Raw genomic sequence first — 57486 nt, 5'->3', positions numbered from 1 at the left:
TGCGTCGAGCTGTGGCCGCGCCTGCCTCAGCAGGAGCTGCTGCTGATGGCCGCGCTGCTGCATGACATCGCCAAGGGGCGCGGCGGTGACCACTCGATTCTCGGCGCACAGGACGCGCTCGACTTCGCGGAGATGCACGGCCTCAACTCGCGGGAAACACAGCTGGTGGCCTGGCTGGTGCGCCATCATCTGCTGATGTCGGTCACGGCTCAGCGGCGCGATATTCAGGACCCGACGGTCATCCAGCAGTTCGCGGAGGTGATGCAGAACGAAAACCGGCTGCGCTATCTGGTCTGCCTGACGGTGGCCGATATCTGCGCCACCAACGAGAGCCTCTGGAACAGCTGGAAGCAGAGCCTGCTGCGCGAACTCTTTTTCGCCACGGAGAAGCAGCTGCGTCGTGGCATGGAGAACAGTCCGGATCTGCGCGAGCGGGTGCGCCATCATCGTCTGCAGGCGCTGGCGCTGCTGCGGATGGACAATATAGATGAGGAGCGCCTGCATCAGATCTGGAATCGCTGCCGCGCTGACTACTTCCTGCGCCATACGCCAAATCAGATCGCCTGGCATGCCCGCCATCTGCTGGTGCATGACCTGAAGAAGCCGCTGGTGCTGGTCAGCCCGCAGGCCACGCGCGGCGGAACGGAGATTTTTATCTGGAGCCCCGATCGCCCCCACCTGTTTGCCGCTGTCGCCGGTGAACTGGACCGCCGCAATCTCAGCGTCCATGACGCTCAGATCTTCACCAGCCGCGACGGCATGGCCATGGATACCTTTATTGTGCTGGAACCCGATGGCAGTCCGCTCTCCCCGGATCGCCATCCGATGATCATTCAGGCGCTGGAGCAGGCGATAACCCAGTCGCAGTGGGTGCCGCCGCGCACCCGCCGACCGTCAGCCAAACTCCGGCACTTTAGTGTGGACACCGAGGTCAACTTCCTGCCGACCCACACCGACCGGCGCAGCTACCTGGAACTGGTGGCGCTGGACCAGCCGGGTCTGCTGGCCCGGGTTGGTGAAGTCTTTGCCGATCTCGGGGTTTCACTGCATGGCGCGCGCATCAGCACCATCGGCGAACGGGTCGAAGATCTCTTTATTCTGGCCAACAGTGAGCGGCAGGCGCTGGACGAAGAAATGCGCAAAGCATTGCAACAACGGTTGACAGAGGCCCTTAATCCAAACGATAAAGTGTGACCAGACACGATTTATCATCCTCTATTTTTATTTGTGCCGGGAAAGTGCCCGGCATTGCACATGACCGATCAGGAAAAAAATATGCAACAGTTACAAAGCGTTATCGAATCCGCCTTTGAACGTCGCGCGGACATTACCCCCGTCAGCGTTGACAGCGAAACCCGTGATGCCATCAACCAGGTGATCGCCCTGCTGGACAGCGGCGAACTGCGCGTTTCTGAAAAGATCGACGGCGAGTGGGTAACGCATCAGTGGCTGAAAAAAGCAGTGCTGCTCTCTTTCCGCATCAACGACAATCAGGTCATGGAAGGGGCAGAAACCCGTTTTTACGACAAAGTGCCGATGAAGTTTTCTGGCTGGGATGAGGCGCGTTTTAAAGCCGCCGGTTTCCGCGTGGTGCCGCCTGCGGCAGTGCGTCAGGGCGCGTTCATTGCCCGTAACACGGTGCTGATGCCCTCTTATGTCAACATCGGCGCTTTCGTCGATGAAGGCACCATGGTGGATACCTGGGCGACCGTCGGCTCCTGTGCGCAGATCGGCAAAAACGTTCACCTCTCAGGTGGCGTGGGAATCGGTGGCGTGCTGGAACCGCTGCAGGCAAACCCGACCATTATCGAAGACAACTGCTTCATTGGCGCACGCTCTGAAATCGTTGAAGGCGTGATTGTTGAAGAAGGCTCCGTGATCTCAATGGGCGTCTATATCGGTCAGAGCACCAAAATTTATGACCGCGAAACCGGCGAAGTGCATTACGGCCGCGTTCCTGCCGGTTCGGTCGTCGTTTCCGGTAACCTGCCGTCTAAAGATGGCAGCTACAGCCTCTACTGTGCGGTGATCGTGAAGAAAGTTGACGCGAAAACCCTGAGCAAAACCGGTATCAACGAACTGCTGCGCACCATCGACTGATGTCAGTGACGGGCTGGAAACCAGCCCGTCATCTTTTCTTTACAGCCATTCCAAATCAACCTGATTCGCGCCGCGAAGGAACGGGTGCGTTTAGATTTCATCCAGGTCATAATCCGCGCCAGTTAAATCCTGTCGCGCAATGTTCATCCCGCTGATTTATGTCTACAGTTGTCTGACGTCATGAACAAGACTGCGCGCTTCTCACTTTTGATGGAAACAACGCCATGTATGACAATCTGAAAAGCTTAGGAATCAGTAATCCGGACGACATCGATCGCTACAGCCTGCGTCAGGAAGCGAATAACGACATTCTGAAAATCTACTTCCGCAAAGATAAAGGTGAATTTTTCGCGAAAAGCGTCAAATTCAAATATCCGCGTCAGCGCAAAACCGTCGTGGCCGATCACGCGACCCAGGGCTATAAAGAAGTTCAGGAGATCAGCCCGAATCTGCGTTATGTCATCGACGAACTGGACCAGATTTGCCAGCGTGACCAGGTTGAAGTGGATCTGAAACGCAAAATTCTGGATGACCTGCGTCATCTGGAAAGCGTGGTTTCTCACAAAATCAGTGAGATTGAATCGGACCTGGAAAAATTAACCCGCAACGGTCGTTAATTCCCTGCCCGATCGGAAAGGCCAGTACTGCTGGCCTTTTTTATGCCCGCTGTTTGCGTGTTATCCCTGCTCATCCAGCTGCAGCGCCACATAGAGTAGCAGCCTGTCATCAAACTGCCCAAGATTAAGCCCGGTCAGTTCAGATATCCGGTTCAGCCGGTACTCCAGCGTATTGCGATGGATAAACAGCGCGCGCGCAGTGGCGCCCGGCTGTACGTTGTGGGTGAACCAGGCCATCAGCGTACGACGCAGCAGGCCGTTGTTATCCATGCTTTTAAGCTTTGCCAGTGGCCGCGCCAGCTCATTCGCCTGCCAGCCGCCTCGCAGGCTGTCGAGCAGCACCGGCAGCACCAGATCCTGATAGAAGTAGCTGCGTAATTCCGGCATCCGCTGCTTGCCGACCATCATGGTGGTGCGGGCGGTGCGATAGGAGCGCGCAATGCTGCCGGGACCGGTAAAAACATTGCCGAGTGCAATACGCATCCGCAGATGCCCGCTCTCTTTCATCCGCTGCAGCAACTGCTCGATGCGGCGGCGATGATCCTCCTGATCGTGGCGTCCATGCGCATTCAGGGCGGGTTTCAGCACCACCATTTCGGTCAGCGAAACAATGGCGATCAGATTATCGCGCTCCGGCGTGGTCAGCAGTGTCTGCAGCTTCTGCAACTCTGACATGGCGCTGTCCACGCCGAGCTGGCCGCTGTCCACCTCGATGACAGCGGCAACGCGAGGCTGATTGAGGTCGATGCCGAGCCGCTGCGCCCACTCGGTCAGCTGCGGCGACAGCGTGTCACTGCGGATCAGATTCAGCACCAGCTCTTCACGCAGACGGCTATCTTGGGCCAGCATGTGCAGCAGCCGCGCCTGCTCCAGCATCATCTCTGCCGCCATACAGACCAGCTCGCCATAATGACGCAGCGACAGCGGTTCGCCGGTCAGGCCAATCACACCCGCAATATCGCCATCCAGGCGCAGCGGCAGGTTGATGCCTGGCCGCACGCCGTGCAGATGTTTAGCCACGGCGTCATCAATGTCCACCACGCGTCCCTGAGAGAGCACCAGCAGTGCGCCTTCGTGCAACTCTCCAACGCGTTCAGGGTCGCCGCTGCCAATGATGCGGCCCCGCGCGTCCATCACGTTGACATTGCTGTCGATAATTCTCATGGTGCGCGCCACGATATCCTGCGCCAGCCGGGCATCAAGGTGATAGGCAGCCATCCATTACTCCTGAAAAAATAGGGGAGCAACAGAATACGCAGGCGTCGCACGCGGAGCATTGTGCAATTGCACAGAGGCAGGCGCTGATTTCCCGGATTTGCGGTCACTATCACACTCTGCCACGGCGGAGAGCGGGCATAAAAAAGGCGGACCGCAATCCGCCTGAAAGGTTTTTACGCGTCGCTTACTGCATCAGCAGATAGAGCGTATTGTCGCCACGCTTCACGTTCAGCGCCAGAACCGATGGTTTGGTGTCGAGGACTTTACGCAGCTCGCCCAGGTTGGTCACCACCTGCTGGTTAACGCCCTGAATCACGTCGCCCTTCTTCAGGCCGATACGCGCCGCGGCACTGCCCGGTTTGACGTTATCCACCCGCACACCTTTGGCACCCGCTTCGATGTTGCTGAGATCGGCGCCTTCAATGCCGGTGTAGATGGTCGCAGACTGAACTTTCGCCTGGCTGCTCTGCTGCAGCTGGACAGAGACATCGAGCGGCTTGCCGTCACGCAGCAGTCCCAGCTTCAGCGTAGTGCCCACCGGCAGTGAGCCCACTTCCGCACGCAGCGAGGCAAAGCTGCTGAGCGGTTTGCCGTTCATGGAGACGATCACGTCACCGGCTTTGATCCCCGCTTTGGCGGCAGCTGAGTCCGGCAGCACCTGGCTGACAAAGGCACCGCGCTGTGCGTCCACCTTCATCGCTTTAGCCAGCTCGGAGTTCAGCTCTGTTCCCTGCACGCCCAGCTCACCCCGTTTCACCTGACCAAACTCCACCATCTGCGCCGTCAGGTTTTTCACCATGTTGCTGGGGATAGCAAAGCCGATACCAATGTTGCCGCCATCCGGTGCCAGAATCGCGGTGTTAATTCCGATCAGCTCACCGTTGAGGTTAACCAGCGCGCCGCCGGAGTTACCCCGGTTAATCGCCGCATCGGTCTGAATAAAGTTCTCATAATTTTCCACGTTCAGGCCGCTGCGTCCCAGCGCAGAGACGATACCTGACGTCACGGTTTCACCCAGTCCGTAAGGGTTACCGATCGCCACGGTGTAGTCACCCACACGCAGGCTGTCAGAGTCGGCGATTTTCACCGCGGTCAGGTTTTTGGCGTCCTGCAACTGCACCAGCGCAATATCGGAGCTCGGATCTTTGCCAATGACTTTGGCGTCATAGCGACGGCCATCGCTCAGCTGCACCTGAATTTTGGTGGCGTTGTTCACCACGTGGTTGTTGGTGACCACATAGCCTTTTTCGGCGTTAATGATGACGCCCGATCCCAGCGCGCGGAATTTCTCCTGCTGGGTATCCGGGCCTGGCGCTCCGCCGTTACCGCCTGCTCCACCGTCCTGGCACATTGGTGAGCCCTGGAACGGAGAGCCGTCCTGGCAGAAAGGCGAATTGTCGCCAAAGAATTGCTGAAACTGTTGTGGCATGCGGGGAGTTTTAACCGTGGTGGTGCCCTCGACGCTGATACTGACCACAGACGGCATGACCTTCTCCAGCATTGGAGCCAGACTTGGCAGTTGCTGGCTATCTGAAGAGGCCGTTTGCGCAGCAGAAACAGTAACAGGGGCGAGCGCCATGCTCAGGCTTAACGCCAGCGCACTTAATACTAAGGTCTTTTTTTTCATTTTTCGTTTCTCTGTAAGATTACTGTTCAGACCATTGCTGTGGTCGAAAGGTGAGATAAATGTTTTAGCGCGAAGTTCCTTAAAAAGTTTCAGGCAAAAGTAAAAATTTATTCGCGCTCTTTACAATTGGCGGCTTATTCTACGGCCATCAGCCGCCGGTACTCATCCCAGGCATAGAGATCGGTCATGCCGCTGATATAATCCTGAATAAGGCGGAAGCGATAATAACGCTCCCACAACAGCCGCTGATATTTATGCTCCACCACCAGGTTACGCATCTTATGTAAATACGCTTTGCGGTGTTTACCGGAGAGCTTATGGAAAAGCCGGGTTTCGATGGGATGCTTACGCAGGAAATCTTCATTTATCAGCGTGGTAAAGGCTTCGTAATTGAGGCGCATCAGCGGCTGATAGATCTCCAGCAGGCCCCTGATGACCCGATAACCCTGCAGTTCCAGCTGTTCCACTTCAGAATGGTTAAAGACCTGCTGACGGGCGACGGTCTTAAACAGCTGCAGCAAACGCCCCTCTTCACCCTCATCTTCCAGCAGCGCATGGTTGAAACTGCCGTCAAATATGGCCGGCAGATTATCAACAAAACGCTTGACCGCATAGCTGACCAATACACTCTGAACATTTACGCGTAATGACATAAAAAATTGATCGCTGCGGCTGCGGCGTTTTTTATTACAGGCTTCACGCCAGGCTTCGCCAATCGTCCGGCTGAAAGCGTCATTATTTTTAACCGGCCCCCAGGCTTTATTGAGAAATTCATACAAACTCTCAACATTGAAGATATCTTTTTCTACAGCGTCGTCCAAATCGGCAATACAATAGGAGATATCATCCGCGGCTTCCATTATATAGGTGAGCGGAAAGCGGTGGTGCTCTTTCATATTGGTGGCAGCACGCAGCTCGGTAATATAATCCTGTTCAGAGAGATAAAAACCCGGTTTCTTCATCAGGACGCTAAATTCGGCGGGTTTTTCACCCTGCCACCAGGCGGGGGCCGTATATTTCAGGATGCAGGCAACCTGAGAATAGCTGAGATTGAGTTGCAGCAGCGTATGCACCATGCGAATGGCCTGGGCGTTGCCTTCAAAATGGCAGAGATCCTGGCGGATGGTGGCGTTGAGCTGATCAAAAGCCTGACGCTGCGCCTCCCCTTCCACACCGGCCACCAGCGGATCGACCAGTTCGGCAGGCAGATTTTCTTCAAACCAGTCGTTGATCGCCGCCTCGCCAAAGTGGCCAAACGGCGGATTGCCGACGTCGTGCAGCAGACACGCCATCTCTATCAGACTTTCAAACGCCCCCTCTAACTCATCCAGACCATACTGCGCCAGCCCGCCCTGCATCTTCAGCGTCTGCAGGATCTCTTTGGTGATGTAGCGGCCGGTCTGCTGGACCTCCAGCGAGTGCGTTAAGCGGGAGCGGACGGCGGCGTTGCGCTCCAGCGGGAACACCTGTGTTTTCTGCTGCAGGCGACGGATAGCGGCGGAGTTGATAATCCGCCCGCGGTCGCTCTCAAAATGGCGGGTAATGTAATATTCGCCTTCCGGATCTTTTCGACTGGTATAAGGGCGCGAGAAGCTGATCTTCTTCCTGAAATTGATCGCCGACATGGATTACCCCTTATTTTTTCGTGAATTAATCCCCTGAATGCCATGCTAAACTATGCCCTAATTTTTCATTTTTTACATTAGCGGGACTCACTATGAAAGCAGGCATTATTGGCGCGATGGAGCAGGAAGTCACACTGCTGCGCGACAAAATTGAAAACCGTCAAACGCTGTCGCTGGCGGGTTGTGAAATTTATACCGGCACCCTGCAGGGCGTTGAGGTGGCACTGCTGAAATCGGGCATTGGTAAAACCTCTGCCGCGCTGGGTACCACGCTGCTGCTGCAACTCTGCAAGCCTGACGTCGTGATCAACACCGGCTCTGCGGGTGGATTAGCGCCGTCGCTCAGCGTGGGCGATATCGTGGTCTCTGAAGAAGTGCGTTATCACGATGCGGACGTCACGGCCTTTGGCTACGAGCCGGGTCAGATGGCGGGTTGTCCGGCCGCGTTCGTGGCAGACAGCACCCTCATCGCCGCAGCGGAAGCCTTCATTAAACAGCTTGATCTGAATGCCGTGCGCGGCCTGGTGGTCAGCGGAGATGCCTTTATCAACGGCGCCGAACCGCTGGCGCGCATTCGCAGTCAGTTCCCGCAGGCGATTGCGGTTGAGATGGAAGCGACCGCCATCGGTCACGTCTGCCATCAGTTCCAGGTGCCATTTGTGGTGGTGCGGGCCATCTCTGACGTGGCCGACAAAGCGTCGCACCTCAGTTTTGATGAGTTCCTCAGCGTGGCAGCAAAGCAATCTTCACTGATGGTGGAGAACCTGCTGGCGCATCTGGCGCGTGGCTAAAACCCTGCTCTTCTGCTGGCTGCTGCTGTTGAGCGGCAGCCTGCTGGCTTCCCCACCCCGCGTTATTACCCTTGCTCCCCATCTCACCGAGCTCGCCTTTGCCGCCGGGATCACCCCGATTGCGGTCAGCGCCTGGTCCGACTTTCCGCCACAGGCAAAACAGATTGAACAGGTTGCCGACTGGCAGGGCATCAGAACAGAACGGATCCTGCAGCTTAAACCCGATCTGGTTCTGGCCTGGCGGGGCGGCAATCCGCAGCGGCAGATCGCCCAGTTACAGCAGCTCGGTGTACCGGTTAAGTGGATCGATCCGCGGACGCTGGATGAGATGATCGCGGCGCTGGCCGATCTGGGTAACTGGAGCCCCAGGCCGGAGCAGGCGGCCCGCGCGGCCCGGCAGTTACATCAGCAGGCAACGGCGCTGCGCCAGCGCTATACTCACCTGGCTGCGGTTCCGCTTTTTTTGCAGTTTGGCCAGCAACCGCTGTTCACCGCCGCCAGAGAGACGATGCAGAATGAGATGGTTACCCTCTGCGGGGGCAGGAATATCTTTGCTGACAGCCGCGTCAGCTGGCCGCAGGTGAGCCGCGAGCAGGTTCTGATGCGCCATCCTCAGGCGATAGTGACGGGCGGCGATGCGCAGCAGGCGGAGAATATCCGGACATTCTGGCAGCCGCAGCTCAGGGTGCCGGTGATCGCCATCAACGAGGACTGGCTTAGCCGCCCTGGCCCGCGACTGCTGCTGGCGGCGCAGCAACTCTGTGCGGCCCTGCATCCCGATCGATAAATCAGCGAATTGATTAAAGCCGCCGCACTTTTTGCCGTTAATCAATAACAGAGACGGGCGAGCCACGTATGCTCGCCCTCCTTTTAGCGCCCCGGCGCCTTTTAAACACCAGGAACTTCATATGACCAGAGCACTGCTGCTGGCCATAGGGCTGACGATCGCCGGATCTGCCTGTGCGGGATCGATCACTGGCTCTATAGGCGCCAGGCTTGTCATCTATTCACGCTGTGAAATTAACACGGCACGTGGTCAGCCCGCACCGCAGGTTGACTGTGGCAGACAGGCCAGTGCGCAGCCGCGCATTACAGAGAGCCAGAGCCGGACAGAGGGAAGTCAGAAGCAGGGAATCCGTCTGGTAACGGTAGAGTGGTAAACGAGGCCGTCAGATTGACGGCCTGCATCATCAGATACTGAAAGAGGAGCCACAGCCACAGGTGGTTTTCGCATTCGGGTTGGTCACGATGAAGCGCGAACCTTCCAGCCCTTCGGTGTAATCCACCGATCCACCCACCAGATATTGCAGGCTCATCGGGTCAACCACCAGCGAGACGCCCTGCTTTTCAATCGTCATGTCGCCATCGTTCAGCTGGTCATCAAAGGTGAAGCCATACTGGAAACCACTGCAACCGCCACCGGTGATATAGACACGCAGTTTCAGCGCCGGGTTCTCTTCATCGGCAATGAGGTTCTTGACCTTGTTGGCTGCGGCGTCGGTAAACTGCAACGGCAGTGCTACTACTTCATCACTCATGTTTTACTCCGCTAAACGTCCAGGTCAGAAAACGACCTTAATTACGCTATTATCAGTCAGCACCTCAGCGCAATCAAGCTCTGCCCTTCGCACTCTGTGCCGCTTTCCCCTCTGTAAGGGGCGCTGCGGGTGAAACCACCTTTCACCGGCTGCCCCTCTTCCGTAGAATGGCACCCTATTTTTCTGAACCGCTGGAGCCGAAAATGAGTAAGTCCGAACAACTGTTTGCCGAGGCACAACGCCTGATCCCGGGTGGCGTCAACTCGCCAGTACGCGCATTTACCGGTGTGGGCGGCGTTCCGCTGTTTATCGATCACGCTGACGGAGCCTGTCTCTATGACGCCGATGGCAAAGCCTATATCGATTATGTCGGCTCATGGGGCCCGATGGTACTGGGTCACAACAACGCGGCGATCCGCGATGCGGTGATTGAAGCGGCCGGGCGTGGCCTGAGCTTTGGCGCACCGACCGGCATGGAAGTGACCATGGCGCAGCTGGTGTGCGATCTGGTGCCGAGCATGGAGATGGTGCGGATGGTGAACTCCGGCACCGAAGCGACCATGAGCGCTATCCGTCTGGCGCGTGGCTTTACCGGCCGCGACAAAATCATCAAGTTTGAAGGCTGCTATCACGGCCACGCCGATCATCTGCTGGTGAAAGCGGGTTCCGGTGCCCTGACCCTCGGTCAGCCAAACTCACCGGGTGTCCCGGCCGATTTCGCCAAACATACCCTGACCTGCACCTTTAACGACCTCGACTCGGTGCGCAGCGCGTTTGAGCAATACCCTGAGGCGATTGCCGCCATTATCGTTGAGCCGGTCGCGGGCAACATGAACTGCATTCCGCCACAGCCTGAGTTTCTGCCGGGCCTGCGCGCCCTGTGCGACGAGTTTGGTGCGCTGCTGATTATTGACGAGGTGATGACCGGTTTCCGCGTTGCGCTGGGCGGCGCGCAGGCTCACTACAATGTCCGTCCCGATCTTACCTGCCTGGGTAAAATCATCGGTGGCGGCATGCCGGTAGGCGCATTCGGTGGCCGTCGCGAAGTGATGGCGGCGCTGGCCCCGACCGGTCCGGTTTATCAGGCGGGTACGCTCTCCGGTAACCCGATCGCGATGGCGGCGGGCTACGCCTGTCTGACTCAGCTTGCACAGCCGGGCACCCATGAGAAACTGGATGCGCTGACCCGTCAGCTGGCTGAAGGTCTGCGTGACGCGGCGAAAGAGCAGAATATCCCGCTGGTGGTGAACCACGTTGGCGGCATGTTCGGCTTTTTCTTCACCGACGCTGACAGCGTGACCTGTTACGCGGACGTGACCCGTTGCGATGTGGAGCGCTTTAAAACCTTCTTCCACCTGATGCTGGAGGAAGGCGTTTACTTTGCTCCATCGGCTTATGAAGCGGGCTTTATGTCGCTGGCACACAGCGAAGTGGATATTCAGCACACCATCGATGCCGCGCGTCGTTGTTTCGCGAAGCTGTAACAGGCGGCAGTAGAGATGCAGATCGGCAGTAGAATCCGATCCAGGATCTCACAGCAACACGAAACTCAATGTGCAGGGAACACAGGCAGAGGAGGAAAGCGTCCCGCGCCAGGGATGGCGCGGGCCGAGCGTGTCAGGGATGACGGCTTTTGCGTCTTTCCGATCTGACTGTGTTCCCTGCGCAGGCTCGGTCTGACAGCGAGTCGGACCAGATTTTGTCAATACTCTCAGACCGGCGGCGGCGCCGGTCTTATTAAACTGAACGCCGCAACAGCCAGATAAAGTAAGGCGCGCCTAAAAACGTCGCCATCAGCCCGGCTGGGATCTGATCCGGAAAGGCCAGCATCCGCCCGCACCAGTCCGCCAGCACCATTAACCCCGCTCCCAGCAATCCTGACAGCACCATCTGCGGCAGAGCCCGCCGGAAGCCCAGCATCCGCGCCATATGCGGAGCCATCAGCCCGACAAAGCTCAGCGGACCGATAGTCAGCGTCGCGCTGGCGGTCAGCGCGGCCGCCAGCAGCAGCAGACTCAGCCGCACCGGTGTTAATGCGATGCCGGCCGAGCGCGCGGTGACACTGCCCAGCGGCAGCAGGGTCAGCCAGCGACTGGCGAGGGGTGCCAGCGCGACCAGCACCAGCGCGCAGAGCGCGCTCTGCATCGCCTGATGGCCGCTGATGTTATAGGTCGAGCCGGAGATCCAGCTCAGCAGGTCGCCCATGCGCGGATCGCCACTGGCCAGCAGCAGCATCAGCAGCGTGACAAAGGCGCTGTTCAGCGCCATACCTGCCAGCAGCATCCGCTCCGGCGAGAATCCCCCCCGGCTGGCGACCAGCATAATCACCAGCAGCGTCAGCGCCGCCCCCAGCGCACCGGCAGGCAGCAGCCACGCCAGTGCATCCCCCGGCACGAGAAACATCATGACGACCACACCACAGGCGGCACCGGAACTGATGCCCAGCACTTCCGGGCTGGCCATCGGATTGCCGGTCAACCGCTGGATCAGGCTGCCTGCCACGCCCAGCATCAGGCCGGTCACCAGCGCAGCCAGCACCCGCGGCGCACGCCACGGCAGCAGTGAATGCAGCATCTCCCCCGCTGACCAGCTCCAGCCCTGCGCATCCCGTCCCCCGGCCAGGCCGACCCAGGCCAGCAGGGCCAGCACGGCGATGCCGATCAGCGCCCAGCGCAGCAGGTTCTGCCGCTCGGCGGGCACGTTGTCACCCTGATTCAGGGCGGGCGGCACGGAGCCGGTTCGCAGACGCGGCAGCAGCCACAGCAGGATGGGCACGCCCAGCAGCGCGGTGGCAGTGCCGGTCGGAATATCACGCCAGTGCGTGCTAAGCCATAGCACGCCGCTGTCCGCCAGCCAGAGCAGCAGCGCGCCCGTCAGGGGAGCCAGGATCATCCGGGTGATTAGCCGTCTTCCCCCCAGCAGCTTCGCCAGCAGAGGAGCGAACAGCCCGATAAAACCGATGACCCCGGCCACATTCACCAGCTGGGCACTGAGCAGGATGGCCAGCGCAAGGCCGCCAATGCGCGCCACAGAGAGCGCGAGGCCCAGATTCTTCGCCACACTATCATCCAGCCCCATCAGCGTCAGCGGACGCAGCAGCGCCAGGGCCAGCACAAAGGCCAGCAGCAGGCGCGGCCAGAGTTGCTGCACATTGTCCCAGCTCATCTGATTCAGTGCGCCGGTGCTCCACAGAAACATATTCTGCAGCTGATCGTGATTGAAGATAGCGAAGATTTGATTGACCGAGCCGCTGTAGAGACTCAGCACCAGGCCGGCCAGAATCAGCGTGACCGGCGACAGACGCTTGCCCCAGGCCACACCCAGCACCAGCGCCCCCACCAGCACCGCGCCGCTGAGCGCGGCAAACTGCTGGGTCAGCGCGCCGCCGGGCAGATGCCAGAGCGTCGCTACGGTGATCCCAAGCTGCGCCCCGGACGAGACGCCCAGCGTGGTCGGCTCCGCCAGCGGATTGCGCAGGATCTGCTGAAACAGCAGACCGGCCAGCCCCAGTCCGGCACCGACCAGCAGCGCCAGTACGGTGCGCGGCAGCAGGCTGTAGTGAAACACCATCTGCGACAGGTTATCGACAGCCGGGGACCAGAGCGCCTGCGCCCAGTCGGCGGGCGGCAGGACCTGTTGCAGATTGACCAGCGTCAGGCTGAGCGCCAGCAGAAACAGCAGGCTAAGCAGCAGGAGAGGAAACAGGGCATGGCGCATCATTGCGTCTCCAGCGCGCGTTCCAGCACGCGAACAAAGTGCAGCGCGGAGAGCGTCGCACCGTAATACCAGACCGCCGGAACGCGCTGAAAACGTCCGGCGCGCACAAACGGCAGCGACTGCCACAGCGGACTGCGCATCAGCTGTGCCATATCGGCATCGTTGTCATGATCGAAGCAGATTGCCTGCACATCCCCGGCCTGCGCCAGCTGTTCGATGCCAACCACCGCGCTGCCCCAGAAGTTGGTTTCGCCCTGCCAGCCATTTTTCAGGCCCAGCAGCGTCATCACTTCCAGAAACAGACTGTTTTTGCCGAAGGTGATGGCATGACGGCTGTCGAGCAGCGACATCAGCAGGAGGGTGCGTCCGGCATAGGGTGCCAGACGCTGACGCGCTGCCGCCAGCTGAGCGTCGACCTCGCGCAGATGCTGCTCCGCCCGCTCGCTGACTCCAAGCCGTGCAGCCAGCTGGCGCAGCGATGCCCGGGCGGCGGTCAGGGGTTTGCCGTCGCCGCTTTGCAGGTCAAAGCCCATGATCGGCGCGATGCGCATCAGTTTTTCTTTCGAGGGGCCGTAGCCGTTGGAGCAGAGGATCAGCGACGGCTGCATCTGTACCATCAGCTCAAGATTGGGTTCCGTGCGCAGACCGACATCCGTCACGCCCGCCGGCAGCGGCGGCTCCCCGACCCAGATGTTGTAGTTATGCAGATCGGCCACGCCGTAAGGTGTGATACCCAGCGCCATCAGCAATTCGGTGGGTAACCACTCCAGCGCGATAATCCGGCCAGGGTTCGGCGTCGCGGCACGCAGGGGAAGCGCACAAAAGAGTGGCGAGGCCGCCAGTGCCAGCATCAGGCGGCGGCGAGAAAGATCGGGCATCATCCTTTCCTTAACAGACAAAACTGACCGGTGCGCCACCCTGCGGGTGCGGTAAAATCCCCATCGGGATGCCATAAATCGCACCCAGCACCTCAGCCTGCATAATGGCCTCTGCGTCACCTTCGGCAATCATCGTTCCCTGACGCAGCGCCACCAGATGATCGCAATAGCGTGCTGCCATATTGATATCATGCAGCACCGCAATCACGGTTAAGCCGCGCTGCTGACTGAGATTTTTGATCAGCGCCAGCACCTCAACCTGATGAGCAATATCCAGCGCCGAGGTGGGTTCATCGAGCAGCAGGCAGCGGCTGTTCTGCGCCACCATCATGGCCAGCCAGGCGCGCTGGCGTTCACCGCCCGACAGGCTGTCCACCAGCCGACCGGCAAAGGGTTTAAGCCCCACCTGCGTAATCGCATCCTCCACCCGGTCGCGATCTTCCTGACCAAAGCGGCCCAGCGCGCCGTGCCAGGGATAGCGGCCAATCGCCACCAGCTCACGAACCGTCATGCCTTCGGCTGCCGGTAACTGCTGCGGCAGATAGGCGACCTGACGGGCAAAGGCTTTACTGTTCCAGCGCCCGACCGGCTGCTGATTCAGACGAACCTCGCCGTGGCTGGCACCATGATGACGACCCAGCATTTTCAACAGCGTCGACTTACCTGAACCGTTGTGACCAATCAGCGCAGTCATTTTGCCTGGTGGAAAAGTCAGTGAAAGTGGCTGGAGGAGGGTTCGGCCCGGGACCTCAAAGCTGGCGTTATCCAGCGTAAAGGTGGCCTCTTCTGCGTGCGGATACGGCATGATAATCCCTGTGAACGGGCGCCGCAGCGCCCGGTTAAATCAGAATCTGAAGGTGGCGGTACCGACAATCTGGCGCTCTGCACCCCAGTAGCAGGCGTATTCACGGTAGCAACTGGCGACATACTCGCGGTTGAACAGGTTGTTGACGTTAACGCCCACCGACGAGCCTGGCAAGCCGAAACGGCCCAGATCATATTTCAGCGCCGCATCCACCGTGGTGTAACCGGCAACCTTAAAGTTCTGGTTCTGCTCAGAGCCAGTGCTGTAAAGCCCCTGACTTTCGCCCACATACCGTACCCCAGCGCCGAGCGTCACACCTGACAGCGCGGTTTCGTGGAAGGTGTAGTCGCTCCAGAGTGAGGCCATATGCTTCGGCACCTGCACCGGCGTTTTGCCTTTCAGCAGGGTGTCTTCGGTATATTCCGCATCGGTGTAGGTATAAGAGGCGGTCAGGTTGACGTTGGCATTCAGCGCCGCTTTGGCTTCCAGCTCAACACCGCGCGAACGGATCTCACCGCTCTGCACGCTGGCAAATGGATGATTCTGCGTATCCGGATCGGCAGTCAGGTTTTTGGTTTTGGTCAGCTGATACAGCGCAGCGGTGAGCACTACCGGACGATCTTTCGGCACATACTTCACGCCCGCTTCATACTGCTTAGCGCGTGACGGATCAAAGGCTTCGCCATCATAAGTGGCACCCGCATTCGGAATAAAGGCTTCGCTGTAGCTGAAGTAAGGCGCGATACCGTTATCAAAGACATAGTTCAGACCACCCCGCCAGGTGAAGGCCTGGTCGTTCTGGCGATCAACAGTGTCGGTGACCCGGTTATATACCGAATTCATGGCGTAGTCGTAGCGGCCACCCAGCGTCAGCACCCAGCGGTTCCACTCCATCTGATCCTGAGCATAGAGACCTGTCTGGCGCTGCTTGTTAAGGTGCTGATAAGGATCGGCAAATGGCGTCACGCTGTCATCGCCATACTGCGGATTAACGGCGTTCAGGCTGGAGGCAGAGCCAAACTGGGCGTCGATATCGTTGCGGGTACGCTGGAAATCCACACCCAGCAGCAGCGTATGATCCACCAGGCCGGTGGCAAATTTCGCCTGCGCCTGCGTATCCACGGCAAACTGATTCAGCTTCTCGCTGGAGGCTGCTGACCCACGGGTGATCTCCTGCGTCGCGGCGTTGAAACCATTGCCATAAATACTGCGGTAGTCGGTGCGCAGATCGGCGTAGCGCAGGTTCTGACGCAGCGTCCAGGTGTCGTCGACGCTGTGCTCGGCGCTGTAGCCCACCATTTTGGTGGTGCGGGAGATCTTGTTGCTCTGCTCGCCTTCATCGAAGTTGGTCGGCAGCTTATATTCACGGCCATCCGCGCGGGTGATCGGCACGATCGTGCCCTGCCGCGGCAGCCAGCCGTAATAGCCGGTTTCCGGCTCGTTCTGGAAATAGGTCAGCAGGTCAACGCGGGTCCGCTCATCGGGACGCCAGCTGAATGCGGGCGCGATGGTGTAGCGCTTCTCTTTGTTCATCGCCTGCTGCGCATCCTGACTGCGCGCCTGCCCGGTCAGTCGATAGCTGTATACACCGTCATCATCCAGCGCGCCGCCAAAATCAAAGCCGGTTGAGAAGAGATTGTCGTTACCCATCTGGAACTGGACTTCACGCAGGGTCTCCTGCGTCGGACGCTTACTCACCAGCGCGACCACGCCGCCAGGGTTACTTTTGCCGTAGAGCACCGACACCGGACCGCGCAGCAGCTCGGCACGCTCCAGAAAGTAAGGGTCGAGGGCAAACTCCGAGTAGTTATCCCCCTGCAGTTTCAGGCCATCCAGATACTGGTTGGTATTGGTTTCGCTGAAGCCGCGGATCGACAACGCATCAATCACGTCTGAGCTGCCCCGGTTGCCGGTCAGCACGCCAGGCGTGTAGTTAAACGCTCCTTTGACGCTGGTTACGTTGCGCATCTCCATCTCTTCGCGGGTCACCACGGAGACGGACTGCGGATTTTTTTCGATTGGGGTATCGGTTTTGGTGCCGGTAGCGCTGCGCTTCGCGGCGATCGTCGGCGCCGGGCCCCAGGGGCTTTCGGCTTCGACCCCACTTCCGCCTTCTGCCGAGACGACCATCGTCTCCGTCTGCGCGGCATACAGCGAGGTGCTCAGGCTGAGTGAAATCATGACGCCCAGAAGCGGTCGGGAAAATGTTTTTTTGGTGTTGTCGGCAAAACGCGTTCGCGCATTCATAAAAGTGTCTCTTAAAATAGGCCCAGGCGAGCGAATCGAAACGATAATGATTATTATAACGGATTAGATAATATGCGAACTGCAGCGGGCACTGCAAGAACAAATCCCAGCGTTGACGCCGTTTGCGGGGCGATTGAAGAGTAATAAAAGACCACAAAAAAAGGGCGCCGAAGCGCCCTTTTTAACCCATCTGGCCGATTTATTTGCCAAACATATCTTTTATCCACCCTGCTACGCCGTCGCTCTCTTTCTGCTCCTGCGGTTGCTGGGTCGGCTGCTGCTGTTGCTGCTGTTGCTGCTGCTGATCGAACAGCTGTTGCTGCTGCTGAACCTGTTGCTGCTGTTGCTGACACAGCGCATTCGGATCCAGCGCCCAGACCGGCAGCGCGCGCCAGGTGCTGCTGCCCGTGCCGCAGACAAAGTTACCGGCAGAGTCGATGTTCATCAGCGAGACATCTTCCGGCGGCGTCAGCTGCAGCGGCATCGGCGCCTGATTATCGAGGTAGCGACGGTAGATCTGCATCGCACCGCTGGCACCGTAGAGTTTGGTCGGCTGGTTGTTGTCGCGTCCCACCCAGGTGATTGCCACTTCTTTGCCATCAATACCGGCAAACCAGCTGTCGATCAGATCGTTGGTGGTCCCGGTTTTCCCGGCCAGATGCGCATTCGGGAAACGCGCGCCCAGCGCACGGGCGGTGCCGTGATCGGCGACCTGCTGCAGGGTATAGAGCGTCAGATAGGCGGCCTGAGCCGGTTCCACGCGCTGCGCCTGCGGATAGCTCTGATAGAGCACGCTGCCATCTTCGGCGATCACCGACCGCACCGCCGACAGCTCAGCGCGGTTACCGCCGCTGGCAATCGACTGGAACGCCTGCGCCACTTCAACCGGCGTCAGGTTCAGTGCACCCAGCAGCATGGCAGGCACCGGATTGAGCTGATCCTTCGCCACGCCCAGCTTAGTCCAGGTGTCCACCACCGCATCCAGCCCCAGCGTCATACCGAGGTTCACCGTCGGCACGTTCATGGAGTTGGTGAGCGCATCCACCAGCATCACTTTGCCGCTGAAGCGACGATCGTCGTTCATCGGTTTCCAGAGGCTGCCGTTGGGCTGCTTCAGCGCAATCGGCTCATCGGCGATCCAGCTGTTGAGACGGTAGCTGTTAGGCTGGCTCAGCGCGGTCAGATAGGTCGCCGGCTTCGCCAGTGAGCCAATCGAACGGCGCGCCTGCAGCGCACGGTTGTAACCGGCGTACTGCGGATCGGCACCGCCGACCATGGCGCGCACTTCGCCACTGAAACGGTCAACCACCACCATCGCCGTTTCCAGATCCTTCAGGCCGCGCTGTTTTTTCAGCGTCGGAATCCCGTCAACCACCGCTTTTTCCGCCGCATCCTGCGACACCGGGTCCAGCGTGGTGAAGATTTTCACCCCGGAGAGATCTTTGATCTTATCGCCCAGTTTCGCCTGCAGTTCGTTACGCACCATCTGCATAAAGGCAGGCTGTGGCGTGATCACGCCCCCTTTCGGCTGCACGCCCAGCGGACGCGCCGACAGCATGTCATACAGCTCCTGATCGATCACCTTCTGCTGCTGCAGCAGGCGCAGCACCAGGTTGCGTCGCTCCAGCGCCAGTTTCGGGTTGCGCCAGGGGTTGTAGAGCGAGGCACCTTTTACCATGCCGACCAGCATCGCCTGCTGATCCAGACTCAGCTCATCGACCGGACGGCCAAAGTAGTAGAGGCTCGCCAGCGGGAAACCGCGGATCTGATCGCTGCCCGCCTGGCCGAGATAGACTTCGTTCAGGTAGAGCTCCAGGATGCGATCTTTGCTGTAGCGCGCATCCATGATCACCGCCATATAGGCTTCACGCGCTTTTCGCCACAGCGAACGCTCATTGGTGAGGAACAGGTTCTTCACCAGCTGCTGCGTCAGCGTACTGCCGCCCTGCACCGCTTTGCCGGCGGTGATGTTCGCCAGGAAGGCACGGCCAATCGAGTAAGGGCTGATGCCGTCATGCTCATAGAAATGGCGATCTTCGGTGGCAATCAGCGTATCGACCAGCAGATCCGGGAATCCGGCGCGGGGCACGAAGAGTCGCTGTTCGCCATTTGGCGACTGCAGCATGGTAATCAGCCGGGGATCGAGGCGGAAGAAGCCAAAATCGCGACCGGTTTCGAGGTTTTTAATCTCGCTCAGCTCATCCTTGCTGAAGCTCATGCGTGCATGGATCTGCCCCTCTTTACTGTCGGGGAAATCAAACGGACGACGCAGCAGCTCGATCGTGTTGCCCTTCACCGAAAACTCGCCGGGACGGGTAATGCGCGACACTTCGCGATACTGGGTGCCTTCCAACAGGGCGACCATTTCACTTTTGTTGTAGGCCATGCCCGGTTCCAGGCTGACCATGCGGCCATAGACGGTGGCGGGCAGTTGCCACACTTTACCGTCGATACGGCTGCGAATTTCCGAGTCGAGGTAGATGCCCCACGCGGCCATAACCACCACAAACACCAGGAACAGTTTAATTATCCATCCCAGCCAACGGCGTTTGCCGCGCGGCGGTTTTCCACCTTTACCTTTACGTGGCACCGGCGCTTCCTCCTCGTCATCATTAAAATCGTCCTGGTCGATATCCTGATCGATATCCCTGCGTCGTCCCCGCCCCGCACTGCTGCGCGGCGGCAACGCTTTACCTTTGCGCCCTATTGGTTCGCGATCGTTCCCAGACATTACTTTTCTTCTCCAGGCAGTGCTTACGGCAGCGCCGCTACTCTAACTGCTTTCTCGCATAACGCATGGCAGAACCCTCTGAATTCGATCCAGTGGACTCAACCCTGCGGGGACATTTTTTTGGTTCGCCTTGTTGGCAAGGCGGTAGCCGGATCGTCGGGCCAGAGGTGTTTCGGATAACGTCCCTTCATCTCTTTCCTGACCTCCGGCCAGGCACCGCGCCAGAACGCCGCCAGATCGCGGGTGATCTGCAACGGCCGCTGGGCGGGTGATAACAGCTCCAGCACCAGCGGAATGCGGCCTTCCGCTACGGTGGGGTTCTGCGCTTCACCAAACATCTCCTGAATCCGTACCGCCAGCGCGGGCGGCTTCTCCGCATCGTAGCGAATCGGCAGCCGGCTTCCGGTCGGCACAGTGTAATGAGTTGGCAGCGCACTATCCAGCCGCTGACGTTGTGACCATGTGAGTAAATGTAAGAGCGCGGAGGTCAGGTTTACCGCCTGCAGGCTGCGGAGATCGCGCACCGTGGTCATCTGCGGCGGCAGCCACACCGGCAGACGCTCAAGCAGTGCCGCATCATCGACGACAGGCCAGCCCTCTTCCGGCAGCCACTGCGCCGCACACTGGATACGCACCCGCAGCTGCTCTGCCTCTGGCGTCCAGCCGAGCACGGACAGCCCCTTGTCCGCAATCCAGCGCAGCATCGCCGCGTGCAGTACCGCCGGTTCCGGCTTTGCCATCGGCTGCGTCCGGAGTATCAGTGCGCCAATCTGCTCACGCTTCAGGGCGCGCAGCGTGCCCTTCTCTTCATCCCACTCAACCTCGGTGCGGCGCTCAACCAGGGCGGGCCGCTGCTGGCACAGCGCCTCAATGTCGACCGGCAGAGCCAGCAGCATCCGGGCATCCGGCGCGGCGCTGCTCTGTAACAGGGCAGGCGCGATCAGCCATTCATGACGCGTCAGGCCATCCTGCTCATCCAGCCTGGCCCCCAGCCCGTTGGCGAGCTGATAGCGGCCGCTCTGGTCGCGTCGCCGCGCCAGCCGATCGCCAAACCCCACCGCCAGCAAGCCGGCGAAACGATCCTCATCGACCCGTCCGCCTCGCACCTTCAGTCGCTGCTGCCACTGCTGCGCCCGTCGCTGCCACTGAGCCTGAGGCCGGTGCAGCGCATCGCGCAGATCGGCGCTGCCGCTGCGGGGTGGCTCTTCCAGAATCGCCACCAGCAGTGCGGCGCTGGCGACCGCATCCACCTCGTCGCCCGCCGCACAAAGCATCGCCGCCAGGCGCGGATCGCTGCCCAGCTGTGCCATGCGCCGCCCCAGGGTATTCAGCAGGCCATGGTCATCCAGTGCCCCCAGACGGGTTAACTGCTGCCGGGCCGCCGCCAGGTTTTTCGCCGGTGGCTGATCCAGCCACTGCAGCTGTTGCGGCTGGGTGCAGCCCCACTGCAGCAGATCCAGCCACAGCGAGGAGAGATCGCTGTTCATGATCTCCGGCTCGCTCTGCGCGGCCGCGCGGGCGGCCTGCTCCTGCGGCAGTAAATGCAGGCAGATCCCCGGCATCAGACGCCCGGCGCGGCCTGCACGCTGGATCATCGACGCCTGGCTGATGCGCTGGGTCTGCAGACGCGTCACGCCACTGCGGGCATCGAACAGGGCGCTGCGTTCCAGTGCGCTGTCGACCACCAGCCGGATCCCCTCAATGGTCAGACTGGTTTCGGCAATATTGGTGGCGAGCACCACTTTGCGGCGTCCGGCCGCGGCGGGCTGGATTGCCCGGCGCTGTGCCGCCAGCGGCAGCGCCCCGTAGAGCGGCGTCAGATCCACGTCGTCGCTGATGCGCGCTTCCAGTTCACGCTTCACCCGTTCGATCTCCGCCACGCCCGGCAGAAACAGCAGCAGCGAACCGCTCTCCTCCCGCAGCAGCTGGGCAACTTCACGCGCTACCGCCTCTTCGAAACGCACCGTCTGGTTCAGCGACGCATAGCGCCGCTCCACCGGAAAGCTGCGTCCTTCTGAGACGATCAGCGGGGCGTCGGGCAGCAGCGCCGCCAGCCGGGCATTGTCCAGCGTGGCGGACATCAGCAGGATTCTGAGGTCGTCGCGCAGCCCCTGCTGCACATCAAGCAGCAGCGCCAGCGCCAGATCGGCCTGCAGGCTGCGCTCGTGAAACTCATCCAGGATCACCAGCGACACGCCCTCCAGCATCGGGTCGTGCTGAAGCATGCGCGTCAGCATGCCTTCGGTCACCACTTCCAGTCGCGTCTCTGGTCCGACGCAGCTTTCGCCGCGCATCCTGAATCCTACCGTCGCCCCCGGCTGCTCGCCGAGCTGCTCCGCCAGCCGTTGCGCTACGTTGCGCGCCGCCAGCCGCCGTGGTTCCAGCATAATGATTCGCCCCGGCAGCGCCGCCTGCTGTAATAGCTGCAGCGGCAGCCAGGTCGATTTGCCCGCCCCCGTCGGTGCGGCCAGCAGGATTTGAGGGGCGTGGCTCAGCGCCGCCAGAATGTCAGGCAGCACCGCGCTGACCGGTAAATCGCTCACAGCAAACTCCGCTTCTGCCTGTGCTAAGATGGCGCGCATTGTAGCATCCATCCGTGATATTTGCCGGAGAGCGCCATGGCGACACAACGCTTATTTTTTGCCATCAGCCTGCCTGACGCGATGCAGCAACAGCTGGTGCGCTGGCGGGCCGACACCTTCCCTGCGGAGGCGGGCCAGCCGGTGGCCGCCGCCAGTCTGCACCTGACGCTGGCGTTTCTCGGCGAGGTCGCGCCGGAGACCTCCCAGCGCCTGCAGACGCTGGCATCGCGTATTGATCAGCCCGGCTTCGATCTCGAGCTGGATGATGCCGGACACTGGCCCCGCCCCGGCGTGGTCTGGCTCGGCTGCCAGCGCGCCCCACGCGGTCTGTTACAGCTCGCCAGCCTGCTGCGGGCCCAGGCCGCCCGGCACGGCTGCCACCAGAGCCCGCAGCCGTTTCATCCGCACATCACGCTGTTACGCCAGGCGACACAGCCCGTGGCGCTGCCGCCGCGCGGCTTTCACTGGCGTTTTCATGTCCCGGCGTTTTCGCTGTTTGCCTCGGAGTACAGCCGGGGCCGTACCCGTTATCGCACCCTGGCCAGCTGGCCGTTACGCTCTCAGGATCCCCATGCACTTCTCTCCTCCTCTTAAACCCGCCCGCCTGATCGCCCGCTACAAGCGCTTCCTGGCCGATGTCGTGACGCCCGAGGGCGAGCAGCTGACGATTCACTGCGCCAACACCGGCGCCATGACCGGCTGCGCCACCCCAGGCGATCAGGTCTGGTACTCCACCTCCGGCAGCCTGACGCGGAAATACCCGCACAGCTGGGAGCTGACCGAGACGCAGGCGGGAGAGTGGATCTGCGTCAATACGCTGCGCGCGAATCAACTGGTAGCCGAAGCGCTGGACCAGAACCGGATAGCGGAACTGACCGGTTATGCCCAGCGTCAGGCGGAAGTCAGATATGGCAGTGAAAAAAGCAGAATTGATTTCCTGCTCAGAGCAGAGGGCCGACGCAACTGCTATATTGAGGTGAAATCCGTAACCCTTTTACATGAAGGTAAAGGTTATTTTCCGGATGCGGTGACGATTCGAGGACAGAAACACCTGCGCGAACTGGCGACGGTTGCGGCAGAGGGTCATCGGGCCGTTTTGTTGTTTGCCGTTCTGCACTCGGGGATTGAGGACGTTTCCCCGGCACGCCACATTGATGCGGCGTATGCAGAACAACTGGCTCAGGCGCAGCGAGAGGGTGTAGAGGTTTTCGCGTATCAGGCAGACTTATCCGCGGCGGGAATAGTTCTTAAAACGCCGGTTAACGTAACCTTGTAATATCTTTTGCAATTTTATGTGGTAAGAATGCTCAGAATCGGGGACCAACTACGCTGTTCCTCACAGGCTTGTCAAGGTGTGTTCACGAAGAATTGCCAACCCTGACTGCTTCTGTTATTTATAGCGGCCTGTTTTTTTCCCCAATGGGGGATCGATGTACCCCGCAGATGTCAAATGCAGGCTGGCAGCAACGCCCCTGCGAGATGCAAGTCGAAGGGTATAGTGCGTGTTATCCAGGAGAAGCAACATGCAAGAAGGTCAAAACCGTAAAACATCGTCCCTGAGTATTCTCGCTATCGCCGGCGTCGAACCTTACCAGGTGAAACCGGGCGAAGAGTATATGAACGACGCGCAGCTGACCCATTTTCGCAAGATTCTGGAAGCCTGGCGTAATCAATTGCGGGACGAAGTCGATCGTACCGTATCGCACATGCAGGATGAAGCTGCTAACTTCCCGGACCCGGTAGACCGTGCCGCGCAGGAAGAGGAGTTCAGCCTGGAGCTGCGTAACCGCGATCGCGAACGTAAACTGATTAAAAAGATCGAGAAGACGCTGAAGAAAGTGGAAGATGACGACTTCGGCTATTGCGATTCCTGTGGCGTAGAGATCGGTATCCGCCGTCTCGAAGCGCGTCCTACCGCCGATCTCTGCATCGACTGTAAGACCTTAGCAGAAATTCGTGAGAAACAAATGGCCGGCTGATGCCGCGTCCAGCCTGTTGCCACGCAGCGGTACACCTGTTGTCCTGTCCGCTGCGTGGTCACTTCTGAAACCTATGTCATCCTCCTGTATCGGTCGCTTCGCCCCCTCTCCTTCTGGTGAACTCCATTTCGGCTCGCTGATTGCTGCGCTGGGCAGTTACCTGAGCGCGCGTGCGCAGAACGGGCTCTGGCGGGTGCGGATTGAAGATATCGACCCGCCACGCGAAGTGCCGGGGGCTGCAGATCGTATCCTGCATCAGCTGGCGCACTATGGACTGGAGTGGGATGGTGAGGTGCTGTGGCAGTCGCAGCGTCATGAAGCCTACCGGGAGGCGCTGGCCTGGCTGCAGCAGCATCGTCAGAGCTATTTCTGCACCTGCCCGCGGCGCCGCATTCAGGAGATTGGCGGTTTCTATGATGGCTACTGCCGCGATCGGCATCGCGGGCCGGAGAATGCTGCGCTGCGTTTACGTCAGCATGCCCCGGTTTTTGCCTTTGAGGATCGGCTGCGCGGTCACGTTGAGGCGGACAGGGGGCTGGCAGAGGAAGATTTTATTATTCACCGGCGCGACGGGCTGTTTGCCTATAACCTGGCGGTGGTGGTTGACGATCACTTTCAGGGGATTACTGAAGTGGTGCGCGGCGCCGATCTCATTGAGCCGACCGTGCGGCAGATTGCGCTTTATCAGCAGTTCGGCTGGGCGGTGCCCGCCTGGCTGCACCTGCCGCTGGCGCTTAATCACGACGGTAATAAGCTGTCGAAGCAGAATCATGCGCCGTCGCTGCCGGATGGCGACGCCCGGCCGCTGTTAGTGGCGGCGTTGCGCTTTCTCGGACAGCCTGTTTCACCCGGCTGGCAGGACTTAACGCAGGACAAACTGCTGTCTGATGCGGTGTCGCAGTGGAATATCGCTTTGATGCCGCAGGAGAACGCCCTGAAACCGGATGCATAGACAACAGCATTCTCAAACGGTTCTCAACAGGCTATGATTAGCCGCTGATTTTACCTACACCCTTTTTATGCCACTGTCGAGGTGTCCCATTTTTACCCGAGTAGCTAATTTTTGCCGGAAAGTCCTGAAGCGTGATGAAGAGGAAGCCCCAGCAGAGGTTGAACCAGAGCGTCTTATGACCATCATCCCTCGTGAAAGCCATACCATCTCACGTAAAGACATCAGCGAAAATGCCCTCAAAGTGCTCTATCGCCTCAATAAAGCCGGTTATGAAGCCTATCTGGTAGGCGGTGGCGTGCGCGATTTGCTACTGGGGCAAAAACCGAAAGATTTCGACGTGACGACCAACGCCACACCTGAGCAGATGCGCAAGCTGTTCCGCAACTGCCGTCTGGTCGGTCGCCGTTTCCGTCTGGCACACGTGATGTTTGGCCCGGAAGTGATCGAAGTTGCCACCTTCCGTGGACATCATCAGGCGGAAGAGATGGCTGAGGATCGCAACAGTTCGCAGCGCGCCCAGAGCGGCATGCTGCTGCGCGACAACATTTTCGGTTCGATTGAAGATGATGCTCAGCGCCGCGATCTCACCATCAACAGCCTCTACTACAGCGTGGCGGATTTCACCGTGCGTGACTACGTGGGCGGCATCAGCGATCTGGAACAGGGCATCATCCGCCTGATTGGCGATCCGGAAACCCGTTACCGCGAAGACCCGGTCCGTATGCTGCGCGTGGCGCGCTTTGCTGCGAAGCTTAATATGCGCATTGCGCCGGAAACGGCAGAGCCGATCCCGCGTCTGGCCTCGCTGCTGCGTGATATTCCACCGGCTCGCCTGTTTGAAGAGTCGCTGAAGCTGCTTCAGGCGGGCTACGGCTACAGCACCTATCTGAAGCTCTGTGAATATCAGCTGTTCCAGCCGCTGTTCCCGACGCTGGCGCGCAACTTCACGGAAAACAGCGACAGCCACATGGAGCGCATGCTGGCGCAGGTGCTGAAAAACACTGATAACCGCATTCAGAATGATATGCGCGTGAATCCGGCGTTTCTGTTTGCCGCGATGTTCTGGTATCCGCAGCTGGAAGCGGCAGAGCGCATTGCGCAGGAAAGTGGCCTGACCTACTTTGAAGCCTTTGCGATGGCGATGAATGATACGCTGGATGAAGCCTGCCGTGCGCTGGCGATTCCGAAGCGCATCACCTCGCTGATCCGCGATATCTGGCTGCTGCAGCTACGCATGTCGCGCCGTCACGGTAAACGCGCCTGGAAACTGATGGAGCATCCGAAATTCCGCGCCGCTTACGATCTGCTGGCGCTGCGGGCGGAAGTAGAAAATAACCCGGAACTGCTGCGTCTGAGCCAGTGGTGGGGCGAATTCCAGGTCGCCGCGCCGCCGCAGCAGAAAAACATGCTGAACAACCTCGGCGACGATCCGGTGCCGCGCCATAAATCGCGTCGTCCGCGCCGCCGTTCTTCCGCGCCGCGTCGTGACAACCAGAACGCCTCATGACCCGGGTTTACCTGGCATTAGGCAGTAACCTGGCCGATCCGCTGCATCAGGTTGATGCAGCGCTTCGCGCCCTGGATGCGTTGCCGCAGACGCAGCGCATTGCCACCTCGCCCTTCTACCGCACGCCACCCTATGGCCCGCCTGATCAGCCCGACTTCCTGAATGCCGCCGTGGCGCTGGAGACCGATCTCAGCGCAGAAGCGCTGCTGGACCACACCCAGCGGATTGAGCAGGAGCATGGCCGGGTGCGTAAGGCGGAGCGCTGGGGACCGCGCACGCTGGATATCGATCTGATGCTGTTTGGCGAGGCGGTGATCAACAATGAACGCCTGACGGTGCCGCACTATGACCTGCTGAATCGGGCGTTTATGCTGGTGCCGCTGCTGGCGATTGCGCCGGATGTTCGCCTGCCGGATGGCCGTGCGCTCAGCACGATTCTGGCCACGCTCGACAGTAGCAGCATCACCCTGTGGCCGCGCTGAGCAGACAAACACAACTCTCTGATTCCGCTCTCTGACGCTATCCAGTAAACTGCGCCCATCAGAATTCCTGAGTTGAGAGCGCCATGAAACCCACCACGATTTCACATCTGCGTCAGGCGAAAGCCAGCGGTAAAAAATTCGCGACGCTGACCGCCTACGATTTCAGTTTTGCCCGCCTGTTTGCCGATGAAGGCATTCAGGTGCTGCTGGTTGGCGATTCGTTAGGTATGACGATTCAGGGGCATGACTCAACGCTGCCGGTGACGGTCAGCGACATCGCCTATCACACCGCCGCCGTGCGCCGTGGCGCGCCGCAGGCGCTGCTGCTCGCTGACCTGCCCTTCATGAGCTATGCCACGCCGGCACAGACCTTTGACAACGCTGCGCAGCTGATGCGCGCCGGAGCCAACATGGTCAAACTGGAAGGCGGCAGCTGGCTGGCTGAAACCGTCCGGATGCTGACCGAGCGGGCGGTGCCGGTGTGTGGTCACCTGGGGCTGACGCCGCAGTCGGTCAATATCTTTGGCGGTTATAAAGTCCAGGGGCGTGATGAAGCGGGAGCCGAGCAGCTGCTGGCCGACGCGCTGGCGCTGGAAGCCGCGGGCGCACAGCTGATGGTGCTGGAGTGCGTGCCGGTCTCGCTGGCCCAGCGGATCACCGCCGCCCTCACTATTCCGGTGATCGGCATTGGTGCCGGTAACGTCACCGATGGACAGATTCTGGTGATGCATGACGCCCTGGGCGTGACCGGCGGCCACATCCCTAAATTTGCCAAAAATTTCCTGGCGGAGAGCGGCGATGTTCGCGCGGCGATTCGCCACTATATCGCTGAAGTTGAAGCCGGTACCTACCCGGCGGCCGAGCACAGTTTCCAGTAATTCGGGAGAATCACCGTGTTGATCATTGAAACGCTGCTGATGCTGCGCCAGGAAGTCCGTCGCTGGCGTCAGCAGGGTAAACGTATTGCGCTGGTGCCGACCATGGGCAACCTGCATGAAGGGCATCTGACGCTGGTGGATGAGGCGCGGGCGCGCGGCGACATCGTGATTGTGTCGATCTTCGTGAATCCGATGCAGTTTGACCGGGCAGACGACCTGGCTCGCTATCCGCGCACGCTGCAGGAGGATTGCGAAAAGCTGAACCGCCATCAGGTGGATGTCGTCTTTGCCCCCTCACCGGCTGAAGTCTATCCGCAGGGCGCGCAGAATCAGACCTTTGTTGAGGTGCCGGTGCTCTCCTCTCTGCTGGAGGGCGCGACCCGTCCGGGCCATTTTCGCGGCGTGGCCACCATCGTCAGCAAACTCTTTAATCTGGTGCAGCCCGACATTGCCTGTTTCGGTGAAAAGGATTTTCAGCAGCTGGCTATCATTCGTAAGATGGTGGCCGATATGGGCTTCGACATTGAAATTGTCGGCGTGCCTACCGTACGGGCTGCGGATGGTCTGGCGCTGAGTTCGCGCAACGGCTACCTGACGGCCGATGAGCGTCAGCTGGCCCCGGTGCTGAGCCAGGTGATGCGTCAGATGGCGACGCGGCTGGAAAACGGCGAGCGCCATGTTGAAGAGATTATCGAGGCGGCCAGTGAGGCGCTGGTCGCGCAGGGATTGCGTCCTGATGGCCTGGCGATCTGCGATGCGGAAACGCTGCAGCCGCTGACGGTGGACAGTCAGCGCGCTGTCGTACTGATGGCCGCCTGGCTGGGCAATGCCCGCCTGATTGACAACCAAACCGTTGACCTGACGCTGTAAGCACACCCGCTACAGATTACTTTATTTCTCTGACAAGGTTTCTGGCTATGATTCGCACTGTTCTGCAAGGCAAATTACACCGCGTGAAAGTGACGCAGGCGGACCTCAATTACGAAGGTTCCTGCGCAATCGATCAGGATTTCCTGGATGCTTCCGGCATTCTGCAATATGAAGCGATCGATATTTATAACGTCACCAACGGTCAGCGTTTTTCCACCTATGCTATCGCGGCTGAGCGTGGCTCAAAAATCATTTCGGTAAATGGTGCGGCCGCCCGCTGCGCCTGCCAGGGCGATATTTTAATTATCTGCTCCTATGTGCAGGTTGAAGATGCGGAAGCGCGTCAGTGGCAGCCAAAGGTCGCCTATTTTGAGGGTGACAACCAGATGAAGCGTCTGGCAAAAGCGCTGCCGGTACAGATCGCCTGATAAAAAAGGGCCGCCCGTGATACGGCCGGCCCTTTTTCTTTGCGATTATTTCCGTTAAACCGGTTTGGCCGCCAGCGGCTTCGACGATTTTTTCATCGTAAAGAGGAAATTAAACCAGCCACGCTTTCTCATCAGGCAGAGCGTCCAGGGTAACGCCAGCGCCACCAGGAAAGCCGAAATAAACTTCAGATCGTTAACCCAGGCGGACGGGCTTTCAAATTTCACAATCTTGCTGAAGAACTGAATCGCCAGATAATGCGACAGGTAGAAGACGATAGAATTGACGCCGATATAATAAACCAGTTCAGACTTCAGCTTCAGCGCAATCCAGACAAAGAACGGAACCGACAGCAGTGCCAGCGGTGAGAGTAATGCCTGCGAATGACGATCCAGCACAAAAATATTCAGGCAGGAGAGCAGCGCAAAACTGGCCACCGAAATGAGCAGGGTCGGACCGTGCTGCACTTTCTCCGCGATATCCACCTGCTTTCTCACCACGTAATCGCCCAGATAGAAGAAAACAAACAGATAAAGGGATTTATTAATGTGGCTGTTATCGAAACTGGCAAACACGCCGTCCGGGTCAATGGCTGGCAATGCCCAGCTCAGCGCCATACAGATGCCGAACACGAGCAGGAACGGCAGATGGCGGGCAAAGATAATCACAATAAAGAAGATAAACAGCGAATGCAGGAACCAGGTCATATCGCCGCCACCGGTCAGGTGAGAGAGAATAATATTCATCGGCGATTGCGGCGTATTGGCCATTGAGCTGAACAGAATTTTCAGCCCGCCATAAACCGCCACCCAGACCACGAACGGATAGAGAATACTGCGCACCTTGTTATTAAAAAAAGGACCCAGGCCTTTTCTTAATCCGGCATCGACAAATAAGCCCGACACAAAAAACATCAGCCCCAGCCTTACCGGTGCCAGCATCTCATTTAGCAGGCTGCTGAAGGCGGTAAAATGACCGGCATTGTTATGAACAGCGATAGTACTGTGCAAAAAAATGATTGCGAGAATACTCAATCCCCGCAGATTGTCGATCCACGTTATACGATTCATCTTTTCCTGCCTTTGATTAAAAACTGGCCCTGAATGTGCGACCATTCTTCTTATTACAGACACTCCATTCCCGCCCTTTCGTCCCTGAGCAGAGGAATAACCTTATTCGGCGGTATTCTGATCACTCGCGCTGAAATAAACAACAGTCGGGGCTTAAGGCTAATCTTAAAAAAAATTTAACAGTGGAGAATCATTAAGATAGAAACCGGTTCCACTTTAATATCAGATAATGCTTAGGGTTATTTTTTATCAGGAGGGCGAAAAAGGCGGCTATTTCCCGCAATCGCGTGAAAAAAGAGAGACGGAACAGAAGAAAGGATCGTTTTTTAAGGCCAGTGACAACCGGAAAAGGCGGCGATTTTTTATCCGATAATAAAAAAGCCACGCGCGTTTCGCTGCGTGGCTTCGGTAAAGCTTTCGTCAGGTGCGTAATCCGCGTCCGCGCTGAATCAGCGCATAGACCAGCCCGTAAAAGACCAGAATAAACGCGATCAATACCGAAAGCGTAAAGGCCAGCGGCACGTCATTAATGCCCAGGAAGCCATAGCGGAACCCGCTGATCATATAGACGATGGGGTTCAGCTTCGAAACGGCCTGCCAGAATGGCGGCAGCAGACTCAGCGAATAGAACACGCCACCCAGATAGGTCAGCGGCGTCAGCACAAAGGTCGGGATCAGGCTGATATCGTCAAAGGTCCGGGCAAACACGGCGTTCAGCAGACCGGCCAGTGAAAACAGAATCGCGGTCAGCAGCAGCGTCACCGCCACCATCGTCCAGGAGTGAACGTGAAACGGCACGAAGAAGAGCGAAATGGCCGTGACCAGAACCCCGACGCAGACGCCACGCGCCACGCCGCCGCCAACATACCCCGCAATAATGATGTGGGTCGGCACCGGCGCGACCAGCAGCTCTTCAATGTTGCGCTGGAATTTGGCACTGAAGAATGAGGATGCTACGTTAGCATAGGCGTTGGTAATGACCGCCATCATGATCAATCCCGGCACGATAAACTGCATATAGCTGAAGCCGTGCATCTCACCAATGCGTGACCCGATCAGGTTACCGAAGATGATGAAATAGAGCGTCATGGTGATTACCGGCGGCACCAGCGTCTGGATCCAGATGCGGGCAAAACGGTTAATCTCTTTGGCCCAGATACTTTTCAGCGCCACCCAGTACAAATGTGTCATGCTTTTGCTCCTGTTTTTCCCTGCGTCGTCAGGCCAACGAACAGCTCTTCCAGACGGTTCGCTTTATTTCGCATACTCAGTACCTGCACCCCCTGCGCACTCAGCTGGCTGAAGACGCTGTTCAGCCCCTGCTCACGCAGCACTTCCACCTCCAGCGTGGAGGTATCCGTCAGGCGATACTGGAATCCTTCCAGCGCGGGCAACGGACTGCGCGGCGCCAGATCGAGGATAAAGGTTTCTGATTTCAGCTTGGACAGCAGCCCTTTCATCGAGGTGTTTTCCACCAGCTCACCGCTCTGGATGATGCCGATGTTGCGGCACAACATCTCCGCCTCTTCCAGATAGTGGGTGGTGAGAATGATGGTGGTGCCTTTGGCATTGAGATCTTTCAGGAACCCCCACATTGAGCGCCGCAGTTCGATATCGACCCCCGCCGTCGGCTCATCCAGAATCAGCAGTTTGGGCTCATGCATCAGCGCGCGGGCGATCATCAGACGGCGTTTCATCCCGCCGGAGAGCATGCGCGCCCGTTCACTGCGTTTTCCCCAAAGATCGAGCTGTTTCAGGTACTTCTCCGCCCGCTGATTGGCCTCACGCCGTCCGACGCCGTAGTAACCCGCCTGGTTAACGACGATCTGCATCACCGTCTCAAACGGGTTAAAGTTAAACTCCTGTGGCACCAGGCCGAGCTGGCGCTTGGCATTCACCACATCTTTTTGCAGGTCGTAGCCAAACACCCGCACGCTGCCGCCGGACTTATTGACCAGCGAACTGATAATCCCGATGGTGGTGGATTTACCGGCACCGTTTGGCCCCAGCAGCGCATAAAAGTCACCCGCTTCAACGTTAAGATCGATGCCCTTCAGCGCCTGTACGCCGCCGGGATAGGTCTTGGTCAGCTGAGAAAGTTCCAGTGCATATGTCATTCTGCATCCATACCCTGTTTTGGTGGCATCGTAATGCCGTTTAAATTTAGTCAGCCCTGGCATATAGTACGCGCGCGCACCTTGCGCAGTAACCGGTCGCTCAACGCCATGACAGACATTAACACCCTGATCAGTAACAACCGCGAATGGTCAAAATTACTGATTGAAGAAGATCCCGGCTTTTTTGAGCGGCTCGCCCAGGCACAAAAACCGCGCTTCCTGTGGATCGGCTGCTCAGACAGTCGTGTTCCTGCCGAACGCCTGACCGGACTGGAACCGGGCGAACTCTTTGTTCACCGCAACGTCGCCAATCTGGTGATCCACACCGATCTGAACTGTCTGTCCGTGGTGCAGTACGCTATTGAAGTGCTGGAAGTTGAACACGTCATCGTGTGCGGCCACTACGGCTGCGGCGGCGTGCAGGCCGCGATGGATAACCCGGAGCTGGGGTTGATCGACAACTGGCTGCTGCACATCCGCGACCTCTGGTACAAGCATAGCGTGTTGCTGGGGGAACTCCCGCCGGATAAGCGCCTGGACAAACTGTGTGAAATCAACGTGATTGAACAGGTCTATAACCTGGGACACTCGACCGTAGTGCAATCTGCCTGGAAACGCGGGCAGAAAGTCTCACTGCACGGCTGGGTTTACGGCATTCAGGACGGCTGCCTGCGTAACCTTGATGTCACGGCAGACAGCCGGGAGATCCTGGAACAGCGCTACCGCAACGGCATCGCCAGTCTGCAGATGAAGGCCGAAGCCTGAACCGATCGCGGCGCAAAACGCGACATAGCCTACACCAGTCGGAGGGTGCAGGCCTTGGAAGAATGTGCGGTTATGCGCTGTCAGGATTCCAGCGGCACCACTTTGCCGATGTAAGGCAGATGGCGATAGTGCTGGGCGTAGTCGATACCAAAGCCCACCACAAATTCATCGGGAATGGCGAAGCCGACATACTCAACGTTAACCTCGACTTCGCGGCGTTCAGGCTTATCCAGCAGGGTGCAGATCGCCAGGGATTTTGGCTGACGCAGCTGCAGGATCTCCCGCACTTTGCTCAGGGTGTTGCCGGAGTCAATGATATCTTCGACGATCAGCACATCCTTGCCGCGAATGTCCTCGTCCAGATCTTTCAGGATTTTCACATCACGTGAGCTGGACATGCCGCTGCCGTAGCTGGAGGCGGTCATAAAATCGACTTCATGCGGCACCTCAATGGCGCGACATAGGTCAGCCATGAACATGAATGAGCCGCGCAGCAGCCCCACCAGTACCATATCGCTGCCGCTGTCGCGGTAGTGATCGGTAATCTCTTTGCCCAGTTCAGCGATGCGCGTGGCGATTGCCTGTTCAGGGATCATCACTTCAACAGTGTGTTTCATTGCGTTCAGCCCGGTTACGTCAGAAAAGCCCCGAAGTCTATCACAGACGCCGCCGCGTCGGCTGCGCCGCAGCGCAGGCAAACGATTACGTCGCGAAAATTGTTCACGGTCGTCTGCGGCTGGCTCAAATGCGCATTACCTTAGAACATTACGGCATTTACCAGCATGATTCGCTGCATGGTAGCCTTTATCCAACATATCGTTACCCTACTCGCGCCGCAGGCCGGAGATCACAATGACTTCACCTTCAAGCAAGAAAACGCATATCGGCGACAGGCCGCTGCACCCTGAAACGCAGATGCTGAACTATGGCTACGATCCCCGCCTGTCAGAAGGCGCGGTGAAGCCGCCGGTCTTTCTGACCTCCACCTTTGTCTTCGACAGCGCCGAAGAGGGACGCGATTTCTTCGATTACGTCTCCGGCCGGCGCGAGCCGCCAGAGGGCAAATCGGGCGGGCTGGTCTACTCCCGCTTTAACCACCCTAACAGCGAAATCGTGGAGGATCGGCTGGCCGTCTATGAGCAGGCGGAGAGCTGCTCACTCTTCTCCTCCGGCATGGCTGCCATCGCCACCACACTGCTGACCTTTGCCCGTCCCGGCGAGGTGATCCTGCACTCCCAGCCGCTGTATGGCGGCACCGAAACTCTGCTCAGCAAGACGCTGCACAATCTGGAGATTGGCGCGGTCGGCTTCAGCGACGGCAATGATGAGGCCAGAGTACGTGAGGCGGCACAGCAGGCGATGGCGCAGGGCCGCGTGGCGATCATCCTGATTGAAACCCCGGCGAATCCCACCAACAGCCTGGTCAACATTCGTCTGATGGCGCGTATCGCTGATGAGATTGACCAGCAGCAGGGCTCCCGACCCATTATCGCCTGTGACAACACGCTGCTCGGCCCGCTGTTCCAGCAGCCGCTGACCCTGGGCGCGGATCTCTCGCTCTACTCGCTGACTAAATATGTGGGGGGACATTCGGACCTGATTGCGGGGGCGGCGATGGGCAGCAAAGCACTGATGGCAAAAGTGCGCGCCCTGCGCAGCGCCATCGGCACCCAGCTGGACCCGCACTCAAGCTGGATGCTCAGCCGATCGCTGGAAACGCTGTCGCTGCGCATGGAAAAGGCCTGGCAGAATGCGGAAGCCGTGGCGGCGTTTCTGCGCGATCACCCGAAAGTGGCGAAGCTGCACTGGCTGCCCTATCTCGACGCGGAGAGCGCCGAGGGCAAAACGTATCGCGAGCAGTGCAGCGGCGCCGGTTCGACCTTCTCGTTCGATATCGTCGGCGGCCAGCCTGCGGCGTTCCGTTTCCTCAACGCGCTGTCGCTGTTCAAGCAGGCGGTGAGCCTGGGCGGCACCGAGTCGCTGGCCAGCCATCCGGGCAGCACCACCCACTCCGGCGTGCCGCAGGCGGTGCGTCAGCGAATCGGTATCACTGACGCCACGGTGCGGCTGTCGATTGGCATTGAGAACGCGGGCGACCTGATTGAAGATGTGAAGCTGGCGCTGGAGCAGGCGTAATCAGCTCACGGTAAAGCCCAGCATCATGCCGGTATCTTCATGTTCCAGCAGATGACAGTGGGCCATATAAGCGTGTTCGGCGGCGGCGACATAGTTGAAGCGCACCAGCACTTCACTGCGCCAGCCGTCGACATTGACCATATCTTTCCAGCCCTGCCGATGGGGTGCCGGCGGTTTGCCATTCTCGGAGAGAATGCGGAACTGGGTGCCGTGAATATGAAACGGATGCAGCATCGCATCGCCTTCGCCGGAGATCGTCCACTTCTCATAGTCGCCCAGCTTCGCCGCAAACGACGGTTTCGTCATATCAAACGCCTGACCGTTGATTTTATTGCCGTTTCGGAAATCATAACCCGCTGGCAGCGCCATACCCGCCATACCGTGCATGCTGTGGTCCATCGGCGCGGCGGATGAGCCGTGCGCCTGCTCCATCGCCGGATGGTCGCCCGTCTCCCCGGCTTTTCCCTGCCTCTGCGGCATCGCGTGATGCCCGCCTTTCCCCATCGCTTTCTCGCCATAGCGCTGCATCAGCGCCTGCATCCCCTGCTGGTCCAGCTGCGGGTCCATCATCAGCTGCAGCCAGCGGGTGTGCAGCCCCTCTGTCGCGGGCAGAGCGGGCAGCGTCGCCAGCCGATCCGGCAGCGTGGCGCTGGCCATCACCCGCAGCGGCAGGATCTGCACCAGCGGCAGCGGCTGATCGAATGGCGGCAGCGTCATCCCCATCTGATCGGTGGGCAGCGTCACCAGATCAAAAGCTTTGCCGTCGGAGGTGTCGATCATCACCTCAAAGCGCTCGCCCGGCAGGATCGGCAGCGCCTCGACGCTGACCGGCTCCGCCAGCAGACCGCCGTCGCTGGCGATCACATAGAGAGGACGTTTATCACTGGCGGCAACGTGCAGCGACCGGGCATTACAGCCGTTGAGCAGGCGCAGACGCAGCCAGCCGCGCGGCACCGCATGCTGCGGATAGTGCGCCCCGTTAGTCAGCATCATGTCACCAAACCAGCCTACCGCCGCGCGCATCACGTCGAGCTGATAGTCGATATGGCGGCCATCCTGAGTCAGCTGCTTATCCTGAAAAATCAGCGGCACATCATCCACGCCCCACTGCACAGGCAGCCGCAGTGTGCCGCTCTCTTTATCTTCCAGCAGGATCAGGCCCGCAAGCCCCTGCGCCACCTGATGCCCGGTTTTGCCGTGCAGATGGGGGTGATACCAGCAGGTTGCGGCGGGCTGATCGGGCGTGAAGGAGACCTGACGCGAGCCGCCGGGGGCTATCGCCGCCTGCGGTCCGCCATCCACCGCGCCAGGGATTTCCAGCCCGTGCCAGTGCAGCGTGGTCGCTTCGCTGAGCCGGTTATGAATGTTCACCGTCACCGGCTGGCCGCGCTGCAGCCGCAGTACCGGCCCCAGCAGGCTGCCGTTGTAGCCCCAGGTCGGCACCGCTTTGCCGTTCCACTGCGTGCTCCCCTGCATGGCGGTAAGGCTGTATGTGCCTCTGGCGTCGGGTTCCAGCAGAGAGGGAATCGGCAGCAGCGCACGGGGTGCCGCCATCAGCGAACGGCTCCAGAGCGGTAACGCTCCGGCTGCACTCAGTGCGGCGGTGAGTTTCAGGAAGTGGCGACGTTGCATGGTGAGCATCCTTGTGGCATCAGAGCGCACAGCCTAAACCCTGACCTTATGGGAAGGTCAAGCGCTACCCGTGATAATCTGACGAAAAAAGGCGGCGCAGCGGCTCACCACGGCAAATTAATCGAAAACCTGAGAGCAACTGTGCTAACGTCATTAACAATATCCATTGAAGAGAACGACTATGAAGCAAAGCATCAAGATCCTGCTGCTGACGGGACTCCTTGGCTTCTCCTCCACCAGTTTTGCCCTGAGTGAATCCGAAGCGGAAGATCTGGCGGATCTCACGGCGGTTTTCGTCTATCTGAAAAATGATTGTGGCTATCAGGATCTTCCGGACGCGCAGATTCGCAAAGCGCTGGTCTTTTTTGCTCAGCAGAACCGCTGGGATTTAAGCAACTACAGCAACTACAACATGAAAGCGCTGGGCGAAGAGAGCTATCGCGACCTCAGCGGCATCGCCATCACCAACGACAAAAAGTGCAAGTCTCTGGCCCGCGATTCACTGAGCCTGCTGGCTTACGTCAGGTAACGCCCCCGCCCTCTGCTGCCGGACATTTGACCGTGCAACCACGGTCAGTGTTAGCTATGATGTGCCGCCCATCTTCATGGCGACATCAGAGGAGAGCACCATGGCCCACAATGAAACGTGGCATGAAACCCTTCATGCCGGTTTTGGCCAGTATTTTACGGTAGACAAAGAGCTGTACCGTGAAAAAACTGCGCATCAGGATTTAATCATTTTCGAAAATGCCGCGATGGGTCGCGTCATGGCGCTGGACGGTGTGGTTCAGACGACCGAGCGTGACGAATTTATCTATCATGAAATGATGACTCACGTTCCCCTGCTGGCGCACGGCGCCGCGAAGAGCGTGCTGATCATTGGCGGTGGTGACGGTGCGATGCTGCGTGAAGTGTCGCGTCATTCCCAGATCGAAAAGATTACCATGGTGGAGATTGATGCGGGCGTCGTGACCTTTTGCCGCCAGTACCTGCCTAACCACAGCGCAGGCGCCTACGACGATCCGCGCTTTACGCTGGTGATCGATGACGGGGTAAACTTCGTCAATCAGACGCAGGAAAAATTCGATGTGATCATCTCCGACTGTACCGATCCGATTGGTCCGGGTGAGAGTCTGTTCACCTCTGAATTTTATGCCGGCTGCAAAGCGGCCCTTAATGAAAATGGCATCTTTGTGGCACAGAATGGCGTCTGCTTCCTGCAGCAGGATGAGGCGGTGAACAGCCATCGCAAGCTGGGTCACTACTTTGCGGATGTCAGCTTCTATCAGGCCGCGATCCCGACCTACTACGGCGGCATCATGACGTTTGCCTGGGCGAGCGACAATCCGGCGCTGCGCCACCTGGATACCGCCACGCTACAGGCGCGTTTCGAGGCCGCTGGCCTGGCCTGCCGTTACTACACGCCAGCCATCCATACCGGCAGCTTTGCCCTGCCACAATATCTGTTGAATGCGCTGTCTGCCGCGTGCTGACAGCACATTTCTAAGGGGGTGAATGAAATTGCAAAAGCTAAAACTACATGGCTTCAACAACCTGACGAAAAGCCTGAGTTTTTGTATTTACGATATCTGCTATGCGAATACTGAAGCTGAACGCGATGGGTACATCGCCTATATCGATGAACAATATAACGCGAATCGCCTGACGGAGATCCTGACCGAGACCTGCTCCATCATCGGTGCCAACGTGCTGAACATCGCGCGTCAGGATTATGAGCCGCAGGGAGCCAGCGTCACGATTCTGGTCAGCGAAGAGCCGATCGATCCGAAAGATATCGATAACTCAGAACATCCGGGTCCCCTGCCCAACTCGGTGGTGGCCCATCTGGATAAGAGCCATATCTGCGTGCACACCTACCCGGAGAGCCACCCTGAAGGCGGACTCTGCACGTTCCGCGCGGATATTGAAGTCTCAACCTGTGGCGTGATCTCACCGCTGAAAGCGCTGAACTACCTGATCCACCAGCTGGAGTCAGACATCGTCACCGTCGATTACCGGGTGCGCGGCTTTACCCGTGACGTGAAAGGGATGAAGCACTTTATCGACCACGAGATTAATTCGGTTCAGAACTTCATGTCTGAGGATATGAAGGCGATGTATGACATGGTGGATGTGAACGTCTATCAGGAAAACATCTTCCACACCAAGATGTTGCTGAAAGAGTTTGAGCTGAAGCACTACCTGTTTAACACCCGTCCGGAAGATCTCAGCCCGCAGGAGCACAAACGCATCACCGACCTGCTGTGGAAAGAGATGCGTGAGATCTACTACGGCAGAAACATCCCTTCTGTTGGTCTGAAGACGCTGTAACCCTCAGGCGCGCAGCGTTACCGGCGGTAACCTGCGCGTGCTGTCTCTCAGGTCGTCAGCGCGAGCGCAATGCCGCGCTCGCGCAGCGTGCGGCAGACCGCGTCCTCTAAACCGCTGTCCGTCACCACATCGGTCAGCTCATCCAGCGGTGCCGCGCAGAACAGCGACCAGGAACCATATTTGCTGCTGTCCGCCAGCAGAACCCGGCGAGCCGCATTGGCCAGCAGGTCATGTTTCAGCCCCGCTTTCTCCTCGGTCGGCGTGGTGATGCCGCGCTCCAGGCTCCAGGAGTTACAGCTGACGAAAGCGATATCGGGATTGATGCTGCGCAGCAACCGGCGTCCATGTTCCCCCACGCAGGACTGACTGGAGTCATCAATCCGCCCGCCGATAATCGTCACCTCAATCTGCTTAAATTCCGACAGAAACAGCGCAATGTGCAGATCGGCCGTGATCACCCGCAGCGGCAGATGCGTCAGCTGACGCGCCAGTTCCAGCATGGTGGTGCCGGCATCCAGCACGATGGCATCGCCTGCCCGGACAAAGCTGGCGGCGCACTCCGCAATGGCCTGCTTCTCCGCCAGGTGACGCTGCATCTTCTCCAGGGTGGTCGGCTGGGCGGGAATAAACCGATTCAGGGTGACACCACCGTGACTGCGGCTGATCACGCCCTCTTTATCCAGCTTGATCAAATCACGGCGAATCGTGGCGGGTGAGGCGGAGATCGCACTGACCAGTTGCTCAACAGTCACCAGATTATGGCTTTTCAGATAATCCATAATCTGGTCAAGACGGCTCTGTCCCTTCATATTTCCCTATGCGAGCTGCATCGCGAGTTTGATAGAGATCGCCATGCTCTCAGACTTCGCTTTACCTGTCCAGGCGATATCAAAGGCGGTGCCGTGGTCCGCAGAGGTGCGGATAAACGGCAGGCCGGCGGTAATGTTGACGCCGTCATAGAAGCCCAGCAGCTTCAGCGGGATATGCCCCTGATCGTGGTACATCGCGACCACCATGTCATAGTGCCCCTCCTGGCATTGCAGGAACACCGTGTCCGGCGGGCACGGCCCGGCGACATCAATCCCCTGCGCTTTCATCGCCTGAATGGCAGGTGCAACGGTGGTGATCTCCTCATCGCCAAACAGCCCGTTCTCTCCGGCATGGGGATTGACGCCCGCCACGGCGATGCGCGGAGCCTGATAACCGACGCGCCGCAGGAAAGTGTCCGCCATACCAATGACCGTTTTAATGCGCGGCTGGTTCAGCGTGTCGAGGAACTTACGCAGCGCAATGTGAGTGGTGACGTGAATCACCTTCAGCTTATCGGTGTAGAGCACCATGGCGTAATCCCGGGTGTCAGTGAGGTGGGCCAGCAGCTCTGTGTGCCCCGGGTAGAGATGGCCGGCCGCATGCATCGCCTCTTTGTTCAGCGGCGCGGTGGCAATCGCCTGCACGTCGCCCGCTAGCGCCAGCGCCGTAGCACGTTTCACACAGCGCCACGCCAGATCGCCCGCCTCTTTCTGCACCACGCCGGGTTTCAGCGCGTCGGGGTCAGCCAGCGGTTCGTCAATCACGTTGATGATGCCAGGAGCAAAGCGTGCATCCTGCACCCGGTCAAGGACCCGTAGCTCCGCCTGGGGCGTAATGTTCATCGCCAGAATGCGGCGCAGCGTACTGGCGCAGCCAATCACCACGGCAGGAATGCCATTCAGCTCACCTTCAGAGAGCGATTTAATGATGATTTCCGGACTGATGCCCGCCGGGTCGCCCATGGTGATCGCAATAATTTTACTCACTCGACTTCTCCTCAATAAAATCAATGGCTGCTACCAGGGTGTTTTCATCACCAAAGCCACCCGCTTTGGTCATCACCGGCAGAGTAAATTCACTGTTAAGCAGAACCCCGTGCGGCACACAGCCCGCCACCAGACCCTGAATGGTAAAGCCGCTGGCACCCAGTGCCCGGGCGACGGCCATCGCCACATCCCCTCCCGACAGATAGAGCGCATGCGGCTGCGCACTCAGGCAGAGCCGGTAGGTGATCTCGCCGAGAAACTGACAGATCGCCTCCCCCAGCTGCTGGCGCGTCATGCTGAAGTGCTGACAGAGCTGCGCAATCTCGTGCCGCTGCGCCTCGTGCTGGCAGGTGGTGATCACCGTATGGCGACCGGCCCGCAGTGCCGCAGCCGCCTCGTCGATCCAGCGATCCCGATCGGGCCAGGCGGGCTGCCGGAACAGCTGCCGGATATCGATATCCACTCTTGCTGCGTCACGCCGGCTGAGCAGCGTGGCAACCTGCTGCTGCCCGCTCTCGCTCATCGATCCCACCACCGCCAGCACCGGCCGGGGCGTTCGCACCCGGAGCGCGGCGCCCAGCGCATCGCTTAATCCGGCGGCACCGACCAGCAGCGGCGTCTCGCGCAGCCGCGCAGCCGCGGCGATCAGTCGCGCCAGGTCCGCCCCGGTTTCGGCATCCACGACGACGATGCCGTGCGCCGCCGCCAGCACCGCATCAAGCCGGTCGCTGCGCAGCGTGGCAAGATCGATCACACTGCCGGCGATCTGCATCTGTTCGAGAACGCTGGCGCTGGCGATCGGGGTTTTCGGATCGCTGGCAAATTCGGTGTCCGTGAGCAGACGCTGATGGACCCGGACGTGACCTCCGCACGTGGTGCGGCCCAGTCGTGGCACCGCCGGTGCAACCAGCGCCAGCGTTTTCGCACTGGCCTTCAGTGCCGCCACCGTTTCAGCGCCGATATTGCCGCGCAGCGTGGAGTCGATCTTTTTGAACAGCCAGCCGTGCTGAAACTGCGCCGCGAAGTGGCGCACCGCCTGCGTGACGCGCTCTGCCGCCTGGGTGGCGCTGATCGCCCGACTCTCCGTGCTGACGACCAGCACATCTGCCGTCTCTGGCAACGCGCCCCGGGTGTCGAACAGCACCTGAACGCCTGCGCCGGCCTGCGCCAGTCCGCTTCCCGCATCGTTGGCACCGGTAAAGTCATCGGCGATGACCAGTACCGGCGTTTTCCATAATGATGAGCCCATCTTCACTCCTGTCAGGCGATTGCCGCTGCCATTGATTATATTCAATCATAATTGATTATATGTGAGCAACTTCAAATTAATCGAAATCGATATGCCCTATAAAATGAGCCATACAGAGTGACTGACCTCGCATTGAAATGAGCAAAGTTAATCATCTGCTCAGACGCGATCGATATAAGGGTATGAAATGAACATTAACAGCACGGTGATCAGCGGCTATCAGGCGTTAAACGACATGCGCTATCTGCTGGAGGGGGTTTCATCCACGGTAGTGGTAACTGACCGGAACATTGAAGCGATTCCGGCTGTGCAGGCGCTGCTGGGGCAACTCCGGGAGCAGATCCCCCACATCAGCGTGGTGAACAGTGTTCCCCCCGAGCCGAGCCAGCATGATGTGGCCGCCCTTCTTGCCGCACTCACGTCGAGCAGGGCTGACATGGTGATCGGTATCGGCGGTGGCAGCGTGCTGGATGTGGCAAAGCTGCTGTCGGTGCTGTGCGTGGATGCGGCCCCGTCGCTGGAAGCCCTGCTGGCGGGGGAGAAACCGCAGCACCGCACCCGCTCCATGCTGATTCCGACCACCGCGGGTACCGGCTCAGAAGCCACGCCCAATGCGATTCTGGCGATCCCGGAGAAGGAGACCAAAGTCGGCATTATTTCCCCGATCATGCTGCCCGATGTCGTCGCGCTGGTGCCGGAACTCACCACCAGCATGCCCGCACACATCGCCTCCTCAACCGGTATTGATGCCCTCTGCCACCTGATCGAGTGCTTTACCGCCTGCATCGCCAATCCGGTCAGCGATAACTATGCGCGGATCGGGATGAAGAAGCTGTTCGCCAATCTCGAAACCACCCTGCGGGAGCCGGAGAATCTGCAGGCACGACTGGAGATGTTGTGGGCCTCTTATTATGGCGGCGCGTCGATTGCCCATGCCGGCACGCATCTGGTGCACGCTCTCTCCTACCCGCTCGGCGGCAAATATCATCTGCCGCACGGCGTGGCGAATGCCATTCTGCTGGCCCCCTGCATGCGCTTTGTCCGTCCGGCGGCGGTGAGTAAATTCGCTCAGGCCTATGACCTGCTGCCCGACGCTGACCGCCGATTAAGTGATGAAGCGAAATCCCATGCGCTGGTCGACTACTTCACCGCACTGGTGGCGCGTCTGCAGCTGCCTGCCAGTCTGGAAGCGCTGGGCATCGGCCCGGATCACCTGCCCTATCTGGTGGAAGCCGCGCTCGACGTGCAGCGCCTGATGAAAAATGTCCCGATGGCGGTCACCGCTGACGATGTGCGCGCGGTCTATCTGACCCTGTTTCCTTCCTGCCAGGCGTAATGAGGATTGTCATGAATAAGAAAATATGCGGCGTACTGACCGCCATCGTCACCACCTTCGATCGTGACGGCGCTTTTGATCCGGTGAGACAGCGTGAGCAGGTCAGACGACAGCTCCGGGCCGGTAACGGCATCTTCTGCGGCGGCACCAACGGCGAATTCTTTGTGCTGAACGAGCAGGAAAAGCTCGCCGTCACCGCCACCTGCGTGGATGAAGTCAGCGGCCGCGCGGCGGTGGTGGCGCATATCGGCGAAATCTCGACGCGTGAAACGATCCGGCTCGGCACACAGATCGCCCGCCTGGGCGTGGATGCCGTCTCCGCGATCACCCCCTGGTTTGTGCCGCTGAAACAGCAGGAGCTGATCGATCACTACCGGCGCGTGGCTGACGCGCTGACGGTGCCGCTGTTCCTCTACAACATCCCGGCGCGCACCGGCAATACCCTGCAGCCGGAGACGGTGCGCACGCTGGCCGCCCATCCCAACATCATCGGCATCAAAGATTCGGCGGGCAGTTATGACAGCCTGCGCGGCTTCCTGCAGGCCACCGCCGACTGTGACGGTTTTGATGTGCTGAATGGCCCCGACTCGCTGATCCATCAGGGGTTTGTTGAGGGCTGCTCCGCCGCCATTTCCGGACTGGCCAACGTGGCCCCGGAGGCGATTAACGCTATCTGGGCGCGCTTCGCTGCCGGCGATATTGCCGGTTCGCAGCAGGCTCAGGAGAACGTCACCGGTCTGCGCACGGCGCTCTACAGCATCGGTTTCTCACCGGCCGCCGTGAAAAAAGCGGTCAGCCTGCTGGGCTTCGAGGTGGGTGAAAGCCGCTATGCGGTGCAGTTCAGCGCCGAAGAGCAGCAGCAGATCCGTCAGATCGTCACCCACTACCTGCAATAAACGCCATCGCCTTTGTCTCCTACCGGTCAGATGAGAACGAACCTGATGGTCGCCATCTGCCAGCACAATCGAGGTTATGATGAACGCATTTTCAACTGAGAGCACCTTACTGATCGTAGGCATGGTGGTCGCCTATATCCTGTTCACCACCTGGCTGACCTGGCGGCTGCGCAGTAAAAGCAGCGGTGACTTTATGGAAGGCTCCCGCGCCATGCCCGCCTTTATCGTCGGCATCATGCTGATGTCGGAATATATCGGGGCAAAATCCACGATCGGCACTGCGCAGGCCGCCTTTGAAAATGGCTTCGCCGCTTCCTGGTCAGTGATCGGCGCGGCGATTGGCTTCCCGCTGTTTGGTCTGATCCTGGTGAAGCGCATCTACAACACCGGTAAGATCACCATCTCCGGGGCGATCGCCGAAAAATATGGCAGTTCGACCAAAAACATCATTTCGCTGATCATGATCTATGCGCTGCTGCTGGTGAACGTCGGCAACTACATCAGCGGCGCGGCGGCGATCTCTACCGTGCTGAAGATCGACCTGACCCAGGCGGCCTTTATTACCGCGGTGGTGAGTACCTTCTACTTCGCGTTTGGCGGCATGAAAGGGGTGGCCTGGGTGACGCTGCTGCACAGCGCCATTAAGTACATCGGGATCCTGATTATCCTCTACGTGGCGCTGAAGATGACCGGCGGCGTGGCCCCGATGATCGAGAAAATGCCCGCCTTCTACTGGACGTGGGATGGTCACGTCGGGGCCAGTACCATTGTGGCCTGGCTGATCGGAACCGTGGGCTCGATCTTCTGCACCCAGTTTGTGATCCAGGCGATCTCCTCGACCAAAGATGTCAAATCCGCTAAGCGTGCCACGTGGGTCGCCTTCTTCTTCTGCCTGCCTATCGGCCTGGCGATGGCACTGATCGGCGTGGCGGCGAAGTTTGCTCATCCCGACATCAAGAGCCTCTATGCCCTGCCGGTGTTTTTGCAGGATATGTCCCCCTGGCTGGCGGGCATCGTGACGACCTCGCTGGTGGCATCGATTTTCGTCAGCGTCGGCACCGTGGCGCTGGCGATCGCCTCGCTGGTGGTGAAAGATTTTTATGTCCCTTACCGTCACCCTACGCCAGAGCGCGAGTTCAAAGTGACGCGCTGGTTCTCGATTGCCATCGGCTTCTTTCCGCTGCTGTTTGTGCTGTTCTTCCCGGAAGTGCTGAAGCTCTCCTTCTTTACCCGCGCGATTCGCCTGTCGATCACCGTCGTGGCGATCATGGCGTTCTATCTGCCGTGGTTTAAAAGCACACGCGGCGCCAACGCCGGTCTGATTGGTTCCTGTCTGGTCACCTCCGTCTGGTTCCTGATGGGGAATCCGTTTGGCATCGATAATATGTATGTGGCGCTGGCCACGCCGGCGATCATTATGGTGATTGACCGCTGCATCCCGTCACGCCAGTCTCAGCCTCAACCGCAACGCAATGCACAAAAGAGTGGAGCCTAATATGACTCAGGAAACCGTCACCGCCGAACGCACCGGCCAGCTTGCGCCGCATCCGCAGGATAGCGCGCAGCAGGTTGCGATGCTGCCCTCCTCCTGCCCGCAAAACCATGCGGCTAACCTGCTGCCGCTGCCGGATGGCGATCTGCTCTGCGTCTGGTTTGGCGGCACCCAGGAGGGGATCGCCGATATCTCAGTCTGGTGTTCACGGCTGCAGAAAGGCAGCGATCGCTGGAGTGAGGCGCAGAAGCTCTCTGAGGATCCGACGCGGTCCGAGCAGAATCCGGTGCTGTTCCTCGATCCCGATCAGGTCCTGTGGCTGCTCTGGACGGCGCAGAAGTCCGGTAATCAGGACACCGCCATCGTGCGCTATCGTCAGTCTCACGATCTGGGTCGGAGCTGGGGCGCGATCGACACCCTGCTGGATAAGCCTGGCACCTTTATTCGTCAGCCGATCGTGGTGCTGCCGAATGGCAACTGGCTGCTGCCGGTCTTTTACTGCCTGACGCCGCCCGGTGAAAAATGGGTGGGTAACTATGATGTCAGCGCCGTGAAGATCTCGGAGGATAAAGGCCGGAGCTGGCGCGATGTCAGCGTGCCTGACAGCACCGGCTGCGTCCATATGAACGTCACCCTGCTGGAGGATGGCTCGCTGCTGGCGCTCTACCGCAGTCGCTGGGCCGATCACATCTACCAGAGCCGCTCGTTTGATCAGGGGGAGAGCTGGAGTGCACCCGAAGCGCTGTCGCTGCCAAATAACAACTCCTCTATTCAGGTCACGACGCTGCGCAACGGTCATCTGGCGCTGGTGTTTAACGCCATGAGCGCTGAAGGTGCCAGCGAACGTCGCCTGTCGCTCTATGACGAAATTGAAGATGATGAAGAGGACGGTGAGGTGGCGGTGGCCGCCGGACCGGTGGTACACAGCGGCCGCACTGCCTTCTGGGGTGCGCCCCGTGCGCCCATGACACTGGCGATCTCAACCGATGGCGGCAAAAGCTGGCCGCTGCAGCGCAATCTGGACGAAGGCGATGGCTACTGTATGACCAATAACTCACAGCAGAAGTTAAACCGTGAGTTCTCCTATCCCAGCATCAAAGAGGGTCTGCATGGCGAACTGCATATCGCCTATACCTGGTATCGTCAGGCGATCAAATATGTGCGGATTGAGGAGTCATGGGTGCAGGGAGGTGACGCGTGAATGAACGGATGGCGCTGGTGACCGGTGCCAGCTCCGGCATCGGTCAGGCGATTTGTGACCGCTTACTGAGTGACGGCTGGCAGGTGATCGGCCTGAGCCGCTCGGCGGTCAGCCGCACAGAACCGGGCTGGCAGAGTCATCAGATCGATATCAGTGACAGCGCTGCCCTGCAGGTGCTGCTGGAACAACTGCCTGTGCCGCAGGCGGTGATCCATGCCGCGGGTATGATGCAGGCCGCGCCGCTGGGGGAACTGGATTTGGCGGCCAGCGCCCGTCTGTGGCAGCTGCACGTGGCCGCTGCGGAACAGCTGGCGAACCATTTTGCGCCGCGGATGGCGGCAGGCGGGAGAATATTACTGCTGGGCAGCCGTACGTCAGGCGGTGCCGCAGGCCGCAGTCAGTACGTGGCGACCAAATCAGCGATGATCGGCATGGTGCGCAGCTGGGCGGCAGAACTGGCTCCGCGTGGCATTACCGCCAATATCGTGGCCCCCGGTGCGACCGAAACACCGATGCTGCACCAGCCAGGCCGCGCCAGTTCACCGCCGCGCCTGCCGCCGATAGGCCGCTATATTCAGCCGCAGGAAGTGGCCGATCTGGTGGCGTTCCTGCTCTCTCCCTCAGCAGCGGCAATCACCGGGCAGCAACTGGTGATCTGCGGTGGCGCCTCGCTGAGCTAACCTGCCCCTGACGCCGGGCGGTTTCACATCCCGGCCAGACGTGAAGCGCCACCTGTCCGGCATTTAGCGCCGGACGGGATTGCCATACTGGTTAACAAACTGGCGATACGCGGCGATGACCAGCAGAAAATCTTCAATGCCGCAGAATGAGAGGCTCTCTTCGTCGTAGTAGTTCATCCCCTCCTCCATGCCGTCATCTTCCAGCGCCAGCAGGTTAGCGCGAATCATCACCTCCTCCTCATCCACCAGGATGGTGTATTCGCTGCCGATGCGCTGCCACTGTCGCACACTGCCCTTGACGTCTTCGATAGCGGCTTCGACTTCATCCAGCAGACCCGGATCGTTTTTCACCTCTTCGTTGAACCAGTGGCCGACCGCTTCATGATCCATCGACATGCGGACCTTAATCTGTCCGGTCACATCGCGTAAAAATTCATATTCCATCGCCCGTTCCTCTCAACGTCGTCGCGTCACTCAATGAGTGTCACGGCTGGCTTTGCAGCATAATGTGACACGTCGCGCATTATTACAGGCTGTCAGGCGAAATCCAGCTTTTGATCGTGCCGGTGTCCGGCGCGAAGACGAAAAAAAGGGGCGAATCATCGCCCCTTATGCATGCTTACAAGGTGAAAGATCAGACCGCGGTCTGGAAAATCACGCCTTCCGCTTTGTCGGTGTACTGCGCCAGCTGGTCGAAGTTGAGATAGCGATAGGTGTCGCTGGCCGTTTTATCGACCTGCGCCATAAATTGCTGATACTCATCAGGCGTGGGCAGCCGGCCCAGCAGTGATGCAACGGCAGCCAGCTCGGCAGACGCCAGATAGACGTTAGCGCCGGTACCGAGACGGTTCGGGAAGTTACGGGTCGAGGTGGAAACCACTGTCGAACCGTCTGCCACACGCGCCTGGTTACCCATGCAGAGTGAACAGCCCGGGATCTCGATACGCGCACCGCTTTTACCGAAGACGCTGTAGTAGCCCTCTTCAGTCAGCTGTGCGGCATCCATCTTGGTTGGCGGCGCCACCCACAGACGGGTTGGCAGCTGACCTTTGTGGCTGTCCAGCAGCTTACCGGCAGCACGGAAGTGACCGATGTTGGTCATGCACGAGCCGATAAACACTTCGTCGATCTTCTCGCCCTGAACGTCCGAGAGCAGACGGGCATCGTCTGGATCGTTAGGGGCACAGAGGATCGGCTCTTTGATATCAGCCAGATCGATCTCGATCACGGCGGCGTATTCCGCATCCGCATCGGCTTCCAGCAGCTGAGGATCGGCCAGCCATTTCTCCATGCTCTCCACGCGACGCTCCAGCGTACGACGATCGCCGTAACCTTCTGCGATCATCCACTTCAGCAGCACGATGTTGGAGTTGAGATATTCGATGATTGGCGCTTTATCCAGCTTGATGGTACAGCCCGCCGCAGAACGCTCTGCTGATGCATCGGACAGTTCAAACGCCTGCTCAACTTTCAGATCCGGCAGACCTTCAATCTCCAGGATGCGGCCAGAGAAGATGTTTTTCTTACCTTTCTTCTCAACGGTCAGCAGGCCCTGTTTGATGGCATAAAGTGGAATGGCGTGAACCAGATCGCGCAGGGTAATACCGGGTTCCATCTTGCCTTTGAAGCGCACCAGGACCGATTCCGGCATGTCGAGCGGCATGACGCCCGTTGCCGCGGCAAACGCCACCAGGCCCGAACCGGCCGGGAAAGAGATGCCGATAGGGAAGCGGGTATGGGAATCACCGCCGGTTCCTACGGTATCCGGCAGCAGCATACGGTTCAGCCAGCTGTGGATAATGCCGTCACCCGGACGCAGTGAGACACCGCCACGGTTCATGATAAAGTCTGGCAGCGTGTGGTGCGTGTTCACATCGACCGGCTTAGGATAGGCGGCGGTGTGGCAGAAGGACTGCATCACCAGATCGGTCGAGAAGCCCAGGCAAGCCAGATCTTTCAGCTCGTCACGGGTCATCGGACCGGTGGTATCCTGTGAGCCCACGGAGGTCATCTTCGGTTCGCAATACGCGCCCGGACGCACACCGGTCACGCCACAGGCGCGGCCGACCATTTTCTGCGCCAGTGAGAAGCCACGGGTGCTCTCCGCAACATCTTTCGCCTGACGGAATACGGTGCTGTGCGGCAGACCCAGCGACTCGCGCGCTTTGGTGGTCAGGCCACGGCCGATGATCAGCGGAATACGGCCACCGGCGCGCACTTCATCAATCAGCACTTCAGTTTTCAGTTCGAAGCTGGCCAGCAGGTCGTTAGTTTCGTGGTTACGCACTTCACCTTTGTAGGGGTAGATGTCGATCACATCGCCCATGTTCAGGTCGTTGACGTCCACTTCGATAGGCAGTGCGCCCGCATCTTCCATGGTGTTGAAGAAGATAGGCGCAATTTTGCTGCCCAGCACCACGCCGCCGCCTTTTTTGTTTGGCACGTTCGGGATGTCGTCGCCCATAAACCACAGCACCGAGTTGGTGGCGGATTTACGGGATGAGCCGGTTCCGACAACATCACCGACATACGCCAGCGGATAGCCTTTGGCCTGCAGCGCTTCGATCTGTTTGATCGGGCCGATATTGCCCGGCTCATCCGGCTCAATGCCTTCGCGGGCATTTTTCAGCATCGCCAGAGCGTGCAGCGGGATGTCAGGACGTGACCAGGCATCCGGGGCCGGAGAGAGGTCGTCGGTGTTGGTTTCGCCCGTTACCTTGAATACCGTGACCGTGATCTTTTCGGCCAGCTCAGGACGTGACAGATACCATTCCGCATCGGCCCAGGATTGCATGACCTGCTTCGCGTATTCATTGCCCGCTTTGGCTTTCTCTTCGACATCATAGAAGTTGTCGAACATCAGCAGGGTGTGTGAAAGGGCTTTGGCCGCGATGGGGGCCAGTCGGCTGTCGTCCAGCGCCTCGATCAACGGATGAATGTTATAACCGCCCTGCATGGTACCGAGCAGTTCGACCGCTTTTTCAGGAGAGATCAGAGGAGAGGTTGCTTCGCCTTTGGCAACAGCCGCCAGGAAACCGGCTTTGACATACGCCGCTTCATCGACGCCAGGTGGGACTCGGTTGACCAGTAAATCGGTCAGAAATTCTTCTTCACCCGCAGGTGGATTTTTCAGCAGTTCAACCAGCGCGGCCATCTGGGAAGCCTCTAAAGGCTTAGGAACAATTCCCTGGGCAGCACGCTCGGCAACGTGCTTACGGTATTCTTCTAGCACGACGTTATCCTCGCTCTCATTATGTAGGGCTTTCCGACCACCTTGCTCACTTATGGAGAACAACCTTCCCTTTTCTTGTCCAGGTTGAGGTGCCCGGTTTCGCGGAGGGCAGAATAGCAGGATTTCGTCCGTTTGTTAATCTGTTTACAAAAATACAACATAATCGACTACGCCCATTCTGCCCGTCCGGTTCGCCGTCTGCGCGGGCTGACTGTGCGTAAACGGACGGTCCCGAGCGTACCGCATGCCGCGGAAATTAGCCCCGAAAAATGTCTGGTTTATCGCGGTTTAAGAGAAGTATCAGGGCGGAATCGATAACGGGCAGGAATAGAAAGGTGCGGTTTGCAGGACTGGTCACCGATGCCATTGGCCAGACACAGTGGCGCAGAAGAGGCCCTGAAGACCTCTTCTGCCTGCTATCAGTTTTTCAGATTTTCCGGGAAGTCAGCGGGCAGCTGATCGGGCGGACAGTCGATCACGCTTTCGTTATTTTCGCCCACATCGCGGATCACGGTCAGCGTCGCGAACTCGTCAATGACTTCGGTTGGGTAAGCCGGACCCGCTTCGCGGAAGGCGGCCATCTCTTCCAGATGGTCATTCTGGAAACAGACGGTTTTTTCCGGATTGTTCATTACCCAGCGCGGGAAGAAGATGGTGCCGTGGAAGATTTTATCCGCCAGGTTCACGGCCAGGCTGACATCGGTGCCGGTAGGTTCAGTCCAGGAAACTTTATAGACATCCTGCGCCAGACGGACGACATAGACATGCTGATTTTTAACCCAGCGATTACCCACCATGCCGCTGTGGATGCGATAGTCGATCGTGCTGGCATTTTTGATGTAGAGCTCGTAATTCCAGCCGTTGTCGTAGGTGTAAACCAGGTGTTTGCCAACGATGCCTGACAGATCATGTTTATCAAAAGTGCTCATGGTCAATTCCTCATTTATTTGCCTTGAGGAGATTATTACGCGTTACAGATGAGATGAATAACGCTATTTTTAGCACTGAATAATCCAATTTTTCGATGATTTGCCATGTATAAGACGACACTGGAACAGTGGGCGCTGCTCGACGCGGTGGTGAATGAAGGAAGCTTTGCGCTGGCTGCAGAAAAGCATCATCGCAGCCAGTCTTCACTGAGCTATCAGCTTAGCCTGCTTCAGCAGCGGCTGGGTCTGACACTGCTGCAGCAGGAGGGGCGTCGCGCCGTCCTCACTGCCGAGGGACATCAGCTACTGGCTCAGGTTCGTCCATTGCTGGAGGGATTCAGCGCGCTTGAAGCTAAGGCGCATGCGCTGCAGCGGGGTGAACGTTCGCGCATCGATCTGATGGTGGACGCGACACTGCCTAAACCTCTGCTGTTTGATGTGCTGCAGACCTTTCAGCAGCGCTACCCCCATGTCCGCATCTGGTTCAGCGAAATTGTTCGCAGCGAAACGCCGGAAAGGCTGGCTGAGCAGCAGGCCGACCTCTGGCTTGTCGCGCAATATGGCGATGCCCCTGTTGCCGGCGAAAGCCTGATGAGCGTCGATTTCGTGGCCGTTGCCCATCGTGATCATCCGCTGCACAGTGAACCCGCCCCACTGAGTGCCGCCACGCTGGCTCGCTGGCCCTGCATCACCATCCTGGATCGGCAGCAACAGCACCAATCCGAAGTCAGTGGCGATCAGGCGGAGAACTGGTCCTTCACGACGCTCTCCGCCGCGATTGAAGCAGTCCAGCATCAGCTGGGCTATGGCTGGTTACCGGAACAGAATATCGCCGGGCTGCTAAAGAGCGGTGAACTGCGCCCTCTGCCGCTGTTGCAGGGCCGCCGACGCAGCAGTTCGCTGGTGATGTATATCAATGAAGAGAGGCTGCCCGGCAACAGCGCCATTGCGGCCCTGGCGCAGATGTTTGTGGAGCGGGTCGCGCAGGAGAAGCGCGTCGCTGAGCGCTAAGGAGGCTGAGTTTGTTTCCGTTGACGCGGGGAACATGCAAAAAACGCATTCCAAAGATGAAGCTGCGGTTTACCCCTTTAAAGCGTGGAACACCAGCGTTCTCATACGATCAGATTGCTGGCCCAAAACGGCAATCTTTGGTCTATCCGGCATGGCATTCTGGAAAATCGCAACTTCATGAAGACTATTGAGACTGTGCTCAATATCTTCAACAAGAATGTGCCTGAAGTCAGGCAGAACGCTATCTATAGCAAAACGATGGCTTCAGTTGCTGGCCGGACGCTTACGAACTCATTAATAGCAGGAAGGTTAGCAACTACCATTGCGCAGCGTAGCTCGTTCCTTGTTGCGGTCAGAGGTGGTCTGATTGGTAATGCCCTGCTTATTGGTGGCATGACAGAGAGATGTATCTATACCTCTGAAAAGCTGCAAAAGAGCAATCCTGAAGTCTATAACGCATTACGCGTGAGGAACTATGATTTACTCTACTTCCTACCTGAGCCAGCTCTGAACCCGTTCTTAGAAGCTCTCTATGTGAAGCGAACGCAAGGGCAACCGGCTTTTGAACGGATCATTGAAATGGTAGAGAAGGAGGTAAACGCTAATGCGAGATAATGAGTCTACCAAGCTGAGCTTAGGTAAACGCATCATGTATAGCCTTATAGAGGTGTCAGGTGCGATCATAGGCGGGTTACTGCTACTTCTGTGCTGCTACTGGTTCTTTCACTATGAAACCTGGCATGAGCGGCTGATGGCGATTGGTCTGTCTATCGGAGTTGTCTATCTGATAGGTAAGGTCTTACCTGAACGGCCAAATCAGTAAGCCTCTCATGGGGCCATACTCAGTTTTATCAGCTCAGACTTCATCTGAAAGTTACCCGTTATTTATACAGGTATTTATCAGAGTACATTTGGATTGAATTCTTCTCAGCCCAGAGGCTTTTTCCATCAGGTAATATTTCCATAAGCGTCCGGACAGGGCACATTTTCCCCTGATGAGTTCGCTGATTATTAAGTGAGCCAGCCAGTCATCAAGATCAGATTGTAATGTGTCGGGTTCACCATACCGCTTTTGCGGAACGCCACCTTCCTGCAATATCGTCATGTGGAAGCGCATCGCAGATGCCGTTAGTCTGTGGTGACATCGCTTTGGTCTTCGCATAATCCAGACCAAAAAAAAGCCTCCATATTGGAGGCTTTTTCGTCAGCAGCGGAAACTTACTTCTTCTTCGCTTTCGCGTTAGGCAGATCGGTGATGCTGCCTTCGAAGATTTCTGCTGCCAGACCGACTGACTCATGCAGGGTCGGGTGAGCATGGATGGTCAGCGCGATATCTTCCGCATCACAACCCATCTCAATCGCCAGACCGATTTCGCCTAACAACTCGCCGCCGTTAGTGCCGACAATCGCGCCACCGATGACACGGTGCGTCTCTTTGTCGAAAATCAGTTTGGTCATACCGTCTGCACAATCTGAAGCGATAGCACGGCCAGAGGCAGCCCACGGGAAGGTGGAGGTCTCGTAGCTGATGCCCTTCTCTTTCGCTTCTTTCTCGGTCAGACCGACCCAGGCAACTTCTGGCTCAGTATAGGCAATGGATGGGATCACTTTCGGGTCGAAGTAGTGCTTCAGACCGGAGATCACTTCCGCCGCAACGTGGCCTTCGTGCACGCCTTTGTGCGCCAGCATCGGCTGACCGACGATGTCGCCGATAGCATAGATGTGTGGCACGTTGGTACGCATCTGCTTGTCGACACGGATAAAGCCGCGATCGTCCACTTCCACGCCCGCTTTACCGGCATCCAGACCTTTACCGTTCGGCACACGACCGATAGCCACCAGCACGGCGTCATAACGCTGCGCTTCACCCGGTGCCTTTTTGCCTTCCATTGAAACGTAAATGCCATCGTCTTTTGCTTCAACGGCGGTCACTTTGGTTTCCAGCATCAGGTTGAATTTCTTGCTGATTTTCTTGGTAAAGACTTTGACGACATCTTTATCCGCAGCCGGGATAACCTGGTCAAACATCTCAACCACATCGATCTCTGAACCCAGCGCATGATACACCGTCGCCATTTCCAGACCGATGATACCGCCGCCCATAACCAGCAGACGCTTCGGCACTTCTTTCAGTTCCAGCGCATCGGTTGAATCCCAGACGCGGGGATCGTCATGAGGAATGAAAGGCAGTTCGATTGGGCGTGAACCCGCAGCGATGATGGCATTATCGAAGTTGATGGTGGTCGTGCCGCCTTCACCTTCCACCACCAGGGTGTTAGCACCGGTGAATTTGCCGAGGCCATTAACCACTTTGACTTTACGACCTTTTGCCATTCCTGACAGGCCGCCAGTCAGCTGGTTAATCACCTTCTCTTTCCAGCTGCGAATCTTGTTGATATCAGTAGAGGGCTGACCAAACACAATGCCGTGCTCTTCAAGGGCTTTCGCCTCTTCGATCACTTTGGCAACGTGCAGCAGCGCTTTAGAGGGGATACAACCGACGTTCAGACACACACCGCCAAGGGTGCTGTAACGCTCTACCAGTACGGTTTCCAGACCTAAATCCGCACAACGGAAGGCTGCAGAGTAACCTGCAGGACCTGCCCCAAGTACCACGACCTGGGTTTTAATCTCTGTACTCATCATGACCTCTTATTTGATATCCGGCGGGTCAGACGTTCTTATAATGCCCTTGTTCCACCGGGACTTTCACCGCAAGAGTTTACAGAATTGTTAACAAACTGCCAACCGTGACGCGACGAAACGTTAAAGGAAGGCCGGCATCCGCCGGCCTTCTTCACATTTACATAACTAAACGACGTATGTCTGAGAGCATATTGCCAATAATGGTGATGAATCTTGCACCATCAGCTCCGTCGATCACGCGGTGGTCGAAGGAGAGAGAGATTGGCATCATCAGACGCGGCGCAAACTCTTTACCGTTCCACACCGGCTCCATCGCCGATTTAGAGACACCCAGGATAGCCACTTCCGGCGCGTTAACAATCGGCGCGAAGTGCGTGGTTCCCAGGCCGCCCAGGCTGGAGATGGTGAAGCATCCGCCCTGCATATCGCCCGCGGTCAGCTTACCGTCACGCGCTTTCTTCGACACCGCCATCAGCTCACGCGACAGCTCGGTAATGCCCTTTTTGTTCACGTCTTTGAAGACCGGAACCACCAGGCCATTTGGCGTATCGACCGCCACACCGATGTTGATGTATTTCTTCAGCGTCAGCTTCTGCGCATCTTCGGAAAGCGAGCTGTTGAAGCGTGGCATCTGCTCAAGCGCGGCAGCGACAGCTTTCATGATGAACACCACCGGGGTGTACTTCACATCGAGCTTACGCTTCTCTGCTTCGGCATTCTGCTGCTTACGGAACGCTTCCAGATCGGTGATATCGGTTTTGTCGAAATGCGTAACGTGCGGGATCATCACCCAGTTACGGCTCAGGTTCGCACCCGAAATTTTCTGGATACGACCCAGTTCGACTTCTTCGACTTCGCCAAACTTGCTGAAGTCCACTTTCGGCCATGGCAGCATGCCTGGCAGGCCGCCACCGCTTGCCGCAGCCGGTGCCGCTTCAGCGCGTTTCACCGCCTCTTTCACGTAAGTCTGCACGTCTTCTTTCAGAATGCGACCTTTACGGCCGGTGCCTTTGACTTTCGCCAGGTTCACACCGAACTCACGCGCCAGGCGACGGATCACCGGGGTAGCGTGAACGTACGCATCGTTCTCGGCAAACTCACCTTTGCTGTCCGCTTTGGCTGCCGGAGCAGGCGCCGCAGATTTAGCTTCTGGTTTCGCAGCCGGGGCCGGTGCGGCTTCCTGCTTCGCTGCCGCCGGGGCCGGTGCGGCACCTTCGACTTCAAACACCATGATCAGTGATCCGGTGCTGACTTTGTCGCCGGTCGCCACTTTCAGCTCTTTGACGGTACCCGCGAATGGCGCAGGCACTTCCATTGACGCTTTATCGCCTTCCACCACGATCAGTGACTGCTCAGCGTCAACTTTGTCGCCCACTTTCACGAGGATCTCGGTGACT

Annotated in this window: 50 protein-coding genes and 2 pseudogenes (1 of these 52 only partly in view); 28 read left to right on the top strand and 24 right to left on the bottom strand. The window is 58.5% G+C overall.

Features of this window, described 5'->3' with window-relative positions; genetic code table 11:
• The 3 genes from glnD to FJW00_RS04355 all read left to right on the top strand — a co-directional run.
• A protein-coding gene (gene glnD / locus FJW00_RS04365; RefSeq protein ID WP_058958055.1) for a bifunctional uridylyltransferase/uridylyl-removing protein GlnD crosses the window boundary here: on the top strand, nucleotides 1–1194 show its 3' end. 1461 nt of this gene lie to the left of the window's left edge; the window shows 1194 of its 2655 coding nt (coding positions 1462–2655); the start codon falls outside the window, past its left edge; its stop codon occupies nucleotides 1192–1194.
• Nucleotides 1195–1275: 81 nt separating this feature from the next.
• Nucleotides 1276–2100: a 2,3,4,5-tetrahydropyridine-2,6-dicarboxylate N-succinyltransferase gene (gene dapD, locus FJW00_RS04360; protein ID WP_140923147.1), complete on the top strand. Its 825-nt coding sequence runs from the start codon at nucleotides 1276–1278 to the stop codon at nucleotides 2098–2100.
• A gap of 224 nt (nucleotides 2101–2324) precedes the next feature.
• On the top strand, nucleotides 2325–2717 hold the full coding sequence (locus tag FJW00_RS04355; protein ID WP_009092005.1) for a DUF3461 family protein: 393 nt from the start codon (nucleotides 2325–2327) through the stop codon (nucleotides 2715–2717).
• Nucleotides 2718–2777: 60 nt separating this feature from the next.
• On the opposite strand, the gene FJW00_RS04350 is transcribed toward FJW00_RS04355, so the two are convergent.
• The 3 genes from FJW00_RS04350 to dgt all read right to left on the bottom strand — a co-directional run bounded on the left by FJW00_RS04350 (nucleotide 2778) and on the right by dgt (nucleotide 7187).
• Nucleotides 2778–3935: a CdaR family transcriptional regulator gene (locus tag FJW00_RS04350; RefSeq protein ID WP_140923146.1), complete on the bottom strand. Its 1158-nt coding sequence runs from the start codon at nucleotides 3933–3935 to the stop codon at nucleotides 2778–2780.
• Nucleotides 3936–4119: 184 nt separating this feature from the next.
• Complete coding sequence (gene degP / locus FJW00_RS04345) at nucleotides 4120–5562, bottom strand: serine endoprotease DegP (protein WP_009092009.1); 1443 nt, start codon at nucleotides 5560–5562, stop codon at nucleotides 4120–4122.
• Between the two features lie 134 nt (nucleotides 5563–5696).
• A complete protein-coding gene (gene dgt / locus FJW00_RS04340; RefSeq protein ID WP_058958053.1) occupies nucleotides 5697–7187 on the bottom strand; it encodes a dGTPase in 1491 nt (496 codons plus the stop codon).
• Nucleotides 7188–7279: 92 nt separating this feature from the next.
• Between dgt and mtnN the strand changes: the two genes are divergently transcribed.
• The 3 genes from mtnN to FJW00_RS04325 all read left to right on the top strand — a co-directional run bounded on the left by mtnN (nucleotide 7280) and on the right by FJW00_RS04325 (nucleotide 9138).
• Nucleotides 7280–7978, top strand: coding sequence for a 5'-methylthioadenosine/S-adenosylhomocysteine nucleosidase (gene mtnN, locus FJW00_RS04335; RefSeq protein WP_140923145.1), 699 nt, complete (start codon nucleotides 7280–7282; stop codon nucleotides 7976–7978).
• On the top strand, nucleotides 7971–8765 hold the full coding sequence (btuF, locus tag FJW00_RS04330; RefSeq protein ID WP_140923144.1) for a vitamin B12 ABC transporter substrate-binding protein BtuF: 795 nt from the start codon (nucleotides 7971–7973) through the stop codon (nucleotides 8763–8765). Before mtnN ends, btuF begins: the two co-directional genes overlap by 8 nt.
• Before the next feature lie 121 nt (nucleotides 8766–8886).
• Nucleotides 8887–9138: a hypothetical protein gene (locus FJW00_RS04325; protein WP_009092016.1), complete on the top strand. Its 252-nt coding sequence runs from the start codon at nucleotides 8887–8889 to the stop codon at nucleotides 9136–9138.
• 30 nt (nucleotides 9139–9168) lie between these two features.
• Here the strand turns inward: FJW00_RS04325 and erpA are convergent, their stop codons facing one another.
• On the bottom strand, nucleotides 9169–9516 hold the full coding sequence (gene erpA / locus FJW00_RS04320; RefSeq protein ID WP_009092018.1) for an iron-sulfur cluster insertion protein ErpA: 348 nt from the start codon (nucleotides 9514–9516) through the stop codon (nucleotides 9169–9171).
• 203 nt (nucleotides 9517–9719) lie between these two features.
• Here erpA and hemL point away from each other — a divergent pair, with 203 nt between their 5' ends.
• Nucleotides 9720–11000 (top strand): glutamate-1-semialdehyde 2,1-aminomutase, encoded by a 1281-nt coding sequence (gene hemL, locus FJW00_RS04315; protein ID WP_009092019.1) that lies wholly within the window; start codon nucleotides 9720–9722, stop codon nucleotides 10998–11000.
• A 253-nt stretch (nucleotides 11001–11253) separates the two neighbouring features.
• On the opposite strand, the gene fhuB is transcribed toward hemL, so the two are convergent.
• From fhuB to hrpB, 6 genes are all read right to left on the bottom strand, one after another.
• Nucleotides 11254–13233, bottom strand: a complete 1980-nt coding sequence (fhuB, locus tag FJW00_RS04310) for a Fe(3+)-hydroxamate ABC transporter permease FhuB (protein ID WP_140923152.1) — start codon at nucleotides 13231–13233, stop codon at nucleotides 11254–11256.
• Nucleotides 13233–14111, bottom strand: a complete 879-nt coding sequence (fhuD, locus tag FJW00_RS04305; protein ID WP_046101254.1) for a Fe(3+)-hydroxamate ABC transporter substrate-binding protein FhuD — start codon at nucleotides 14109–14111, stop codon at nucleotides 13233–13235. Before fhuD ends, fhuB begins: the two co-directional genes overlap by 1 nt.
• Nucleotides 14112–14121: 10 nt before the next feature.
• Entirely contained in the window at nucleotides 14122–14916 is a 795-nt protein-coding gene (gene fhuC / locus FJW00_RS04300; RefSeq protein WP_009092026.1) for a Fe3+-hydroxamate ABC transporter ATP-binding protein FhuC, read from the bottom strand.
• Between the two features lie 39 nt (nucleotides 14917–14955).
• Nucleotides 14956–17163 carry a ferrichrome porin FhuA gene (gene fhuA / locus FJW00_RS04295; protein ID WP_140923143.1) on the bottom strand — a complete coding sequence of 736 codons (2208 nt, stop codon included), beginning with the start codon at nucleotides 17161–17163 and terminating at the stop codon, nucleotides 14956–14958.
• 199 nt (nucleotides 17164–17362) lie between these two features.
• Nucleotides 17363–19894 (bottom strand): bifunctional glycosyl transferase/transpeptidase, encoded by a 2532-nt coding sequence (gene mrcB, locus FJW00_RS04290; protein WP_140923142.1) that lies wholly within the window; start codon nucleotides 19892–19894, stop codon nucleotides 17363–17365.
• Nucleotides 19895–19992: 98 nt separating this feature from the next.
• Nucleotides 19993–22476, bottom strand: coding sequence for an ATP-dependent helicase HrpB (gene hrpB, locus FJW00_RS04285; protein WP_140923141.1), 2484 nt, complete (start codon nucleotides 22474–22476; stop codon nucleotides 19993–19995).
• Nucleotides 22477–22512: 36 nt separating this feature from the next.
• On the opposite strand from hrpB, the gene thpR reads away from it, so the two are divergent.
• The 9 genes from thpR (at nucleotide 22513) to panD (ending at nucleotide 29572) form a co-directional block, all read left to right on the top strand.
• The gene (gene thpR / locus FJW00_RS04280) at nucleotides 22513–23070 is read left to right on the top strand and encodes an RNA 2',3'-cyclic phosphodiesterase (protein ID WP_009092036.1); all 558 of its coding nucleotides are present in this window, start codon (nucleotides 22513–22515) and stop codon (nucleotides 23068–23070) included.
• Nucleotides 23048–23752, top strand: a complete 705-nt coding sequence (sfsA, locus tag FJW00_RS04275) for a DNA/RNA nuclease SfsA (protein WP_140923140.1) — start codon at nucleotides 23048–23050, stop codon at nucleotides 23750–23752. The genes thpR and sfsA overlap by 23 nt, the downstream gene beginning before the upstream one ends.
• A gap of 247 nt (nucleotides 23753–23999) precedes the next feature.
• Nucleotides 24000–24455: an RNA polymerase-binding protein DksA gene (gene dksA / locus FJW00_RS04270; protein WP_008925615.1), complete on the top strand. Its 456-nt coding sequence runs from the start codon at nucleotides 24000–24002 to the stop codon at nucleotides 24453–24455.
• Between the two features lie 73 nt (nucleotides 24456–24528).
• Nucleotides 24529–25407: a tRNA glutamyl-Q(34) synthetase GluQRS gene (gluQRS, locus tag FJW00_RS04265; protein WP_009092040.1), complete on the top strand. Its 879-nt coding sequence runs from the start codon at nucleotides 24529–24531 to the stop codon at nucleotides 25405–25407.
• Nucleotides 25408–25495: 88 nt separating this feature from the next.
• Nucleotides 25496–26914, top strand: a complete 1419-nt coding sequence (pcnB, locus tag FJW00_RS04260; RefSeq protein ID WP_208971008.1) for a polynucleotide adenylyltransferase PcnB — start codon at nucleotides 25496–25498, stop codon at nucleotides 26912–26914.
• Nucleotides 26911–27396, top strand: coding sequence for a 2-amino-4-hydroxy-6-hydroxymethyldihydropteridine diphosphokinase (folK, locus tag FJW00_RS04255; RefSeq protein WP_009092044.1), 486 nt, complete (start codon nucleotides 26911–26913; stop codon nucleotides 27394–27396). The genes pcnB and folK overlap by 4 nt, the downstream gene beginning before the upstream one ends.
• A gap of 83 nt (nucleotides 27397–27479) precedes the next feature.
• Nucleotides 27480–28274, top strand: coding sequence for a 3-methyl-2-oxobutanoate hydroxymethyltransferase (gene panB, locus FJW00_RS04250; RefSeq protein ID WP_009092046.1), 795 nt, complete (start codon nucleotides 27480–27482; stop codon nucleotides 28272–28274).
• Between the two features lie 15 nt (nucleotides 28275–28289).
• Nucleotides 28290–29144, top strand: a complete 855-nt coding sequence (panC, locus tag FJW00_RS04245) for a pantoate--beta-alanine ligase (protein WP_046101244.1) — start codon at nucleotides 28290–28292, stop codon at nucleotides 29142–29144.
• Between the two features lie 47 nt (nucleotides 29145–29191).
• Nucleotides 29192–29572, top strand: coding sequence for an aspartate 1-decarboxylase (gene panD / locus FJW00_RS04240; protein ID WP_009092050.1), 381 nt, complete (start codon nucleotides 29192–29194; stop codon nucleotides 29570–29572).
• A gap of 54 nt (nucleotides 29573–29626) precedes the next feature.
• Here the strand turns inward: panD and FJW00_RS04235 are convergent, their stop codons facing one another.
• The 3 genes from FJW00_RS04235 to FJW00_RS04225 form a co-directional block, all read right to left on the bottom strand.
• A complete protein-coding gene (locus FJW00_RS04235) occupies nucleotides 29627–30640 on the bottom strand; it encodes an acyltransferase family protein (RefSeq protein ID WP_046101243.1) in 1014 nt (337 codons plus the stop codon).
• A 420-nt stretch (nucleotides 30641–31060) separates the two neighbouring features.
• Nucleotides 31061–31831: an ABC transporter permease gene (locus tag FJW00_RS04230; RefSeq protein ID WP_009092055.1), complete on the bottom strand. Its 771-nt coding sequence runs from the start codon at nucleotides 31829–31831 to the stop codon at nucleotides 31061–31063.
• Nucleotides 31828–32757: an ABC transporter ATP-binding protein gene (locus FJW00_RS04225; protein ID WP_009092057.1), complete on the bottom strand. Its 930-nt coding sequence runs from the start codon at nucleotides 32755–32757 to the stop codon at nucleotides 31828–31830. Before FJW00_RS04225 ends, FJW00_RS04230 begins: the two co-directional genes overlap by 4 nt.
• A 108-nt stretch (nucleotides 32758–32865) precedes the next feature.
• Between FJW00_RS04225 and can the strand changes: the two genes are divergently transcribed.
• Nucleotides 32866–33522 (top strand): carbonate dehydratase, encoded by a 657-nt coding sequence (can, locus tag FJW00_RS04220; protein WP_181405347.1) that lies wholly within the window; start codon nucleotides 32866–32868, stop codon nucleotides 33520–33522.
• A gap of 80 nt (nucleotides 33523–33602) precedes the next feature.
• On the opposite strand, the gene hpt is transcribed toward can, so the two are convergent.
• Nucleotides 33603–34139 carry a hypoxanthine phosphoribosyltransferase gene (gene hpt / locus FJW00_RS04215; RefSeq protein ID WP_009092060.1) on the bottom strand — a complete coding sequence of 179 codons (537 nt, stop codon included), beginning with the start codon at nucleotides 34137–34139 and terminating at the stop codon, nucleotides 33603–33605.
• A gap of 235 nt (nucleotides 34140–34374) precedes the next feature.
• On the opposite strand from hpt, the gene FJW00_RS04210 reads away from it, so the two are divergent.
• Nucleotides 34375–35658: a cystathionine gamma-synthase family protein gene (locus FJW00_RS04210; RefSeq protein ID WP_009092062.1), complete on the top strand. Its 1284-nt coding sequence runs from the start codon at nucleotides 34375–34377 to the stop codon at nucleotides 35656–35658.
• Here FJW00_RS04210 and cueO read toward each other — a convergent pair whose 3' ends face one another.
• Nucleotides 35659–37290 carry a multicopper oxidase CueO gene (cueO, locus tag FJW00_RS04205; protein WP_140923138.1) on the bottom strand — a complete coding sequence of 544 codons (1632 nt, stop codon included), beginning with the start codon at nucleotides 37288–37290 and terminating at the stop codon, nucleotides 35659–35661. It abuts the gene before it with no gap.
• Between the two features lie 181 nt (nucleotides 37291–37471).
• Here cueO and FJW00_RS04200 point away from each other — a divergent pair, with 181 nt between their 5' ends.
• The 3 genes from FJW00_RS04200 (at nucleotide 37472) to speD (ending at nucleotide 39621) form a co-directional block, all read left to right on the top strand.
• Complete coding sequence (locus FJW00_RS04200) at nucleotides 37472–37819, top strand: YacC family pilotin-like protein (RefSeq protein ID WP_009092068.1); 348 nt, start codon at nucleotides 37472–37474, stop codon at nucleotides 37817–37819.
• 100 nt (nucleotides 37820–37919) lie between these two features.
• Nucleotides 37920–38783 carry a polyamine aminopropyltransferase gene (speE, locus tag FJW00_RS04195; protein WP_046101240.1) on the top strand — a complete coding sequence of 288 codons (864 nt, stop codon included), beginning with the start codon at nucleotides 37920–37922 and terminating at the stop codon, nucleotides 38781–38783.
• A 22-nt stretch (nucleotides 38784–38805) separates the two neighbouring features.
• Entirely contained in the window at nucleotides 38806–39621 is an 816-nt protein-coding gene (gene speD, locus FJW00_RS04190; protein ID WP_181405345.1) for an adenosylmethionine decarboxylase, read from the top strand.
• Nucleotides 39622–39668: 47 nt separating this feature from the next.
• Here the strand turns inward: speD and FJW00_RS04185 are convergent, their stop codons facing one another.
• Genes FJW00_RS04185 through dtnK form a run of 3 tightly spaced genes read right to left on the bottom strand, consistent with a single transcriptional unit; the run spans nucleotide 39669 to nucleotide 42666 of the window.
• Nucleotides 39669–40430: a DeoR/GlpR family DNA-binding transcription regulator gene (locus FJW00_RS04185; RefSeq protein ID WP_009092075.1), complete on the bottom strand. Its 762-nt coding sequence runs from the start codon at nucleotides 40428–40430 to the stop codon at nucleotides 39669–39671.
• A 6-nt stretch (nucleotides 40431–40436) separates the two neighbouring features.
• Nucleotides 40437–41417 carry a D-threonate 4-phosphate dehydrogenase gene (locus FJW00_RS04180; RefSeq protein ID WP_009092077.1) on the bottom strand — a complete coding sequence of 327 codons (981 nt, stop codon included), beginning with the start codon at nucleotides 41415–41417 and terminating at the stop codon, nucleotides 40437–40439.
• Nucleotides 41410–42666, bottom strand: a complete 1257-nt coding sequence (gene dtnK, locus FJW00_RS04175) for a D-threonate kinase (protein WP_140923137.1) — start codon at nucleotides 42664–42666, stop codon at nucleotides 41410–41412. Before dtnK ends, FJW00_RS04180 begins: the two co-directional genes overlap by 8 nt.
• A 187-nt stretch (nucleotides 42667–42853) precedes the next feature.
• On the opposite strand from dtnK, the gene FJW00_RS04170 reads away from it, so the two are divergent.
• The 5 genes from FJW00_RS04170 (at nucleotide 42854) to FJW00_RS04150 (ending at nucleotide 48271) form a co-directional block, all read left to right on the top strand.
• The gene (locus FJW00_RS04170) at nucleotides 42854–44002 is read left to right on the top strand and encodes an iron-containing alcohol dehydrogenase (protein ID WP_140923136.1); all 1149 of its coding nucleotides are present in this window, start codon (nucleotides 42854–42856) and stop codon (nucleotides 44000–44002) included.
• Nucleotides 44003–44013: 11 nt separating this feature from the next.
• A complete protein-coding gene (locus tag FJW00_RS04165) occupies nucleotides 44014–44898 on the top strand; it encodes a dihydrodipicolinate synthase family protein (RefSeq protein ID WP_140923135.1) in 885 nt (294 codons plus the stop codon).
• 79 nt (nucleotides 44899–44977) lie between these two features.
• Nucleotides 44978–46393, top strand: coding sequence for a sodium:solute symporter family protein (locus FJW00_RS04160; RefSeq protein WP_009092082.1), 1416 nt, complete (start codon nucleotides 44978–44980; stop codon nucleotides 46391–46393).
• A gap of 1 nt (nucleotide 46394) precedes the next feature.
• Nucleotides 46395–47591 (top strand): sialidase family protein, encoded by a 1197-nt coding sequence (locus tag FJW00_RS04155; protein ID WP_140923134.1) that lies wholly within the window; start codon nucleotides 46395–46397, stop codon nucleotides 47589–47591.
• Nucleotides 47592–47599: 8 nt separating this feature from the next.
• Entirely contained in the window at nucleotides 47600–48271 is a 672-nt protein-coding gene (locus FJW00_RS04150; protein WP_181405346.1) for an SDR family NAD(P)-dependent oxidoreductase, read from the top strand.
• Between the two features lie 63 nt (nucleotides 48272–48334).
• On the opposite strand, the gene yacL is transcribed toward FJW00_RS04150, so the two are convergent.
• From yacL to FJW00_RS04135, 3 genes are all read right to left on the bottom strand, one after another.
• Complete coding sequence (gene yacL / locus FJW00_RS04145; RefSeq protein ID WP_009092085.1) at nucleotides 48335–48715, bottom strand: protein YacL; 381 nt, start codon at nucleotides 48713–48715, stop codon at nucleotides 48335–48337.
• 190 nt (nucleotides 48716–48905) lie between these two features.
• Entirely contained in the window at nucleotides 48906–51503 is a 2598-nt protein-coding gene (gene acnB / locus FJW00_RS04140; RefSeq protein ID WP_111208287.1) for a bifunctional aconitate hydratase 2/2-methylisocitrate dehydratase, read from the bottom strand.
• A 419-nt stretch (nucleotides 51504–51922) separates the two neighbouring features.
• Nucleotides 51923–52432 carry a phenolic acid decarboxylase gene (locus tag FJW00_RS04135; protein ID WP_009092087.1) on the bottom strand — a complete coding sequence of 170 codons (510 nt, stop codon included), beginning with the start codon at nucleotides 52430–52432 and terminating at the stop codon, nucleotides 51923–51925.
• Between the two features lie 105 nt (nucleotides 52433–52537).
• Between FJW00_RS04135 and FJW00_RS04130 the strand changes: the two genes are divergently transcribed.
• Together FJW00_RS04130 and FJW00_RS04125 are read left to right on the top strand one after the other, a co-directional pair.
• Nucleotides 52538–53443, top strand: a complete 906-nt coding sequence (locus tag FJW00_RS04130; RefSeq protein WP_140923132.1) for a LysR family transcriptional regulator — start codon at nucleotides 52538–52540, stop codon at nucleotides 53441–53443.
• A gap of 141 nt (nucleotides 53444–53584) precedes the next feature.
• Nucleotides 53585–54058: pseudogene (locus tag FJW00_RS04125) on the top strand (Ssp6 family T6SS pore-forming effector); the annotation flags it as partial.
• Between the two features lie 266 nt (nucleotides 54059–54324).
• On the opposite strand, the pseudogene FJW00_RS04115 reads toward FJW00_RS04125, so the two are convergent.
• From FJW00_RS04115 to aceF, 3 genes and pseudogenes are all read right to left on the bottom strand, one after another.
• Nucleotides 54325–54612, bottom strand: a pseudogene (locus FJW00_RS04115) (integrase core domain-containing protein); the annotation flags it as partial.
• A gap of 49 nt (nucleotides 54613–54661) precedes the next feature.
• Complete coding sequence (gene lpdA / locus FJW00_RS04110) at nucleotides 54662–56086, bottom strand: dihydrolipoyl dehydrogenase (protein ID WP_009092092.1); 1425 nt, start codon at nucleotides 56084–56086, stop codon at nucleotides 54662–54664.
• A 160-nt stretch (nucleotides 56087–56246) separates the two neighbouring features.
• The coding region (gene aceF, locus FJW00_RS04105) for a pyruvate dehydrogenase complex dihydrolipoyllysine-residue acetyltransferase (protein ID WP_140923131.1) at nucleotides 56247–57486 on the bottom strand (1240 nt) is incomplete at its 5' end.

The organism is Pantoea anthophila (assembly GCF_006494375.1).
Taxonomy (GTDB): domain Bacteria; phylum Pseudomonadota; class Gammaproteobacteria; order Enterobacterales; family Enterobacteriaceae; genus Pantoea; species Pantoea anthophila.
This window is presented reverse-complemented; position numbering and strand designations above follow the sequence as displayed.

What these genes read in the sequence shown, in the direction of transcription:
- FJW00_RS04350 (WP_140923146.1), bottom strand. Translation starts at nt 3,935, where the DNA reads ATGGCTGCCTATCACCTTGATGCCCGGCTGGCGCAGGATATCGTGGCG.
- FJW00_RS04200 (WP_009092068.1), top strand. Translation starts at nt 37,472, where the DNA reads ATGAAGCAAAGCATCAAGATCCTGCTGCTGACGGGACTCCTTGGCTTC.
- dgt (WP_058958053.1), bottom strand. Translation starts at nt 7,187, where the DNA reads ATGTCGGCGATCAATTTCAGGAAGAAGATCAGCTTCTCGCGCCCTTAT.
- folK (WP_009092044.1), top strand. Translation starts at nt 26,911, where the DNA reads ATGACCCGGGTTTACCTGGCATTAGGCAGTAACCTGGCCGATCCGCTG.
- FJW00_RS04150 (WP_181405346.1), top strand. Translation starts at nt 47,600, where the DNA reads ATGGCGCTGGTGACCGGTGCCAGCTCCGGCATCGGTCAGGCGATTTGT.
- FJW00_RS04230 (WP_009092055.1), bottom strand. Translation starts at nt 31,831, where the DNA reads ATGACACATTTGTACTGGGTGGCGCTGAAAAGTATCTGGGCCAAAGAG.
- FJW00_RS04355 (WP_009092005.1), top strand. Translation starts at nt 2,325, where the DNA reads ATGTATGACAATCTGAAAAGCTTAGGAATCAGTAATCCGGACGACATC.
- can (WP_181405347.1), top strand. Translation starts at nt 32,866, where the DNA reads ATGACAGACATTAACACCCTGATCAGTAACAACCGCGAATGGTCAAAA.
- FJW00_RS04325 (WP_009092016.1), top strand. Translation starts at nt 8,887, where the DNA reads ATGACCAGAGCACTGCTGCTGGCCATAGGGCTGACGATCGCCGGATCT.
- degP (WP_009092009.1), bottom strand. Translation starts at nt 5,562, where the DNA reads ATGAAAAAAAAGACCTTAGTATTAAGTGCGCTGGCGTTAAGCCTGAGC.
- cueO (WP_140923138.1), bottom strand. Translation starts at nt 37,290, where the DNA reads ATGCAACGTCGCCACTTCCTGAAACTCACCGCCGCACTGAGTGCAGCC.
- fhuA (WP_140923143.1), bottom strand. Translation starts at nt 17,163, where the DNA reads ATGAATGCGCGAACGCGTTTTGCCGACAACACCAAAAAAACATTTTCC.
- mtnN (WP_140923145.1), top strand. Translation starts at nt 7,280, where the DNA reads ATGAAAGCAGGCATTATTGGCGCGATGGAGCAGGAAGTCACACTGCTG.
- yacL (WP_009092085.1), bottom strand. Translation starts at nt 48,715, where the DNA reads ATGGAATATGAATTTTTACGCGATGTGACCGGACAGATTAAGGTCCGC.
- sfsA (WP_140923140.1), top strand. Translation starts at nt 23,048, where the DNA reads ATGCACTTCTCTCCTCCTCTTAAACCCGCCCGCCTGATCGCCCGCTAC.
- fhuC (WP_009092026.1), bottom strand. Translation starts at nt 14,916, where the DNA reads ATGCCGTATCCGCACGCAGAAGAGGCCACCTTTACGCTGGATAACGCC.
- hrpB (WP_140923141.1), bottom strand. Translation starts at nt 22,476, where the DNA reads ATGCGCGCCATCTTAGCACAGGCAGAAGCGGAGTTTGCTGTGAGCGAT.
- FJW00_RS04130 (WP_140923132.1), top strand. Translation starts at nt 52,538, where the DNA reads ATGTATAAGACGACACTGGAACAGTGGGCGCTGCTCGACGCGGTGGTG.
- FJW00_RS04225 (WP_009092057.1), bottom strand. Translation starts at nt 32,757, where the DNA reads ATGACATATGCACTGGAACTTTCTCAGCTGACCAAGACCTATCCCGGC.
- hemL (WP_009092019.1), top strand. Translation starts at nt 9,720, where the DNA reads ATGAGTAAGTCCGAACAACTGTTTGCCGAGGCACAACGCCTGATCCCG.
- dtnK (WP_140923137.1), bottom strand. Translation starts at nt 42,666, where the DNA reads ATGGGCTCATCATTATGGAAAACGCCGGTACTGGTCATCGCCGATGAC.
- thpR (WP_009092036.1), top strand. Translation starts at nt 22,513, where the DNA reads ATGGCGACACAACGCTTATTTTTTGCCATCAGCCTGCCTGACGCGATG.
- hpt (WP_009092060.1), bottom strand. Translation starts at nt 34,139, where the DNA reads ATGAAACACACTGTTGAAGTGATGATCCCTGAACAGGCAATCGCCACG.
- dapD (WP_140923147.1), top strand. Translation starts at nt 1,276, where the DNA reads ATGCAACAGTTACAAAGCGTTATCGAATCCGCCTTTGAACGTCGCGCG.
- fhuD (WP_046101254.1), bottom strand. Translation starts at nt 14,111, where the DNA reads ATGCCCGATCTTTCTCGCCGCCGCCTGATGCTGGCACTGGCGGCCTCG.
- FJW00_RS04160 (WP_009092082.1), top strand. Translation starts at nt 44,978, where the DNA reads ATGAACGCATTTTCAACTGAGAGCACCTTACTGATCGTAGGCATGGTG.
- fhuB (WP_140923152.1), bottom strand. Translation starts at nt 13,233, where the DNA reads ATGCGCCATGCCCTGTTTCCTCTCCTGCTGCTTAGCCTGCTGTTTCTG.
- panD (WP_009092050.1), top strand. Translation starts at nt 29,192, where the DNA reads ATGATTCGCACTGTTCTGCAAGGCAAATTACACCGCGTGAAAGTGACG.
- speE (WP_046101240.1), top strand. Translation starts at nt 37,920, where the DNA reads ATGGCCCACAATGAAACGTGGCATGAAACCCTTCATGCCGGTTTTGGC.
- speD (WP_181405345.1), top strand. Translation starts at nt 38,806, where the DNA reads ATGAAATTGCAAAAGCTAAAACTACATGGCTTCAACAACCTGACGAAA.
- FJW00_RS04170 (WP_140923136.1), top strand. Translation starts at nt 42,854, where the DNA reads ATGAACATTAACAGCACGGTGATCAGCGGCTATCAGGCGTTAAACGAC.
- lpdA (WP_009092092.1), bottom strand. Translation starts at nt 56,086, where the DNA reads ATGAGTACAGAGATTAAAACCCAGGTCGTGGTACTTGGGGCAGGTCCT.
- FJW00_RS04235 (WP_046101243.1), bottom strand. Translation starts at nt 30,640, where the DNA reads ATGAATCGTATAACGTGGATCGACAATCTGCGGGGATTGAGTATTCTC.
- FJW00_RS04155 (WP_140923134.1), top strand. Translation starts at nt 46,395, where the DNA reads ATGACTCAGGAAACCGTCACCGCCGAACGCACCGGCCAGCTTGCGCCG.
- FJW00_RS04135 (WP_009092087.1), bottom strand. Translation starts at nt 52,432, where the DNA reads ATGAGCACTTTTGATAAACATGATCTGTCAGGCATCGTTGGCAAACAC.
- mrcB (WP_140923142.1), bottom strand. Translation starts at nt 19,894, where the DNA reads ATGTCTGGGAACGATCGCGAACCAATAGGGCGCAAAGGTAAAGCGTTG.
- panB (WP_009092046.1), top strand. Translation starts at nt 27,480, where the DNA reads ATGAAACCCACCACGATTTCACATCTGCGTCAGGCGAAAGCCAGCGGT.
- dksA (WP_008925615.1), top strand. Translation starts at nt 24,000, where the DNA reads ATGCAAGAAGGTCAAAACCGTAAAACATCGTCCCTGAGTATTCTCGCT.
- FJW00_RS04210 (WP_009092062.1), top strand. Translation starts at nt 34,375, where the DNA reads ATGACTTCACCTTCAAGCAAGAAAACGCATATCGGCGACAGGCCGCTG.
- erpA (WP_009092018.1), bottom strand. Translation starts at nt 9,516, where the DNA reads ATGAGTGATGAAGTAGTAGCACTGCCGTTGCAGTTTACCGACGCCGCA.
- FJW00_RS04185 (WP_009092075.1), bottom strand. Translation starts at nt 40,430, where the DNA reads ATGAAGGGACAGAGCCGTCTTGACCAGATTATGGATTATCTGAAAAGC.
- FJW00_RS04165 (WP_140923135.1), top strand. Translation starts at nt 44,014, where the DNA reads ATGAATAAGAAAATATGCGGCGTACTGACCGCCATCGTCACCACCTTC.
- gluQRS (WP_009092040.1), top strand. Translation starts at nt 24,529, where the DNA reads ATGTCATCCTCCTGTATCGGTCGCTTCGCCCCCTCTCCTTCTGGTGAA.